Origin of the sequence: Microbacterium cremeum (assembly GCF_015277855.1) — a bacterium.
Taxonomy (GTDB): Bacteria; Actinomycetota; Actinomycetes; order Actinomycetales; family Microbacteriaceae; genus Microbacterium; species Microbacterium cremeum.
In genome coordinates this window covers 3,942,564-3,982,951 of record NZ_CP063812.1, presented here as the reverse complement: position 1 = coordinate 3,982,951, position 40,388 = coordinate 3,942,564, and the positions used below count along the sequence as shown (strand labels likewise).

Here is a 40,388-nt window from a genome sequence, read left to right as displayed (position 1 = left end):
TTCGAGGCATAATGCCGGGTCCTGTTCTCGGTTTGAGTTATCGGGCGTATCGACGTAGCCTTAATCGGTTGACTTGTGCCCTCGTGGCCGTCCCCTTGTACGAGCGTCCCCGGTCTCGAGCGTCCCGGTGACACCTGATCGGAAGTAGTCCCCTATGAGCAAGCGCACTTTCCAGCCCAACAACCGCCGCCGCGCCAAGAAGCACGGCTTCCGCGCCCGCATGCGCACGCGCGCGGGCCGCAGCATCCTTTCGGCTCGCCGCGCCAAGGGGCGCACCGAGCTCTCGGCCTGAGCTGGGTCACCCCCTGCGGTGCTCGCGAGGTCGAACCGACTCACCCGCGGAGCGGAGTACAAAGCCGCCGTCCGTCGTGGTCGGCGATGCGCCGGCAAGCACACCGTCACCTATGTCAACCGCGCCGAGACCTCTGGTCCGGCGCGGTTCGGCTTCATCGTGAACCGCCAGGTCGGAGGAGCCGTCGTGCGCAACACGATCCGTCGCCGGCTCAAGGCCGTGTGCTTCGAGTCGCTCGACTCGGTCGCCGCGGGCAGTGACGTCGTGATCCGGGTGCTGCCGAGCGCGGCGAACGCGACGTTCGCCGACCTGCGAGACGATGTCGTCCGCTGTCTCGCACGGAGGGCCGCATGAGCGTCCTTCCGGCCTACGCCCTCGGAGACGCCGAGTTCTCGGCATCCGATCTGCTCCGCAGTCTGCCCCTGCTCCCCCGCAACGCCGTCCTCGGTCTGCTGCACGGATACCGTGCCACCATCTCGCACACCTACGGCGACGTCTGCAAGTACTACCCGTCGTGCTCGGCCTACGCCGTCGGCGCCGTGCAGCAGCACGGGGCCGTCGTCGGGGCCGCGCTCACTGCGCGGCGGCTGGCCCGCTGCCACCCTTGGGCCGTCGGCGGCGTCGATGACGTTCCGCCCCACTCGCACTTCCGGCACGCGCTCACCCGCCACGGGTTCGTCGTGCCCGCCCCCTCCCGAAAGGACTGATCCACCGCATGGATCTTTTGCTGGCCTCCACGCCGTCTCCCACGCCTGCCCCCGACGGTGGTGGCTTCGATCTCATCGGGATCATCCTGTGGCCGCTGAAGTGGCTCGTCGAGGCGGTGCTCGTGTTCTGGCACTGGCTGTTCACGGCGATGGGGCTCCCGGCGGCGGAGGGCATCACGTGGGTGCTGTCGATCATCGGGCTCGTGATCGTGGTGCGGTCCGCGATGATCCCGCTCTTCGTGCGGCAGATCAAGAGCCAGCGCAAGATGATGGAAATCGCTCCTGAACTGCGAAAAGTTCAGGAGAAGTACAAGGGCAAGCGTGATCAGCTCTCGCGTGAGGCGATGAGCCGCGAGACCATGGCCCTGTACAAGAAGCACGGCACCACCCCGGTCTCGAGCTGTCTGCCGCTGCTGGTTCAGATGCCGGTGTTCTTCGCGCTGTTCAGCGTGCTGAACGGCGTGCAGACCATCAAGACCGACCCGAACCACACCGGTGTCGGATTGCTCGGCAACGAGCTGATGCTGGAGTTCTACAACGCGAAGCTCTTCGGCGTGGCGTCGCTGCACGAGACACTGATCGATGCCGTGAACACCGGCAACACCGCGGCGATCATCATCCTCGTCGTCCTCGTCGTGCTCATGATCGCATCGCAGTTCTTCACCCAGCTGCAGATCATCTCGAAGAACCTCTCCCCCGAGGCCAAGACCGGCCAGGCGTACCAGATGCAGAAGATCATGCTCTACGTCCTGCCGTTCGCCTTCGTCTTCTCGGGCGTCTTCTTCCCGCTGGGCGTCGTCATCTACTGGTTCGTGTCGAACCTGTGGACGATGGGCCAGCAGTTCCTCGTCATCCGCGAGATGCCGACTCCCGGCTCTGATGCGGCCAAGGCTCGCGAGGAGCGCCTCGCGCGCAAGGGCAAGGCCATCGACGCCTCCGGCAAGGTCGTGCCGATGGACAAGTACCTCGCGGAGCAGCAGCGCCTGTACGAAGAGGCCGAGCGCGCCAAGGCCGCGGCCCCCAAGCGTCAGCAGCCCGTGGGCAAGCAGCGTGCGAAGAAGCAGGCCCAGAGGCAGCAGGCTCCCAAGCCGCCGACTCCCAACGCGGCTGGCGACGGCGGCTCGCCCTCGGGCAACTGAAACCGTCCGGCTCGCACATACCGACATCGAGGACCCACAGCCATGACCACGTCGTCCGACTCCCTCCGCACCGACCCCGCCGCTGAGCGCGAGCCTGCCACGGTCGAGCAGCTCGAAGAAGAAGGCGACATCGCCGCGGACTTCATCGAGGGCCTGCTCGACATCGCCGACATCGACGGCGACCTCGATCTGGACGTGCGCGCCGGGCGCGCGTATGTCTCGGTCGAGGCACCAGAGGGTGGGTCCGTCGCACTGATCGCCGAACCCGACACCGTGCAGGCGCTGCAGGAACTGACGCGCATCGCGGTCCAGAACCGCACCGGTCGCTTCTCACGCCTCATCCTCGACGTCGGCGGATCACGCGATGCTCGTCATCACGAGCTCGTGGCGCTGGTCGACCGTGCGATCGCCCGCCTCGACGACGGCGCTTCGCAGGCTTCGCTGCCCGCGATGTCGAGCTACGAGCGGAAGCTCGTGCACGACATCGTCGCCGAGCGCGGCTTCGTGTCGGAGTCGTACGGCGAGGGCGCCGATCGCCACACCGTGATCAGCCGCGGCTGATCACGTCGTTTCACGTGAAACATCGGGGTCTGAGGGCAGGTCGTTCATGATCGAGATCGAGCAGGAGCCGGCCGCTGCCGCGGAGATCTTCGTCGATCGCATCGAGCTCGCCCGGCGATTCACGGAGGCCCTCGGGCTTCACGGCGAAGAACGCGGTCTGATCGGCCCGCTGGAACCTCCGCGACTGTGGTCGCGCCACATCCTGAACAGCGCGGTGATCGCGCCGCACTTCTCCGGTCACGTCGGCGATGTCGGGTCGGGTGCCGGGTTGCCGGGACTCGTGCTCGCGATCGCGCGGCCCGATGTGCAGTGGGTGCTGATCGAGCCGATGGAGCGCCGGGTCGCCTGGCTGTCGGAGCAGGTGGAGTCGCTCGGTCTCGACAACGTCGAGGTGGTGCGGGCTCGCGCGGAGGACTGGAAGCGCGGCCCCGTGCTGGACGCCGTGACGGCACGCGCCGTGAGTGCTCTGCGCACGCTGGTGCCGATCACCGCTCCCCTGGTTCGCGACGGCGGCGAGCTGATCCTGCTCAAGGGCGCGAATGCAGAGAACGAGATCGGCGCGGCCGAGAAGCAGCTCCGCAAGTTCCGAGTGACGAACGCCCGCGTCGAGATCGTCGGCGAAGGTCTTCTCGAAGAGCCCTCCCGGGTCTTCCGCGCCACAGTGCGCTGACGCACCCCCTCCCCTCCCCGGTCGATTCGCGAGCCTGCGAGCCCATCGAGACCCAGACCGGTGCGTTCTGTTGAGTTGTCGGTCGGCGGCTCCGGCCTTGCATGCCGTTTCACGTGAAACACGCGCCTAGGCTTCGTCGCCCACCGGCTCCGGCTAGCGCTACTCACGTACTCCGGCCGCTCACCGCCGGTCGAGTAGCGAGCCTGCGAGCGTATCGAGACCACTCCCTGTGGTCTCCGGCCCTCCCACTGCCCCCGATCCCGGTGCGCCCGCCCTAGTGTGAACCGACCGCCCGGCCCCTCGGCTACTTCGCCCGGAGGCGTCGCGCTCTCGGCGGCCACGTCGCCACGTGCATCACCCGCGTCGCCCGTCGAGTAGCGAGCGCGTGTGTGTGTCGCGACCGCTGGTTTAGTCCCGTGCTTGTGGACGCGACAGCACCTTGGTATCCGAGCTGTCCGACCCGAGACGTCCATGCTCGGGTTTCACACCCGGTGGACGTCCATCCCCTGCCCTGCAGCGATGCGTCCATCACCCGCCGGTCGAGTAGCGAGCTTGCGAGCGTATCGAGACCGGTCCGTTGGCCATCCCACTCGCGGAGTCTCTCGCTGCGACAGTCGACGAATGTTTCACGTGGAACATTGAATGGGCGAGACAGCCAGCGAGTTGCCGGGACCACCCCCGGTCGCCATCTCCTCCCCAGGTTCGCGAGAGTGGAACTTCCTCACACATCATCTAGACACGGGGGCCGCGAGGACGGCTGCGGCTCAGGATGGGCGGATGGCATACATGTATATCCTTCAGTGCGCGGACGGATCCCTGTACGTCGGCAGCACACGACACCTCGAGCACCGGCTAGCGCAGCACAACGACGGCGAAGGCGCTGCCTACACAAGGACGCGATTGCCGGTCAGTCTCGTGTACTTCGAGACGTTCGATCGCGTGGATGACGCATACCGGCGCGAGAAGCAAGTCCAGGGATGGGGCCGCGCTAAGCGTCTCGCGCTCATCACCGGGCATCTCGAGGCGCTGCCCCCGTTGAGCAAGAAGAGGTTCCACTGAGTTCGCGTCTGCGCGAGGCGCCGAGTTTGGGTGGCGGCCGGTGGATGAGGCGGGCGGTGGCCGGCGGGCGATGCCACTCTCGGTGGTCGCGGAGGCCGTCGCACGTATCGGGCTCGGCGTGGGGTCTCGATACGCCCGCAGGCTCGTTACTCGACCGGCGGGTGGAGCGGGGTGAGGTGGCGAGTGTTTCACGTGAAACGAGGGTGGGGGCTCGGTGCGCTCGAGGGCTCGTTGCTCGGCGGTGGGTGGGACGGTGCTCTGTTTCACGTGAAACAGTGGCGTGTCTCGATACGCATGCGGGGTCGATGGGCGATCGGCGGTGTGGGGTGGGTGGATCGATCCGGCGTCTGCGAGCGGGCGTTGGTGTGGCTGAGATCGGTGGGTCTCGATACGCCCGCCGGCTCGTTACTCGACCGGCGGGTGGAGCGGGGTGAGGTGGCGAGTGTTTCAGGTGATATAGCGGTGGGTCTCGATACGCTCGCAGGTTCGCTACTCGACCGGCGGGCGGTGGGGTCTCGATATGCTCGCGGGCTCGCTACTCGACGGGTGGATGAAGTGAGGGCGGATGTCTCACGTGGATCGGGGTGGGGTCTCGATACGCTCGCAGGCTCGCTACTCAACCCGCGGGTGGGGTGGGGTGGCGTGGCGAGTGTTTCACGTGAAACAGCGGTGGGGTCTCGATACGCTCGCAGGCTCGCTACTCGACCGGCGGGTGGGGTGGGGTGGCGTGGCGAATGTTTCACGTGAAACGAGGGTGGGTCTCGATGCGGTCGTTGGGTGGCTACGCGATCGGCGGGTGGGGCGGGTCGGAGCGATTGGGGAGCCTGTGAGCGGGCGTTGCGGAACCTGAGATCGGTGGGGTCTCGATACGCTCTCAGGCGCGCTACTCGACCGGCGGGTGCAGCGGGGGTCTCGATACGCTCGCAGGCTCGCTACTCGACCGGCGGGCTACGGCCGGTGGGGAAGGGGTGGGGGTGGGGCGGGATAGAGTGGAAGGCGTTGTTCACCGGCTCGCGAAAGGGAGAGTGTTTCACGTGAAACAGCCCGACGAGACCGAGGCTTCGGCATCCTTCTCGTTCGACGACACACCTCTCGCCCGGGAACTTGCGGACCTCTCCGCCCGCAGAAAAGCGCTGGAATCGGCGGAGGTGGAGCTGTCTGGACGGACACGTGTGGTCACCGTGTCGAACCAGAAGGGCGGGGTCGGCAAGACCACCACCACCGTCAATCTCGCGGCCGCGCTCGTGGACCGGGGCGCGCGCGTGCTGGTGATCGACCTCGACCCGCAGGGGAACGCGTCGACAGCGCTCGGCGTACCGCACACGGCCGAGACGCCGAGCGTCTACGACGTCCTCATCGACGAGTTCCCGCTCGCCGACATCGTGCAGACCAGCCCAGAGTCTCCTGACCTGCTGTGCGCGCCGAGCACGATCCACCTCGCCGGCGCCGAGATCGAACTGGTGTCCCAGGTGGCGCGCGAGCATCGACTGCGCACCGCCGTCGACGACTATCTCGCGAACCTCGACGAGCGCCTCGACTTCATCCTCATCGACTGCCCGCCCTCGCTGGGTCTGTTGACGATCAACGCCTTCACCGCGGCGAGTGAGCTGCTCATCCCGATCCAGTGCGAGTACTACGCGCTCGAGGGGCTCAGCCAACTGCTCGGCACTGTGCGTATGATCCAGAAGCACCTGAATCCCGAACTGCACCTGTCGACCATCATCCTGACGATGTACGACGCGCGCACTCGGCTCGCCCAGCAGGTCGCCGACGAAGTGCGTGAGCACTTCCCGCGCGAGGTGCTCGGGACCGTGATCCCGCGGTCCGTCCGGGTATCAGAAGCACCGAGCTTCGGGCAGACCGTCATCGCATACGACGGTCAGTCCGCCGGCGCGATCGCATATCGCGAAGCGGCCGTAGAGATCATCCGGCGCGACAGCGCATCGAACGAAGGGGGCGCATGATGGCCAAGCGCACAGGTCTGGGTCGCGGAATCGGGGCGTTGATCCCGACGAGCGAGCAGGCGGACGAGCGCCCGTCCGACGTGTTCTTCCCTCGGCCGGTCGCCGTCGAAGAACCCGAGGAAGACCTCGTCGTCGTCCCGGGTGCGCATCTCGCGCACATCGACCCGCACGAGATCGTGCCGAACCCGCGGCAGCCCCGTACGCACTTCGACGAGGAGCACTTCGCGGAGCTCGTCCACAGCGTCCGCGAGTTCGGAGTGCTGCAGCCCGTCGTCGTGCGCAAGAACGACGACGGCAAGTACGAGCTCATCATGGGCGAGCGTCGTACGCGCGCCGCACGCGAGGCGGGCCTCACCTCGATCCCGGCGGTCGTCCGAGACACCGCCGACGAGCACCTCCTCCGTGACGCCCTGCTCGAGAACCTGCACCGGTCCGAGCTGAACCCGCTCGAAGAGGCATCGGCGTACCAGCAGCTGCTCGAGGACTTCGGGATCACCCAGGAAGAACTCGCCACCCGCATCGGTCGCTCCCGCCCGCAGATCAGCAACACCATCCGCCTACTCAAGCTGCCGATGCCGGTGCAGCAGCGCGTCGCCGCCGGCGTCCTGTCGGCCGGACACGCTCGCGCGATCCTCTCGCTCGAAGACCCCAAGGCGATGCAGCGCCTCGCCGACAAGATCGTGAACGAGGACCTCTCGGTGCGCGCCGCCGAGGCTGCCGCGAAACTCCCAGATGCCGGATCCACCCGTTCCGTGAAGCCACAGGCAGGATCCCGTCGCGCCCACCTCGACGAGGTCGCCGAGCGTCTCGGCGACCGGCTCAACACCCGCGTGAAGATCTCGCTGACGGCACGAAAAGGCCAGATCAACATCGATTTCGCGACGATTCAGGATCTGAACCGGATTCTCGATGAACTCGGTGAGACCGGTTACGGCTCGGTCTGATCCCCGCACGTCCGGCGGGCCCGACGTCAGCTGTCACCAAGACGGAGAAGGCGCGCGCTGACCCGCACGCCTGAATCGGGTCGTACCCTTGATTGGTGGCGAACGACGATCAGACCCCGCGCCGCCGGGCCAGTCTCGAACTCCTGCGCGCCGAGGCCGCAGACGAGCTCTCCGTCCTCGTCACCGAGCGGCTCCGCGCGGGTGAAGACCCGTGGGACTTCATGGAGGAACTCCCGAGCGTCGACGAACTCGTCGTCTTCATGCTCCGCGCCGAGAACATCGCCGCCAACGGCGGCTCTCGCCCGAACGCCAGCCGGCACTACCGCGTGCTGCGTCAGATCGCCTTGGACTACCCGCCGTTGACCCGCGCCGTGTGGGGCCTTCTCGGTCAGGCGAACACGCACCGCCGCTGGGACGCGACCGTGCGCGCCGACGCCGGCTGACCTGCCCGCTGCCGGCTGACCCGCCGGCACCGGACGCCTCCGACGCCCACCCGTCGCCGACCGGGAAACGCCGCCCTCTGCCAGGATGCCCGGAACGGCATACGACGCCCTGACACGAAGAAAACCCCGCCGCACGACGCGACGGGGTTCTCACGGGAATCGAAGTCAGCCGAGGTAGGCGGCGAGATCCTGCTCGAGCGCGAACTTGGGCTTCGCGCCGATGATCGTGGTCTGGACCTCACCCTTGTGGAAGACCTTCATCGCCGGGATCGACGTGATCTGGTACTTCATGGCGAGGTCGGGGTTCTCGTCGACGTTCAGCTTCATGATCGTGATCTTCTCGGGGTGCTCCGACTGGATCTGGTCGAGCACCGGCGAGACCATGCGGCACGGTCCGCACCACTCGGCCCAGAAGTCCACGAGCACGGGACCCTCGGCCTGGAGCACATCCTGCTCGAACGTGGCGGACGTCGTCGCCTTGGCGGTCATCATTTCTCCTTCGATCGAAGTCAGTCTCTTCTGGCGCAACACGCGCCACTGACGATTTGTTCCGATGCTCGGTCCGGGCGGGAACAGCCGCACCGAAGGCGCAGCGTGTCCAGGGGGTCAGGCAGAGACGACCTCGGGTAATCCCTCGATCTGGTCTCCGTGCACGTCGGGCTCGCCTGCCTCGCCGAGCGCGGCGAGGTAGTGCTCGACGTCGAGGGCTGCGACGGTGCCGCTGCCGGCGGCCGTCACGGCCTGCCGGTACGTCGGGTCGATGACGTCGCCGGCCGCGAAGACGCCGGGCACCGAGGTGCGGGACGAGCGCCCGTCGACCCAGATGGTGCCTTCGGGGGTGAGCTCGAGCTTGCCGTGCACGAGGTGGGTGCGCGGGTCGTTGCCGATCGCGACGAAGACGCCGTCGAGGGGGAGCTCACGGGTCGAACCGTCGACCGTGTTCTTCAGCACGAGGCCGGTGACGGCCTCGTCGCCCAGGATGTCGACGACCTCGCTGTTCCACACGAACTCGATCTTGTCGTTCTTGAACGCGCGCTCCTGCATGATCTTCGATGCGCGCAGCTCGTCACGGCGGTGGACGATGTACACCTTGGACGCGAACTTGGTGAGGAACGTGGCCTCCTCCATCGCCGAGTCGCCGCCGCCGACGACGGCGATGACGCGCTCGCGGAAGAAGAACCCGTCGCACGTCGCGCAGTACGAGACGCCGCGACCCGACAGCCGCGCTTCTCCCTCGATGCCGATCTTGCGCGGCGCGGAACCGGTGGCGAAGACGATCGAGTCCGCCTCGTGCGTTCCGCCGCTGCCGAGGGTGATCTTCTTCACGAGCCCGTCGACGTCGAGCGAGACGACGTCGTCGTAGAGCACCTCGGCGCCGAACCGCTCGGCCTGCTCCTGCATCTTGGCCATGAGATCGGGGCCCTGGATGCCCTCGGGGAAGCCGGGGAAGTTCTCGACGTCGGTGGTGTTCATGAGCTCACCGCCTGCTTCGACCGAGCTCGCGACGACGAGCGGCGTGAGGTTCGCGCGCGCCGCGTAGATCGCGGCGGTGTATCCGGCGGGACCCGACCCGATGATGATGACCTGACGCACGTGCGCACCCTTTCCGTCTGGAGGCTCCATCAGCCGTGCGAACACTGGCGAATGGCTTCCGGATGCCTCAACACATCGTAACCGCGGGGCATTCCGTCGCCGGGTCCGATGTCGGCGCGCTCAGCGGTCTCCCGGCAGGAACCGCTGCAGCCGGCTGAGCACCGGGCGCAGCTCCGGCGCACGGAGGAGGGTGAGCGCGCCGAGGTAGACGGCGAAGGCCACACCGCAGATGATCGCCGTGCCGAGGGCACCCAGCAGCTTGTCGGCCGTGGTCCATCCCGCATCCCCGCCCATCAGCAGGTAGACGAGCCACCCGGCGCCGGCGGCGGGGAGCGCCGCGAGGACGAAGCGCCCGTACGAGACGAGCCAGGAGCGCGCGCCGAGCCACCGCATCCGTCGCCGCAGCAGCAGGGCCGCGATAACGACCTGGACCGCCGTCGAGATCGACTGCCCGAGCGCGATGCCTGCGGCGAGCTGCTCGACCGGCAGCGTGGCCTGTGCGACGAGCACCAGCACGACGAAGAGCGCGCACTGGATCACTGTGAAGAAGAAGGGCGTGCGGGTGTCGTTGTAGGCGTAGAAGGCGCGCTGGATGACGAAGAGGATCGACAGCGGGATCAGTCCGACGAGGAACGCGACGAGCACGGGCGCTGCGGCCACCGCCTGGTCGGCGGCATTGACGAACACGCGCGTCGCGGGGACGGCGGCGACCATGAGAGCCGCCGCGGCGATGGTGATGAGCAGGCCGGTCACGCGGATGCTCGCCGACAGGTCGGTGCGCACGTCGTCGTCGCGGCCCTCGTGCGCGTGCTCCGACAGACGTGTGAAATAGGGCGTCCCGATCGACATGACGATGATCGAGTACGGGAGCATGAAGACGAGCCATGCGTTGGCCATCGCGAACGCGGACGCGCCGTCGCCGGAGGCCTCGGTGACGACCCGCGTCTGCACGAGACCGGCGAGCGTCCGCACGATGACCATGGCGAACGTCCACCCGGCGAGGCGGCCGATGTCGCCCAGCCCCACGCCGCGCCAGCGGAAGTCGGGCCGCAGGTGCAGGCCGGTGCGCCGCCAGAACAGCAGCAGCACGCCGGCCTGGACGACGATGCCGCCGGTGGCGGTGGCGCCGAGCGCGGTGATCATGCCCGGGGTCCAGTCGGCGACGCTGCTGAGATCGGTGCCGAAGAAGAGCCCGATGAGCCCGAAGCCGATGATCGAGACGACGTTGTTCACGATGGGCGCCCACGTGAAGGGTCCGTAGACCTTGCGGGCGTTGAGCGCCTCGCCGACGAGCGAATACAGCCCGTAGAAGAAGATCTGCGGCAGGCACCAGTACGCCAGCACGGTCGCGAGCGCTTGCTGATCGGGGTCGAACGACGGGGCGAAGAGCTCCACGAGGAGTGGCGCGCACAGTGTCGCGACGGCCGACGTGACGAGCAGGACGACGGTGCCGAGCGTGAAGAGCTTGGAGATGAACGTGCGCCCGCCGTCGGCGTGCGCGGCCGACCGGACGATCTGCGGCACGATGACCGCCGTCAGCAGGCCGTACGAGATGATCTCGTAGATCGTGTTGGGTAGCTGATTCGCGACGGTGAAGGCATCGCCCGCGCGACTGGCGAAAGACCCGAGCACCGTGACCAGCAGGATCGTGCGCACGACTCCCGTCAGCCGCGAGACGAGCGTCCCCGCTGCGATGAGTGCGCTGGCGCGTCCGACTTCGCTCATCGTTCGTCCTCACCGCTCGTCGAGTCGTCGGGCGCTTCCGCCGCAGGCTCCGTCGCCGCGGCATGCGGCTCGACGGCAGGGCGTCGCCGTCGCCGCACGCGCAGCACGGTGCGCACGATGCCGATCACCAGGAGCGCGCCGACCACCGTCGCGAGGGCGGCGATGCCGACGCCCTCCCATTCGGCCCACACGTTGACGCGCACCGTCTGCGGGTCGCCGATCGCGACGAAGGTGGGGCTGCGCAGCTGCAGCGCCAGTGTCACCTCGCCCCTGCCGACGCGTGCCTGAACAGGGACCTCGACCCGTGTGTTGCTCTGCGGCGTGGCGACGATCGTCGTCTCGGTCTGCACGTCGAGGCGCAGGTTGCCCGGAGTCGTGTAGAGCACGAGGTTGACCGGATACGCGAGGTCGTTGCGCACCCAGAACCGCAGCGAGGCGTTGGATCCGTAGAGGTCGCCGGGGCTCGTGGGCAGCAGCGCCACCGACTCGAGCGTCCGCTCGGTGGCCTCCTGGTGCTCGGCGAGCGCGAGGGGCCACGCCGCGTCGCCGACCCATCGCACCCCGAGCAGCTGCAGCAGCTCGGCACGCTCGGGGCCGGTGAGCAGGCTCGGGTCATCGAGGATCGTGGCGAACCGGGCGACCTCGCCCTCATCGGCGAGGAGGGCGGATGCCGCGTCCGCACGTTCGGTCGCGGGCGCGATGTCGGCCAGCTCGACGGGGCGGGCCTCGCTCGCGGCGAGGCCGGCGAGTGTGCGCGGTGCGACGTTCGGCGCTCCGGTCGCGGTGGCGATGGCGGTGGCCAGGCCGACCCGGGAGCGCTGGTCGTCGCGCCCGACCGTGACCAGGAGCGGGCCGGCGGACTCGCCGGCCGCGAAGTCGAGGTACGCCGCCGCCTCCGTGAGCGCGGCTCCGCGCAGCCACGACGCCTCGCGCAGCGACGCCTCGTGCAGCGCCGCCGAGACGGCCTCGTCGTACACCAGCACGCCGGCGTCGCCGACCCGGCCGCGCGCGCTCACGGTGTCGCCCGCGGCGCCCCGGGCCGTCGTGGACGACGGCACGACGGTGAGCGACGCGGTGCCGTCGTGGCCCAGCTCGCCGAGCCTCGTGACGACCTCCGTGCTCGCCGTGCCGTCGGCCGGCCAGTAGACGGCGTCGCGCGCGGGTGCGCCGATCGCGACCAGCTGCTCGGTGTCGGGCAGCGTCGTCGAGGGTCCGGCCGTCGGCGTCGGGCTGGGGGTCGGGCTCGGGGACGCGGTCGCGTCGGGGAAGTCCGACGGGGTCATGTAGGCGGTGAACGATGTCGGCGCGAGCGGCCGCGGCAGGCCGGCCTCCAGCTGTGCGGTGACGTCGGCATCGCCGAACTGCAGGGCGAAGCGCGAGTTCGGCAGAGCCTCGAGCCTGCCCAGCCACGCGGTGGCCGCTTCGGGGGCGGCCGTGCCCAGCACGCGGATCGCCGCGGGGATCGCGGGGTCGACGGCGAGGATCACGGCGGTGCCGGTGACGGCGTCGAGCTGCGCGGTGAGGTCGCCGTCCGGGGCGGTCAGCGCCGCCAGCTCGTCGGCGGTCAGCAGCCCGCCCTCGAAGGGAGCCGCGGTGATGGGGACGACCACGCCGATGCCCACCTCGGGGCGGTCGTCGGCGGGAACGATCATGACGCTCGTGGACGTCACCGTCCCCGATTCGGACGCGTAGGACGCGATCAGCGGGTACACGCCGGGCGCTCGGCCGGCGAGGACCGGGGCATCCGCCGGCACCGTGAGCGCGGCGATCTGCTCGGACCCCGGGTCGACGGCGTCGAGAGTGCCGGTGGCGGCTTCTGCGAGGCTGACGCCGCCGAGGTCGCCGCCGAGCCAGGCGGCGAGGGCCGTGCGGTCGGCGAGCGGCGCCGCGCCGAGCGACAGGGTGACGGTGCTCGCCGGAATCTCGGCATCCGTCCCGTTCTGGAGGCTGACCGACACGGTCAGCGCGTCTCCGGGTCGCACGGAGCCGTTCGACACTGGGGACAGCGTGAAGACGCTCGTGCCGGCGGGCACCGACGACGTGGGCGTCGGGGTCGGCGACGGCGTCGGGGCGGCGGTCGCTGCGGAGGGCAGCAGCAGCGCGCCGAGGACCGTGAGCGCCGCCGTGGCCACGGCGAGGCGTGGGACGCGGCGAGGCGAACGGCGCCGGGGTGGGCTTCCCGGTGTGGTCACGGTCATCCTGTCGGGTTTCGCTCCTGTGCGATGTCCTGACCGCACGATCGACTGCGATTCTACGGTCCGCGCCTTCGAGCCTCCTCGACACCGCGCGGTGCGCGCACCGACTCGGCCGCCGCGGTGCGCCGCGGGGCGGTTGAATGGGAGCGTGCTCCCCGAACCCGAACCCGCCGTGTGCCGCGCGCTGGCCGCCGACCTCCGCGACGCCGGTTTCACCGCCGAAGCCCTCCGGGATGCGTGGGGTGCCGCAGCCGACGACGCCATCGCGCGCGGGCTGCGATCGCCGGCGTACCGCGCGCTCGGGGGGCGCGACGACGCCCTCGCTGGGCAGACTGCTGGTGCTCGGGATGCCGGAGGCCACGGCATCCGTCGACCGGACGCTCGTCCGCACCGGCGCGCACGGCCTCGTCGCGCTCGGTCTCGCGTCGCTCGCCGACGGCGAGGTGCGCCCGGCCGCGGTGGTGCGGCCGCAGTCGTATGCGGACGCGACCGGCTCGGGGCAGTGGTGGATCGCGAGCGATCTCGACGAGGCGGCGCTGGGCGGACCGCTCCCCGAGGAGCACGTGCTCGGGGTCGGCGGCGCCTCGCTCACGCTCGCGGGCCTGCAGCTGCCCGCGCCCGCGGAGCGCGGGCTCGACGTCGGCGCCGGCTGCGGCATCCAGGCCCTCCGTGCCCGCGCGCACGTCGGTCACGTGGTCGCGACCGACATCTCGCCGCGGGCGCTCGCCTTCACGCGCCTGAACGCACTGCTCAACGGCGTCGACGGCATCGAGACCAGACACGGCAGCCTGTTCGAGCCGGTCGCCGGCGAGACGTTCGACCGCATCGTCTCGAACCCTCCCTTCGTCATCACGCCGCGCGTGGCGGGCGTGCCCGCCTACGAGTACCGCGACGGCGGCATGGTCGGCGACGACCTGGTCGCCGCGTTCGTCTCTGGCGTCGGCGCGCACCTCGCCCCCGGCGGGGTCGCGCAGCTGCTCGGCAACTGGGAGACCCGCGATGGAGTGGCCGGTCTCGACCGGGCGAGGGCGTGGGTCGAGGCGTCGCCGGTGCCGCTGGACGCGTGGGTCGTCGAGCGGGAGGCGCTCGACCCGCTGTCGTACGCCGAGCTGTGGGTGCGCGACGGCGGCACGCTCGCCGGCACGCCCGGGTTCGCCCGGCTGGTCGACGCGTGGCTCGACGACTTCGGCGCGCGCGGCGTGACCGAGGTCGGCTTCGGGTACCTGCTGCTGCGCCGCCCCGCGGCGGGTCCGCCGACACTCGCGCGGTACGAGCGCTTGCACGCCGCGCTCCCCGGCGACGGTGTCGGGGCGCATCTGGCCGCGTCGCTGGATGCGCACGACCGGCTCGCCCGGCTCGACGACGGCGGGCTCGCGGCATCCGTCCTCGTCGTCGCGCCCGATGTGACCGAGGCCCGTCATCACCTGCCCGGCGAAGAGCATCCGGCCGTGATCGAGCTGCGGCAGGGAGGCGGATTCGGCAGGTCGCTCTCGATCGATCCCGGGCTGGCGGCGCTGGTCGGCGCGTGTGACGGCGACCTCCCCGTCGGCGTGCTGATCGATGCGATCGCCGACCTGATGGGCGTGGACGCGGACGCGCTTCGCGCCGACCTGCTGCCGCGCGTGCGGGAGCTGCTGTTCACGGGGTTCCTCCGCTTCGCGTGACGCAGCGCTCCTCGAGCAGCGCACCGTGCGGCGCCTCGGCCGGCGTCAGGTCACGCTCACCATCGCCGACGACGACTGATCGGCCGCCGGCCGCTCGGTAGGCTGGAGGCCATGCTCAACATGGCCGAGGGCATCGCGCGCCTCGGCGCGCTCGCCGAGTCCCCCGTCGTCGACACGCTCGCCCGCGCCTTCGCCGACGCCGGGTTCGACCTCGCGATCGTCGGCGGTCCGGTGCGCGACGCGCTGATCGGCCGCGAGACGCACGACCTCGACTTCACGACCGACGCGCGACCCGATGACATCCTGCGCATCGTCACGCCCATCAGCACCGCGCAGTGGGACATCGGTCGCGCGTTCGGCACCATCGGCGCGCGTGTCCGAGGCGAGCAGGTCGAGATCACCACGTACCGCGCCGACAGCTATGACGGCGTCACCCGCAAGCCGACCGTCGAGTTCGGCGACACCATCGACGGTGACCTCGTGCGCCGCGACTTCACCGTCAACGCGATGGCGCTGCGGGTTCCCGCCCGCACGCTGGTCGATCCGACGGGGGGTGTCGAAGACCTCGTACGCGGCGTCCTGCGTACGCCGACAGACCCGCATGTGAGCTTCGGCGACGACCCTCTGCGCATGCTGCGCGCCGCACGGTTCTCGTCGCAGCTCGCGTTCGAGGTCGACCCCGCGACGGTGGATGCGATGGCGGAGCTGCGCCACACCCTCGCGATCGTCAGCCCCGAGCGCATCCAGAGCGAGATCGTGCGGCTCCTCGCCACCGACGACCCGGTGCGCGGCATCCGTCTGCTCGTCGAGACGGGTCTCATGGCCGAGTTCCTCCCCGAGATCCCCGCGCTGCAGCTCGAGGTCGACGAGCACCACCACCACAAGGACGTCTACGAGCACTCGCTGACGGTGCTGCGCCAGGCGATCGAGCTCGAGAAGACGCGGAATCCGGATGCCGCCCCCGACGTCCCGCTGCGGCTCGCGGCGCTGCTGCACGACATCGGCAAGCCGGCGACGCGGCGGCTCGAGCCCGGCGGCGGCGTCACGTTCTACCACCACGACATCAAGGGCGCACGCCTGGCCCGCAAGCGGCTGCAGGCCCTGCGGTTCGACTCCGACACGATCGGCTCGGTGACGCGGCTGATCGAGCTGCATCTGCGGTTCTTCGGCTATTCCGAGGGCGCGTGGACCGACTCCGCGGTGCGCCGCTACGTGCGGGATGCCGGAGCAGAGCTCGAACGCCTGCACATCCTCACGCGGGCCGACGTCACCACTCGCAACGTGCGCAAGGCCCGCCGTCTGGCGAGCGCCTACGACGACATCGAGCGGCGCATCGCCGAGCTCGCCGCGCAGGAGGAGCTGCAGGCCATGCGCCCCGAGCTCGACGGCAACCGCATCCAGGAGGTGCTGGGCATCGCGCCGGGTCGCGAGGTCGGCGAGGCGTACCGCTTCCTCCTCGACCTGCGTCTCGACGAGGGCATCGTCGGCGAGGCCGAGGCCGAACGCCGCCTGCGGGAGTGGTGGGCGGCGCGGGCCTGAACCACCCGGGCGGGGGCCGTAGGGGAGGATTCCCCATGGCGTCGATTCGCGGTCGGCTCTACCCTGAACGAGGCCTACAGACTGAGGGGGACAGATGGACGTGCTGCTCGACCGGGATCGCCTGCGCGATGCTCTCGCGACCCTGCGGACGGCTGCGACCGCGTTCGAGGATGCGGCGGAGATCAACGACACGCTGGAGTCGGCCATCGGCACCCCGCACGGCAAAGACAAGCTGCGCGATCGCGTGGGCTGGTTCGAGGCGAACTGGTCGGGCAACCGCAAAGAGCTGATCGAGAAGGTCGACGGCGTCCGCGAGGGGCTTCGGTCCATCCTCGACGGCTGGGACCAGTGGGAGGCCGACGCCACCGCCCAGTGCGAGCAGATGACCTCCTGCGAGGTGCAGTGATGTCGCTGCTGTATCGCTCGCCGAACGGCCACGAGCTGCATCAGTTCGCCGGCGAACCCGACGTGATCGCCACGACGGCCGCCGACTACAAGTCCCTCGGCGCCGCCATGGCGACCACCGCCGACACGCTGCGCGACATCGGCGACTCGCAGATCAGTCTGGGCACCGACCGCCTGAAGAAGGACGCGGAGGAGCTCGAGGGCGATCTGCGCAAGGCGGCCGTGCGGTACGAGCAGACCGGCAAGGCGCTCGCCCCCTACGCCACGGCGCTCGAGGAGGCCCGGAGCGCGTACAACGCGCACGCGCCGGCGATCCGGGCGGCCATGACGACCTACCGGACGGCGCTCGACGACGCGATGGCGCCGCTCGTGCCGGTCGAAGACGAGCAGGACGGCCCGAGCGCGGCGGAAGTCCTCGACTCCGCCGAGGACGCGCTGAGAGAGGCGTGGCAGCCGTTCGACACGGCCTTCGGCGCCTGGGAGGAGGCGTTCGAGAAGGCGGCGGACGGCGTCGCCGAGGCGATGGACGCCGCCGGCAACGACGACGGCAAGTGGGACTGGATCAGCGACGCGCTCAAGTACATCGGTTACGCGATCATCGTGCTGGCCGTCGTCGCCCTGTTCGTGGTGGCGAGCCCGTGGTCGACCATCCTGCTCGCCGCGACGATCGCGCTGTCGGCGGTGCACCTGGCCGGCACGATCTACCTGTACGCCAACGGCAAGGCCAGCCTCTCGGACGTGCTCTGGAGCACCTTCGGCCTGGTCACGGCCGGTGCCGGCGGTCTGCTGGCCAAGGGCATCAAGACCGCCGGGGCGACGGGCGACGACATCCTCCGGGCCTCCGCCATCGCGCAGGACCTGCCGGTCTTCACCCGCGGCGCGCGCGGGTTCTCGATGCCGCGCCTGCCCGCCGGCATCACGGTCAACCCGTTCTCGACGCTCATGCGCGGGCAGAACTGGGCGATCCTGAACAAGTGGGGCGGCAGCCTCACGCAATGGGCGAGCACGCCGGCGCGCAGCGGCACGGTCGCGGCCGCGTGGGGCGATGCCGTGCTCGACGCGGTTCCGAGCATCGGCGCGAAGGGCTGGGCGAGCCTGGGCAGCTGGCTGGGCGGATTCGGCGGCGGCGTGTTCACGAGCACGCCGTTCTACACCCCGACGGGTCGCCCGTGAGCGGCCGGCGCGGCGTCGGCTTCACCGACATCTCCCCGCTGCGGCTCAACCGCCGGCGGATGCCCCGCACCGCGGGCATCCTGCGTCTGGTCTTCGTCATCGCCGCGATCCTCGCCGCGGCGCAATGGATCGTCCCGGCGGGCGCGCGTCTCATCCTCAACGCCGGCCAGCTGTACCCGACCGACGAGGCCTCCGCGGTGACCGACGCGCTGGTGCCGTTCCCGGCGATGAGCGTGCCGGCGTGGCTGACGATCGCGACCGGCCTCATCGGCATGGCGGCCGCAGCCGCCTATCTCCTCGTGCGCGGCAACGCCGCCGGAGACGACGCGGCGTACGTCAGCCTGGTCTCGCTGATGATGTTCGGGCTCTTCCCGTGGGCGATCGCCGCGTTCGACGCCGACCCCACGGGCATCATCTGGACCCCGGGCCCCGACGGGTACCCCATCGGCTGGCACTGGCTGGCCTCGCCGCTGGCACTCGTCGTGCTCGTGCTCGGGATCGTGACAGCCGTGCGTGCCGGCCGGGCGCGCCGGCGCGAACGCGAGGCGCGCCGGCGCGCACGGGACGGATCGACCGCGTGAGCTCATTGCGCGAAGCACTGGCCGGTCCGCCGGTTCCCGTCGGGTACACGCTGCTGACCCCGCCGGACTGGGGGCGCTTCCCGGCGACGCCCGAAGGACGCGCGGAGCTGATCCACCTCGTCTCGGAGCGGTTCCGCGAAGTGGGGCGCCCCGACCTCTACGCCGAGACACGGGCGATGGTCAGTCGCCAGTGGGCGCGCATGGAGCGGGCGAACGTCATGGAGATCTTCATGCCCGTCGAGCCGCCGAAGAAGGGCGGCACGCCGATGAGCATCGCGGCGTCGCCATGGGTGGCGAACGGGGACTTCGAGACCGACCTGCGGGCTCGCGCGGGCGCGGAACGGCACGTGGAGAGAGTGGAGCTCGCCGACCTCGGCGTGCTGTACCGGTGGGTCGCCGAGCGCAACGGGCCCGACGAGATGCCGGGGGTGAAGGCCCGGGAGCTGTCGTACGTGGCCCCCTTCCCCGGCGCATCGCCGAAGCGGGGCCTGCTCCTCATGTGCTCGATCGTGCACGTGGGAGTCGAGGAGTCCGGGCAGGCGCTCGAGGCGTTCACCGCTCTCGCCGACTCCATCGTGTCGACGCTGCGCTGGCGGTACGCATGAGCGACCTTCCCGTGGGCTGGCTGCCCATCCCCTTCGCCGTCGCGCCCGAGATCGCGCGCGACATGGCCGTGGAGCTGCTCGCCGCATCGGGTGCGCACGCGGGACCCGGGGCCGACGTCGCGACCGTCGTGGCCAGTGCGGCGGCCGCCCTCACGCGGCTGCCCGTGACGCCGAGGACGGCGGCGCGCCTGTGGCACGCCTTCGGCTCCAATCCGACCGGACTCGTCGCCGATCTGAGCGTCGAGCACCGCGCCGCCGACACGATCCGGGCCGCCGCCGGAGCGGACTTCGCGCACGTGGACGTGCAGCGCACGCAGACGCTCGAGGACGGCGGGTGGGCGTCCCTGTCGGTGGTCGCGCCCGCGACGGACGCGCCGGTGGCGTTCCTCCTGCGCGTGCAGGTGCCCGAGGACGGCGCGGTGCGCATCGTCGACGTGCTCGACCGCGATCTCGTGGCGATCGGCGCCGTCTGGGACGACGCCGTCGCGATCGCGCAGGGCTGAGCACACAGGGCTGAGCTCGCAGGGTTGAGCTCGCAGGGTTGAGCTCGCAGGGCTGATCGCCCGGGGCCGTCCCGACCCGCCTACACTGGACCCACGCTCCCCGACGTCGATCGGAGCCGCCGTGTCCTCACCGTGGTCGCAGCGACGCGAAGTGTCCGCCGAGACCTCGCGCCTGCTGATCGAGCGCGCCCACGAGGAGCTCGTCGCGGGCAACGACGCGGACGAGCGCCTGCGCGACGTGCGGCCCCTCGTCCGCGAGTCGTGGCGCCGGTCCCTCGGCAGTCTGGCCGGCGCCGAAGGGCTGCCGCCGCTGGACCTCTCGGCCGAGGAGCTCGAGGCGTATCGCAGCGCTCATCCCCTCGCCGAGGTCATCGACATGGTGCGCGGTCTGCTGCTGCCGGGCGAGGCATCCGACTCCGGCGTCGTGGTCGCCGTCGGCGACGCGGCCGGCCGCCTGCTGTGGGTCGAGGGCGATCGCCGGGTGCGCGCCCTCACCGGCGACATGGGCTTCGTGGCGGGCGCGAACTGGTCGGAGGATGCCGTCGGCACTTCCGCGCCGGGCACCGCGATCACCCTCGACCGGTCCGTGCAGATCCACGGCGCCGAGCACTTCAACCGTCTCGTGCAGCCGTGGTCGTGCACCGCGGCGCCGGTGCACGACCCCGAGACCCGCCGCATCGTCGGGCTGATCGACGTCACCGGGGGCGCCGAGGCCGTGACGCCGCAGGCGCAGCTGCTGGTGGATGCCACGGCCCGGGCGATCGAGGGCGAGCTCCTGGTCGCCCGCCTCCGGGCGCGGGCCCAGCGCGAGGAGCGGGAACCGGCGCGTCCGCCGCGCCGGGCGCCGCGGCGGCCCGAGCCCACCCGCGTGACGTTGCGCGTGCTCGGGCGCGACCGGGCGCTGCTCGAGGTCGCCGCGGACGGCGGCGAGCACACCGCCGAGCTGAGCGGCCGGCACGCCGAGATCCTCCTCATGCTCGCGACGCACCGCCACGGACTCTCGGCAGAACGGTTGGGCGAGCTGGTGTACGGCGAGGGCGAGGCGACGCCGTCCGTCACCCTGCGGGCCGAGATGGTGCGGCTGCGCAAGGTGCTCGAGCGGTCCGCCCCGTCGCTCGTCCCCGAGTCGCGTCCGTACCGGATCGGCGGCGATGTCGAGACCGACGCGCACCAGGTGCTCTCGCTCCTCGACCGGGGCGCCCACCGCGTGGCGCTCGCCGCGTACCGCGGCGACGTGCTCCCCGACTCGGTGGCGCCGGGTGTCGAGGAGTTCCGCGACACAGTGCGCACGGCGCTTCGCGAGGCGCTCATGGCCGAGGCATCCGTCGACGTGCTCCTTGCGTTCGCCGAGACGGATGCCGCAGCCGGCGACTCCGACCTGCTGCGGCTCTGCCTGTCGATGCTGCCCGCCCGCTCGCCCCGGCGCGCGGGCCTCGTCGCGCGCATCGAACGGCTCGAGTCCGACGGCTGACCGTCCGCGCGCGTTTCGTCTCGCTTCGCTCGCTCAACGACCGGGAAGAGCGGCGCGTTTCGTCTCGCTCCGCTCGCTCAACGACCGGGAGGAGGCGCGTTTCGTCTCGCTCCGCTCGCTCGACGACCGGGAAGAGCGGCGCGTTTCGTCTCGCTTCGCTCGCTCAACGACCGGCCAGCGGCGCGTTTCGTCTCGCTTCGCTCGCTCAACGACCGGGAAGAGCGGCGCGTTTCGTCTCGCTTCGCTCGCTCAACGACCGGCCGGCGGCGGGAGCGGCCCCCGGTCGTTGAGCGAGGGAGCGCAGCGACCGAGACGAAACGCTCCCGACCCCCGTTGCAACGTTCTGCAACGTGCCCCGTCCTACCTTCGAGGCACCGCGACGACGACCGTCGCGAACGCGTCGAAGGAGACCAGCATGACCATCGTCGAAGAGGGCGTCTCGAGCGTCTACGCCGCCCCCGGGCAGCGCGGCTCGATCGCCGACTACCGTCCCCGCTACGGCCACTACATCGGCGGCGAGTTCGTCGAACCGATCAAGGGTCAGTACTTCGAGAACATCTCGCCGGTCAACGGCAAGCCGTTCTGCGAGGTGGGCCGCGGCACCGCCGAAGACGTCGACCGCGCGGTGGACGTCGCGTGGAAGGCGTTCGAGTCGTGGAAGCGCACGACCCCCGCCGAGCGCGCCGTCATCCTCAACAAGATCGCCGACCGCATCGAGCAGAACCTCGAGCGGATCGCGGTCGCAGAGACGTGGGAGAACGGCAAGCCGGTGCGCGAGACGATGGCCGCCGACATCCCGCTCGCCGTCGACCACTTCCGCTACTTCGCCGGCGTGCTGCGCGCGCAGGAGGGCTCGCTCAGCCAGCTCGACGAAGACACGGTGGCGTATCACTTCCACGAGCCGCTGGGTGTGGTGGGGCAGATCATCCCGTGGAACTTCCCGATCCTCATGGCCACGTGGAAGCTCGCGCCGGCGCTCGCCGCGGGCAACTGCGTCGTGCTGAAGCCCGCCGAGCAGACGCCGGCGTCGATCCTGTTCCTCTTCGACATCATCGGCGATCTGCTGCCCGCCGGCGTCGTGAACATCGTCAACGGCTTCGGCATCGAGGCGGGCGCGCCGCTCGCGCAGCACAAGCGCATCCGCAAGGTGGCGTTCACGGGCGAGACGACGACCGGCCGGCTCATCATGCAGTACGCGTCGCAGAACCTCATCCCGGTGACGCTCGAGCTCGGCGGCAAGAGCGCGAACGTCTTCTTCGAAGACGTCGCGCGCGACACCGGCGACGCCTACTACGACAAGGCCCTCGAGGGCTTCACGTTCTTCGCGCTCAACCAGGGCGAGGTGTGCACGTGCCCGTCGCGTGCGCTCATCCAGCGCTCGATCTACGATCGCTTCCTCGGCGACGGGCTCGACCGGGTGTCGAAGATCGTGCAGGGCAACCCGCTCGACCCGGCGACGATGATCGGCGCGCAGGCCTCGAACGACCAGCTCGAGAAGATCCTCAGCTACATCGACATCGGCAAGCAGGGCGGCGCGAAGCTGCTGGCCGGCGGCGAGCGGGTCGACCTGGGCGGCGATCTCAGCGACGGCTTCTACGTCGCTCCGACGGTGTTCGAGGGCACCAACGACATGCGCATCTTCCAGGAGGAGATCTTCGGCCCCGTCGTCTCGGTGACGTCGTTCGACGACTTCGACGACGCGATCTCGATCGCCAACGACACGCTCTACGGCCTCGGGGCCGGTGTGTGGAGCCGCTCGGGCGACACCGCGTACCGCGCCGGGCGAGCCATCGAGGCCGGTCGGGTCTGGACGAACACGTACCACCAGTACCCCGCGCACGCGGCGTTCGGCGGGTACAAGCAGTCGGGCATCGGCCGCGAGAACCACCTCAAGATGCTCGACCACTACCAGCAGACCAAGAACCTGCTGGTGTCGTACGCCGAAGGGGCCATGGGCTTCTTCTAGGCCGATGACACAGGCGACGATCTACAGCAGGGTGGCCGTGACGGATGCCGCGGCCGCCCTGCTGCGGCAGCTGACGGCGCAGCATGGACCCCTGATGTTCCACCAGTCGGGCGGCTGCTGCGACGGCAGCGCGCCCATGTGCTATCCGGTCGGCATGTTCGTGACCGGACCCTCCGACGTGCGGCTCGGCGCGCTGGAGGTGGGACTCGACGACGAGATGGAGGTCTTCATCTCGGAAGCGCAGTTCGAGTACTGGAAGTACACGCATCTGACGATCGACGTGGTGCCCGGCCGCGGTGCCGGCTTCAGTGTCGAGGGCCCGACGGGCAACCGGTTCCTCATCCGTTCTCGCATGCTGACGGATGCCGAGCTCGAGCACTTCGGACTGGCACCGCACGGGTGAGTCTCACGTGCCGGCGTACGCCACCGCCGTGAGCTCCTCCGAGAGCGACCACATCCGCGCGGCGTCCTCCTCGCTGCGCAGCGTCCGGTACAGCGGCTGCTCGGCGGGGGCGCCGCCCAGGTGACCGAGGCCGCGGGGTCCGTAGAGGCGGCGGCCCCCGGCATCCGTCGACGTCGCAGCGAGAAGTGCGGGAAGGGAGGCCGTCTCGGGCGTGCCGACCAGGAGCCCGCGTGCCGACGCCCACCGGATCGCGCGGACGGCCGACGTGTCGGCGGTGCGGCCGAGCTCGGGGCGCGCCGACAGCAGGCTCGTCGGCGCGACGCCTGGATGCGAGAGATTGCTCGTGATGCCCCATCCGGCTGCGGCGCTGCGGCGGTCGAGCTCGAGCGCGAACAGCCCGAGGGCGATCTTCGACTGCCGGTACGCCCGCATGTCGTCGTACGAGCGCTCGGACTGCAGGTCGTCCCAGTCGATTCCTCCGCGTGCGGCGGCGATGCTCACCTGGGAGGTCACCCGCGCGGCCCCCGCCTGCAGCAGCGGCAGCAGATGCGCGACGAGGGCGAAGTGCCCGAGGTGGTTCGTGCCCAGCTGCAGCTCGAACCCGTCGGCGGTGGTCTGCCGAGACGGCGGCGACATGACGCCCGCGTTGTTGATGAGCAGGTGAACCGGACGACCGTCGCGGCGCATCGCCTCGCCGAACGCGGTGATCGAGGCGAGGGATGACAGGTCGAGCTCCTGGAGCGCGATGTGCGCGCCGGGCGCGGCGGCGCGGATCGAGGCGCTCGCGGACTCGCCCTTGGCCGGATTGCGGACGGGCAGCACCACCTCGGCGCCGGCCCTCGCCAGTCGCGTGGCGATGCGCAGGCCGATGCCGTCGCTCGCTCCCGTGACGACGGCCCGGCGCCCGGTGAGTGAGGGGATGGCGATGTCGATCTTCGTGCGGGTCATGTGACGGCTCCTTCGTTCGCATTCCACTCTTCGGCGTCTTCGGATGCGTATCCAGGACTCGAGAGAGCGTGGATACGGCGCCGAGGCGGTGTGATGATCGATGGCGACAGGAGGTGCCGACGTGGCGATCGACCGGACGGGGCTCGCGGAGTTCCTGCGCACGCGCCGCGGCACCCTCCAGCCCGAAGACGTCGGCCTGCGCCGCGGCGCCCGCCGCCGCACGGAGGGTCTGCGCCGCGAGGAGGTCGCCGCGCTCTGCCACATGTCGACCGACTACTACGCCCGGCTGGAACGGGCGACGGGTCCGCTCCCGTCGGAGCAGATGATCGCGTCGATCGCGCAGGGGCTCCACCTCACCGGCGCCGAGCGCGACCACCTGTTCCGCCTCGCCGGCCATTCGCCGCCGGCACCCGCCGCCGCCGGGGAGCACATCGGGCCGGGCACGCTGCGGATCTTCGATCGACTGCACGACACGCCCGCCGAGATCGTGACCGAACTCGGCGAGACGCTGCGGCAGACGCCGCTCGGGGTCGCGCTCACCGGCGACACCGCCTCGCTCACGGGGCCGGAGCGCAGCATCGGCTTCCGCTGGTTCACGGATCCGCGAACGCGCGCGCTGTACGCCGAGGAAGATCACGAGTTCCTCTCGCGGCTGTGGGCATCGGGGCTTCGCGAGGTCATGGGGCGGCGCGGACCGGGTTCGCGCGCGGCGCAGCTCGCCGACCTGCTGCTGGCACGCAGCGACGAGTTCCGCACGGTCTGGGACCGGCACGAGGTGGGGCTCCGGCCGAGAGAGGTCAAGCGGTACGTCCACCCCGAGCTCGGTGCGCTCGAGCTCACCTGCCAGACGCTCCTCGACCCCGAGCAGTCGCAGTCGCTCCTCGTCTACACGGCCGTGCCCGGCTCCGAGAGCCACGACAAGCTCGCACTGCTCTCGGCTCTCGCCCCGCGGTCCGCCGGTTGAACGGTCGCCGTGGTCAGCGGCTGTCGCGGAGGTCTCGCGCGAAGCGGTCGACGTGGGCGCGCAGCGCCTCGATGCGGCGCTGCCGTGCGGCCTCGACGTCGAACCCGAGGTAGGCCGGCGGCATCGGGCGGCGCACGTTCGCGGAGCACTCGAACCGCTCGCAGAGGAGGGTGCCGACGGTGTCGCCGTTGCGGCCGGCCCTGCCGGCGCGCTTGGCGCCGAACAGCACCACCTCGTTGGGCAGCGTGACGTCTTCGCACCACGAGCACTGCGCCCGCGTGCGGGTGCGCTGCTCGGTCTGGCGCAGCAGGATGCCGACCGGCTCGTCGTCGACCGGGGCGACGAGGAAGCCGGCGAGCGGCTGCTTCGGGTCTCGCCAGCCGAAATAGTCGAGCCGGGCCCACTCGACGGAGGCGAGCTCGGGTACGACGAGGGCGTTGCGTTCGCGCAGAGAGGCGTTGACGAAGGACGCGCGGATGTCCTTCTCGGTGAATGCGTGCATGATCCCTTGTTCCACAGAGGCGTCGCCACGGCGGCGACGGTGATCGGATGCCGCGAACCGGCGGTCCGCGGAGGTGCAGCGCGTCGCATCAGAGGCGACGCCCGCGGCTACCTCCGCTCGGCGCGGGGCGCGCCGAGGACCTCCTCACGCCCACCGGGCGTCGTGGCACACAGAAATCGCACGTCCGAAAGCCTACGCCCCTCCCTCCTGCCCACTCTCGGTCGTTGAGCGAGCGGAGCGAGACGAAACGCCCCGCCCGCTCTCGGTCGCTGAGCGAGCGAGCGAGACGAAACGCCCCGGCCGTGTCGGATCAGTCGGCGAACCACACGGCCAGCAGGCCGGAGTTCGACAGGATCCACCACAGCACCATAACGCCGCCGACCACGATCGGCACCCACGGCACGCGCCTCTGCAGGCGGCGTCCCTGCGGTGCGACGCCGGGCGGCGGGCGCAGCGCGCCGAGCGGGGGTGCGAAGGGGACGGATGCCGCGCCTGCGGCGCTCGCGCCCGCGCCGGCGCGAGCGGATTCGAGGGGTGGGGCCGAGGCATCCGGTATCGAGTCGCCGGCTCGCAGCCTCTCGTCGCGCCAGCGCGCCCACTGCGCGAACTTGTCGAGCAGGGCACCGACCACCGAGAACAGCCAGGCCCACGTCGCCGGGTCGAGCGTGGAGAAGTCGCGCTTGGCGTAGAGGAACAGCCAGTCGTCGACGATCTCGACGTCGAGCGCCGCGGCGTTGTCGATGAAGCGCGCCATGATGTCGGGCGTGAACAGGTACAGCGCATCGCGCTCGTACCCGGCTGGGCAGTACAGCGAGAAGAAGCGGTCGAAGTCGCCCTCGAGGCTGAGGCGCTGATCCTTGTGGAACGCCTGCGGCAGGTTCGACCCGAACAGGCCGTTGTTGCCGGTGGCGTCGAGCACGATGTGCGGCAGCGGCACGTCGAGCTTGACCGCGACGTATCCCCACGTGTGCGTCGTGCGGTTCTTGCCCGAGCCGGTCACGTAGCGGTAGTTCGCGAACTCGACGAAGCGCGGGCGCTCGCCGCGTACGAGGTCGGTGGCCTGGCGAGAGCTGCCGAGCGAGAAGATCATGCCCGGAAGCCCGGGGCTGTCGAACTGCGGCAGGTACGACATCGCGTTCGCGCGCGCGAAGCGGTCGAGCCGGTAGAGGCGCTCCTCGCGGGCGCGGCGGCCGCGGAAGAAGGCGACGATCGCGAGGGAGACGAGCGCGCCGACGACGATGAACGGCACGAGCATCAGGAGGGCGCCCACGAGACCGGAGCCCTCCGAGATCGACACGAACGCACCGATCACGGTGGTGGCCATCACGAGCAGCATCGATCCCGCGGCGACCGCGAAGACGACGGCGAAGGCGACGGTGAACACGCCGGGCCCGCTCAGGCCCGCGGGAAGCCGGCCGGCGCGGCGCAGCTCGTCGACGAACCCGCGCGCGGCGCCCGGCGCCAGCGGCTCCGCGAGCGGCCGCGCGTCGAACGGGTATGCCGTCGTGGGGTGGGGTGCGCTCACGCGGCCAGGCTACCCCGCAGGTTCGGCGCGTTTCGTCTCGCTCGTTCCTCGCTCGCTCAACGACCGACACCCCCGACGACGGACACCCCGGTCGTTGAGCGAGCGGAGCGAGACGAAACGCCGCGGGCCGCCCCGCAGGGCACAATCGAAGACGGGTGCCCGCGCGAGAGCACGCGCGCCAGAGCATTCCGACGCGAGGAGGCGCCATGACCGATGCTGCGAGGGACCCCGACGATCTCGACGCGCTGCGCGAAGCGGCCGACGTCGTCGGCATCGACGGCCTGCTGACGGATGCCGAACGAGCCGTCCGCGACCGCGTCCGCGCCTTCGTCGACGCCGAGATCCGCCCGCATATCGCCGAGTGGTTCGACCGGGCCCGCTTCCCCGTCGAGCTCGCCCCCGCCCTCGGACGCCTCGGCGTGCTCGGGATGACCCTCGAGGGGTACGGATGCCCCGGTCGCAGCGCCGTCGAGTACGGTCTGGCGGCCCTCGAACTGGAGGCCGGAGACTCGGGCATCCGCACGTTCGTCTCGGTGCAGGGCTCGCTCGCGATGGGCTCGATCCACCGCTGGGGCAGCGACGAGCAGAAGCAGGAGTGGCTGCCTCGCCTGGCCGCGGGCGACGCGATCGCATGCTTCGCCCTCACCGAGCCGGGCGCGGGCTCGGACCCTGCGAGCATGACCACGCATGCCCGGCGCGACGGCGACGACTGGGTGCTCACGGGCGCGAAGCGCTGGATCGGCCTGGCGTCGGTCGCACAGCTGGCGGTGGTGTGGGCGCAGACCGACGACGGAGTGCGCGGATTCCTCGTGCCGACCGACGCGCCGGGGCTCGAGATCACGGTGCTCGAGCCGAAGGGGTCGATGCGCGCGTCGGTGCAGACGCAGCTGCGCCTCGACGACGTGCGGGTGCCGGCATCCGCTCTCCTTCCCGAGGCCCGAGGACTGCGCGCACCCTTCGCCGCGCTGAACGAAGCCCGGTTCGGGATCGTCTGGGGCGCGCTCGGCGCCGCGCGCGACAGCTACGAGGCGGCACTGCGCCATGCCCTGCGGCGTGAGCAGTTCGGCCGCCCGATCGCCGGGTTCCAGCTCACGCAGCGCAAGCTGGTCGACATGGTGGTCGAGCTGCAGAAGGGCGCGCTGCTCGCCCTCCACCTCGGAAGGGCGAAGGATGCCGGAACCCTCACCCCCGCGCAGATCTCGCTCGGCAAGCTCAGCAACGTCCGCGAGGCGATCGGGATCGCGCGCGAGGCCCGCACGATCCTCGGCGGCGACGGGGTGCTGCTCGAGAACGCCCCGATCCGCCACGCCGCCAATCTCGAGTCCGTCCGCACGTATGAGGGCACCGACGAGGTGCACACGCTCGTGCTCGGTCAGCATCTCACCGGGCTCGGCGCCTTCCGCTGACCGGGGCGATTGGGCGGGGGTTGCGGCATCCGGTACCATAGGAGGGTTGTCCGCACGCAGCTCGGATCTCACCGATGGGATCAGGGCTCGCGAGAAGTCGGATGACGTGCAACACACCCTCCTGCTGCCGGGAAATGCCCGGCAGCCGTTCTAGTCCGAAGGAGGTGGGTTAGTGACGCACCAGTACGAACTCATGGTCATTCTGAGCCCTGAGATCGACGAGCGCCAGGTCGGCGCCACTCTCGACAAGTTCCTCAAGGTCATCACGACCGGCGGAGGCACCATCGAGAACATCGACATCTGGGGTCGTCGCCGCCTGGCGTACGAGATCCAGAAGAAGACCGAGGGCATCTACGCCGTCGTCAACTTCACCGCCACCGCCGAGATCACGCAGGAGCTCGACCGCCAGCTGAACCTCAGCGAGCAGGTCATGCGCACCAAGGTGCTGCGTGCCGAGGAGGCCATCGCCATGGTCGCGTCCGAGAAGCAGCGCGCCGACGAGCGTGCCGCCCGCAAGACGGCCAAGGGCGCCCGCCGGGTCGAGCCTGTCGAGACCAAGGCTTAAGGCTCATGGCCGGCGAGACGATCATCACCGTCGTGGGAAACCTCACGGCTGATCCCGAGCTGCGTTACACGCAGAACGGCCTCCCCGTCGCGAACTTCACGATCGCGTCGACGCCGCGCAACTTCGACCGTCAGGCCAACGAGTGGAAGGACGGCGAAGCGCTGTTCCTCCGCGCGAGCGTCTGGCGCGAGTTCGCCGAGCACGTCGCCGGCTCGCTGACGAAGGGCATGCGGGTCGTCGCGACCGGTCGCCTCAAGCAGCGCAGCTACCAGGACCGCGAGGGCAACAACCGCACCGCGATCGAGCTGGAGGTCGACGAGATCGGCCCGTCGCTGCGCTACGCGACCGCACAGGTCACGCGCGCGGCCGGCGGCAGCGGCGGCGGTGCCAGCAGCTTCGGCGGCGGCGGCGGTCAGTCGCGTCCGGCGCAGGTCGCCGACGAACCCTGGTCGACGCCCGGTTCGGCGAACGCCGGCGGCGCGGCCGGTGGCGATGCCTGGGCGGCTCCCGGCGCCTACGGCGACGACACCCCGTTCTGACCCTCTGGATGCCTCCGGTCGTTGAGCGAGCGAAGCGAGACGAAACGCATCGGGCTCCGGCATCCGTCGAAATCACACATTCTCAGTAAGGAAGACCCATGGCTGGAAAGGCAACCGGCGACCGCCGGAAGCCGCGGAAGGGCGCGAAGAACGCTGCCCCCGCGAAGGCGATCCGTGTCGGCGTCATCGACTACAAGGACGTCGCCACTCTTCGCAAGTTCATCTCGGAGCGCGGCAAGATCCGCGCCCGTCGTATCACCGGTGTCTCGGTGCAGGAGCAGCGTCTGATCGCCCGGGCGATCAAGAACGCGCGCGAGATGGCGCTCCTGCCCTACGCCGGCGCTGGCCGCTAAGGAGTACCGACATGGCAAAGCTCATTCTCACGAACGAGGTCGCCGGGCTCGGTGGCGCCGGTGACGTTGTCGAGGTCAAGAACGGGTACGCCCGCAACTACCTCATCCCTCAGGGCTTCGCGGTCGCGTGGACCCGCGGTGGCGAGAAGCAGGTGGCGTCGATCCGTGCCGCCCGCGAGTCGCGCGCGATCCACGACCACGAAGAGGCCGTGGCCCTCAAGGACGCCCTCGAGTCCAACAAGGTCCGCCTCGCCGTCAAGGCAGGCGCAGAGGGTCGCCTCTTCGGTTCGGTGAAGACCACCGACGTGGCCGACGCCGTCAAGGCCGCGGGCCTCGGCGAGCTCGACAAGCGCAAGATCCACATCACCTCGCCGATCAAGTCGGTGGGCGAGCACGAGGCGACGGTCCGTCTTCGCGACGACCTCACCGCCGTGATCACCCTGCAGGTGGTCGCCGCCAAGTAGTTCCGGCGCACAGAAAGGATGCCGCGGACCCGAGGGTCCGCGGCATCCTTCTTTTGTCTTGCCGAATTCCTGTTGTACCGACGGATGCCGCGAGCCCCCCGGGTCGCGGCATCCGCCGATTCGAGGCCTCCGACCACCGCGGTCCGATCCAGGCAATGCCGGACCACGGCGGTCGGAGACGGTCAGATGGCGGGAGGATCGCCCTCGGGAGGAAACGACCCCCCCGCCCGCTCGCGCAGGTCGAGGCGAGGGCCCCGTCTGGGGAACATGACAGTCCCCCGGACTCCTACCTACGCGGAGCGCCGCCGCAACCCGCGTGCGACCACACCGGCCACCAGGAGCAGGAGCCCCATCAGCAGCGCGGGCAGTGCACCCGTTCCTCCGGTCGCGGCGAGTTCGGTGCCGGCCGATCCGGCCGCCGAGCCCGTGACGGCGTTCGAGCCGCCGCCCGTGGTGCCGTCACCGGGGTTGGTGGGGTCCGTCGGGTCGGTCGGGTCGGTGGGGTCCGTCGGGTCCGTGGGATCCGTCGGGTCCGTCGGGTCCGTGGGATCCGTCGGGTCCGTGGGGTCCGTCGGGTCGGTCGGGTCGGTCGGGTCGGTCGGTCCCTCGGTCGAGCTGTCGCCGATCACCGAGATGGCGTTGCCGCCGATGGTGATCGGAAGCGAGATCGGCGCGAGGATCTGCGTTCCGCCGAGGATCGATCCGAGGCCGCCGGTCGTCGGCGACGTGCCGGGTCCCGTCGTGGTGCCCGGGCTCGCGACCGCTCCGGTCGAGCTGCTGTCGCCGATGACCGAGACGGCGTTGCCGACCGCGGTGATGGGTGCCGCGATCGGGGCGATCACCTGAGTGCCGCCGAGGATCGAGTCCTCGCCGCCCGTGGTCGCATCCGTCGAGCCGCCCGGCGTGCCGGTGCCGGGCGCCGTGCCTGCGTCCGCGCTGCTGCTGTCGCCGATGACCGAGACGGCGTTGCCGACGGCCGTGATGGGTGCCGCGATCGGGGCGATCACCTGGGTGCCGCCGAGGACCGAGTCGGTGCCGTCGGTCGAGCCGGACGTCGCCGGAGCAGAACCGCCGGTGGTGCCGCCCGTGGACGCCGTGCCTGCGCCCTCGGTGCTGCTGTCTCCGACCACCGAGATGGCGTTGCCGACCACCGAGATGGGCGCGGTGACCGGCGCGACGACCTGGGTGCCGCCGAGGATCGAGTCCCCGCCGTCCGTCGAGGCGTCAGCCGCCGTGGCGCCGCCCGAGGTTGCAGGAGCCGCGGTGGCTCCCTCGCTCGAGCTGTCGCCGACGACCGAGATCGAGTTGCCGACCACCGTCACCGGTGCGGCGACCGATACCAGCCCCTGGGTGCCCGACAGCAGCCCGTCCTGGCCGGACGTCTCGGCCGAGCTCGCGGGAGCGCTGGATGGCGCAGCCGCGGGGGTCGAGGCATCCGTCGACGAACTGTCGCCGACGACCGAGACGGAGTTGCCCGCCACCGTGATCGGCACGTTCACCGACACGAGGGCCTGGGTGCCAGACGCGGCGCCGTTCTCGCCGCTCGTGGTGGCGGCGGCCGGAGCCGGCGCCGGAGCGGCGGCGGGTGCGGCCGCCTGCTGGCTCGAGGAGTCGCCGATCACCGAGAGCGAGGTTCCGCTGATGTTGATCGGGAGGTTGACGTCGATGATGGCCTGGGTGCCTGACAGCAGCCCATCCTCACCGGTCGTCTCGGCCGCGTGGGCGACCGTCGCGCCGAGCAGCGTGATGCCGCCGGCTAGGAGCGTGCCCAACAGGGCGCGCTTGTAGAAAGTACGCATGGTTGTTCCCCTTAGCTGATTGATCGGTTTTCGCAGCGCGTGAGGGCGCACTGCTAGCGCGTGACGACGCGCTACTCGTCGTAGGCCGCGATGAAGAACGCGGCGACGAGCCGATCAGTCAGGGGAGACGTCGGTGGATCCGGCAGGCGCCGGCGGCACGCGGTCGTCCTCGGCTCCGGCACGGCGCACCCAGGCACGGTGTGCGACGAGCGGAAGGAGGGCAGCCACTGCCCAGGCGCCGGGACCCGCACCACCGGATCCCGCGGAAGAAGACGCGAGCGGGCAGAGCCCTCCCGCAGAACCAGGGACTCCGCCGTGACCCGCGGGGGCGGTGGCGGAGAAGATCGAGCCGTTGTCGGCGTGCCAGACGGCGGCGGATGCCGCGTCCCACGCGGCGCGCAAGGCAGCTGCCGGCGAGATCACGGTGGTCCAGGCGTCCGTCAGGTCGATGACGGCTGCCGCGCCAGGCGCGACTGCGTCGGGCGCCTGCGGCCCGTCCACGAGGCCGGGGAGAGCAGGGAGCCCGGGAAGCCCGGGAACGGGCGGGAGTCCACCCGGCGTGGAGCCGTCGACCGGCGGCTGGCCGATGTTCGAGCCCGTCTCGTCGACCGCTCCGACGACGCCGCCGAGCGTGTCATCGACGGTCTTGCCGAGGTCGGTCACGGCGTCGTCGAGCCCGATGCCCGAGACGATCCCGCCGACCACCGGAACCTCGGCGACGATACCGACGACCGGCTCGGTGATGCCCGAGACGACGCCGCCCGAGACGACTTCCGTCACGGGCTGGGTGACGGTGTTCACGACCGTGCCGACCGTCTGCACGACCTGGCTCACCGGCTGCTGCACGGGAGCCGGCGCCACGCTGACGACCGTGTTGACGGTGTTCTTGACGCCTGTCGTGACCGTCGAGACGGTGCTGGTGACCGTGGAGGCCGTGTCGTCGACGAGCGACGTCACGGCGCCGAGCGCACCCCCGAGCAGCCCGTTGCGGTCGGAATCGTCGGCGTTCGCGTGCGAGGCACCGAGGCCCAGCGCGAGCGAGAGGACGATCCAGGCGAACGCGGTCGCGGCCCCGATGAGGGCCAGTCGCACCGCCTTCGGCAGTTGCGAGGTTGCGATCTCCACGTTCACCTCCCACGACGAACAACGCCGCACGCTCCGGAACGGACGTGCGTGAGGGTGCCTGGACCTCAGACGTTACCCTCCTCGGCGGGGTGTGTCTAGGTACTCGACGGTCGAGATCCGCGTGTTGTCGGTGTTCGCGCGCACGGAGCATGCTCATGTGCGCGCGGAGCCGCGTCTGTCCCCGGAATTGTGCACAGGTGCCGGCCGGGAGCAAAACCTTAAAGAGGGACTTCAATCACATCCTCCTCCACAGGCTGTGGAACGCGCAGTGCCAGATCAGAAGCCCTTTTCAAGGTGCATGCACGAGAAAACCCGGCAGTTGTCCACAGTGGTTGTTCACAGGTGCGTCGGCGTTTCTCGCAGTCTTTCCACACAGTTATCCACAGGCCGTGTTGCGAGTGTCGGAGGCCGTCCTTACCTTGGGTCTCGGCCCATTCGGGGGGCGCGCTGCAGCAGTGCGGCGACTATCGGATTCACGCGCAGGAGCGTGTCGACGAGCAGAATGCCGAGGCATCCTGTCGGTCGCGCGTGCTCGCACGCCGCGGCGCGCCGAGCGGCGCACGTCGCCCCGAACTCGGACGATGGAACGAACGATCTGGAGGACGCGCAGCCTATGTCGATCGCCGACATCTCCGAGGAGCGCATGGGGGGTCCCCGTGAGTACGAGCGCACTCCCCCGCACGACCTGCTCGCCGAACAGAGCGCCCTCGGCGGCATGCTGCTGTCGAAGGACGCCGTCGCCGACGTCATCGAGACGCTGCGCGGCACCGACTTCTACATCCCCAAGCACGAGCTGATCTTCGAGGCCATCCTCACGCTCTACTCGCACGGTGAGCCCACTGACGTCGTCGCGGTCACCGACGAGCTCATCAAGACCGGCGAACTGCAGCGCGCCGGCGGCGCGGACTATCTCCACACGCTCACGTCGATCGTGCCGACCGCCGCGAACGCCGGCTACTACGCCTCGATCGTGTCGGAGCGTGCGCTGCTGCGGCGCCTCGTCGAGGCCGGCACCCGCATCGTGCAGATGGGCTACTCCGGCCAGGGCGAGGCGCTCGACCTCGTCAACAACGCGCAGGCCGAGATCTACTCGGTGACGGGTGCGGAGGCGGCCGAGGACTACGTGCCGCTCACGATCGCGGTGGATGCCGCGGTCGAAGAGATCGAGGCGGCGCGGGGTCGCGACGGCCAGATGACCGGCATCCCGACCGGCTTCGCGGGACTCGACCAGCTGACCAACGGCCTGCACCCCGGGCAGATGATCATCATCGCCGCGCGGCCTGCGATGGGTAAGAGCACCCTGGCTCTCGACTTCGCACGCGCCGCGGCGATCAAGCACGACATGCCGACGATCTTCTTCTCGCTCGAGATGGGGCGCAGCGAGATCGCCATGCGTCTGATGAGTGCCGAGGGGGCGGTGCCGCTGCAGTCGATGCGAAAGGGCACGCTCGACTCGCGTGACTGGACGACGATCGCCGCGACCCGCGGTCGCATCAACGACGCTCCTCTTTATATAGACGACAGCCCCAACATGACGCTCGTCGAGATCAGGGCGAAGTGCCGCCGGCTCAAGCAGCGCGCTGGCCTGAAGATGGTCGTCATCGACTACCTGCAGCTCATGACATCGGGCAAGCGCGTCGAGTCGCGCCAGCAGGAGGTCTCGGAGTTCTCCCGGGCGCTCAAGCTCCTCGCGAAGGAGCTGCAGTGCCCGGTCATCGCGCTGTCGCAGCTGAACCGTGGTCCCGAGCAGCGCGCCGACAAGAAACCCGCGCTCTCCGACCTCCGCGAATCGGGCTCGATCGAGCAGGACGCCGACATGGTCGTGCTGCTGCATCGCGAGGCCGCGTACGAGAAGGACTCCCCGCGCGCCGGCGAGGCCGACCTCATCGTCGCCAAGCACCGCAACGGCCCCACCGACACCATCACGGTCGCCTTCCAGGGCCACTTCTCCCGCTTCACCGACATGGCCCCCGGGGACTTCGGGTAGTTGTAGGTTCCACGTGAAAGTGTCGGATTCCAGATCGAGATGTCGGCTACTTGTCGGATCCGACACGTCGCGTGGAACGATCGCGGGGCTACGCACCCACTCCGCGCGGCAACTTCGGAGCAGACGCCGTGGGCGCGCTGCCCGCAGATGTGCGGTCAGCGCTGCGGGTTCTCCGTATTATGAGGGCGTGGAGCAAGCGGCGGTGCGCGAGCTGTCGCTTGTGCAACAGCGACTGAATACGGCCTGCCCGTACTTCACGATGTTCCCGCTGTCGTTCCCGCTCGATGTTCTTCGCGAGGCTGCTCCGACCGATCGGGTACTCGATCCATTCTGTGGGCGTGGAACGACCCTCTTCGCGGCTCGGACATTGGGGCTCTCCTCGGTGGGGATCGACGCGAGTCCTGTGGCGGCGGCTATTGCGGCTTCGAAGGTTGCCGAGGCGACGGTCGATGAGGTGCTCGCTGAGCTCGATGCGTGCTTGGGGAGTCATCCCGACTCCGTACCTGAAGGGGAGTTTTGGGAGTGGGGTTACGCTGCGTCGACTCTCGCTGACATTTGTACTCTGCGAGAGGCTCTAGCGGTCCGCGAGAGTCCAGCCGCCACCGTACTGCGAGCGATCGTATTGGGGGTGCTGCACGGCCCACTCCGAGTTCGTGACGAACCCGGCACGCTCCAGCGAGTAGACGACCTCGTTGAACGCATAAGGGCTGACATCGAGCTGCTCGGCGGCGACAGCACGCAGCGACTCCGCGTCGGGCACCACGTCCTGCCCGCGGACCAGGGCGGCCAGGCTCGCCGCCATGCCGATTTTCAGCGTTCCGGTCAGCGGGGTCAGGATCGCCGAGTTCGGGTCGATGTTCCGCAATCCGGAGTGCACGTCCTGGCACCGCAGGCCCTCATCAAAGCTCTCCAACGCGCGCTCCCCTGCTACTCACCCCACCCAGCTGATTGGGAATATCCCAATTCCTGCTAGCATAGTCGCTATGGAGGTTGGGGAGCGCGTCCGTGCGCGCGTTCGCGAGGTCCTCCCCGGGCGCACCCACGCGAGCATTGCGGAGGAGATCGGGATGACTCCCGACGCGTTCTCGCGCGCCGTGAACGGCAGCCGCGGGTTCTCCGCTGCCGAGCTCGCGGCCCTGTCCGAGGTGCTGAACACCTCCATGTACTGGCTGGCCACCGGTGAGCGTGACCCGGCGGAGGCCCTTGTGGTCGCTCGTCACGAGTTTGACCACGACACGGGGGACCGTCACGCTGACTGGAACGACCTACGGTCGACCGTCGAGAGAGTGTCCCTCGCCTACCGGCAGGCCGAGTTGTCCAGCAAGTCGATAAATGTTCCAGCGGATGCGGATGCCGTCCGGGCTGCATTAGGTGACGCGTTCGTCCGCACCTTCGCGGAGCGGCTATCCGAGGTCTACCGAATCGACGTCATCCGACTGGGCGGTCTGCGCAACGCCTGCTCCGCCACGATCACCGACCGGGTGGTCATCATCCTCAACGAAACCGGTAACTGGTTCCATCAGAACTGGTCCCTCGCCCATGAGCTCGGCCACGTCGCACTCGGCCACGCCAACACCCCGGAGCCGACCACCCGGGGCGAGAACGATACGCAAGAGACGTCAGCCAACGCGTTCGCAGCGGAACTTCTGCTGCCTCGCAGCGTCATCCAACACATCGACTGGACCTCGGCATCCGGGGATCTGATCGCCGCGAAACTGTGGGAATGGGGAGTGTCGTCCGACGCGCTTCGACGCCGGCTCGCCCTGCTGCGCTGTCCGACATCACCCGCCGTCGACCAAATGCTGGGCTGGACGACACAGAAGATCCTGCGCCGGTTCCCCAGCTGGAACCACGACGGCACCGATCAGATCACCGCACGCATGGACGCGGCCGCCTCCCGGCGTTTCCCGCTGGAGCTGCAGGCGGCCCACGTCGAACTCATCTCCCAGGGCCGCCTGCCCAAGGCGACCCTGGCGTGGATGCTGGACGTGGACGAGGACGAGATCGAGATCGACGAACCCGACACCCCCGACGCGGATATCGACGAGCTTGCGCGGGCACTCGGGTTCGTGACCACGTGACCACACATCTCCTGCTCCCCGATAACACCGTCCTCGTGCGCTTCGCGCGAATCCAACGGATGGATCTCTTGACCACCCTGGTCCGTGACAACGGCAGATGGTGCGGAACCGTCGCCGGCGAATGCGACCGCAGCGCCAACGAACCGGGCCTTGAGACGATGACCCAGGCGCACACCATCTTCGGTGAGCCGCTCCGATTGCAGACTGGTCAGGAAATCGTCGACACCACCACGATCCGCACCTCCCTGGCCGCTCCCGGCGACGCGCCCACTCGCCATCTCGGCGAAGCGGAGACGATCTCGATCATCACCAACCGCGGCCTGAGCGCCTTCTTCGTCACCGACGACCGGTCTGCCGCCCAACGCGCCCAGGAGCACGGCATCCGCACCTACACGACCTGGGATCTGCTTCGACTCGCCGCACGCATCGGCCTGCTGACGGCAGACGACGCTTACGACTACGTCCGCGAGCTCGGCGGTCATCGAGAGAAACTGGCCCACGTGCAGACCCGGGCAATCTGGTTGACATGGTGCGCGACCTGACGGGCAGCGGCGCGCAAGGATGTTGGCACAAGAGGGTTCCCAGAGGAGATTCATGGCCAAGATTCGAGTTCACGAACTCGCGAGCGAGCTCGGTGTCGACGCCGCAACGGTGCTTGCGCGTTTGAAGCTGCTCGGCGAGTACGTCAAGAGCCCATCGTCCACCATCGAAGCGCCGGTCGCCGCGAAAGTGAGAGCGACTTTCGGAGTGCGCACACCTCGGCCCGCGCCCCGCCCCTCACCCGTGCGCCGTGATCACGTCGACCCGTACGTGGACAGCCCCACCTTCGACCCCACCGCGCCGTCGTCCCGTCAGCACGGGTGGCGCGCAGGCGCAGTTCCCGTGCCGCGTCACCCCGATCTGCTCAAAAACATCCAGAAGACCAGGCAGCGGTTCCCCGCCTTCGGCGATCATCTAGACGCATTGCGCAGTCTCGGGTCACAGGTCGTGTACGCCGGACCATGCAAACAGGACGGCTTCAAAGACTGCGTGATCGTGCACGTGCGATTCAGCGGCGCAATCGAAGCTGGGTTCGGTTTCACGCGTGAGGTGATGCTGTTCTACAGTCCCCACGAAGACCTGCAAGTCCGCACGTTCGAGGCGGCCGCTCGCGAGCTGGCGAAGAAGGACCAGCCGGTCACGCCAGACATCTTCTTCATGTGGTCCCCGGATCAGCGACTGGGCATCAAGCTCAACGACTGGTCTCGACCGTCGAAGCTCGCCATCCCCTTCCTGATCGACGACGAGGATGAGCTGTCCCTGATCACTTTGCTGCGCAACCATATCTATGCGCGGGACCTGTTCTACATGACGACCCCAGTGTTTGGAGCGAGCTTTTTCGGCCGCCGCACCCTGCTGCAGTCTCTGCGGGACGACGTCTTCAACCAGCAGGTGACGGGCGTGTTCGGGCTGCGGAAGTCAGGCAAGACGAGCATCCTCATGCAACTGAAGGAAGAACTTCACGACGACCACATTGTGACCGTGCTGATGGATCTTGAAGCCTTCCCCTCGCCGCCAGAGGATCCCACCGACGACATCGTCAGCGATCTGCGCCGCCGGCTCATCGCCGAACTCAAGACGCACAAGCTGCGCACCCAGGAGCTATCTCAGCTGTCCGATCGGCCGTCCATCCTTGAGTTGAAGAACGCCCTGCAGGTGATCCTCAAACACCTGTGGAAGGACGGCTATCGGATTCTCCTGCTCCTGGACGAGATCGAGTACCTGACCCCGGCAGACCGGATCGACATCGCTGAAGGCGACATGCCACGCGTCGCACAGCTGCTGTCCGCACTTCGCAGCATCGTTCAAGAGTCCGAGAACTTCACGTTCGTACTGTCCGGCCTCACCAGCGCCATCGTCGAGGCCGGCCGGCTCTATGGACGTCCGAATCCCCTGTTCTCGTGGGCCAAAGCCGTCTATGTGAAGCCGTTGGAACGTGAGGAAGCTGATGAGCTTGCGAGCACCGTGGGCGGAAAAATGGGGATACAGATCGAGCCTGGCGCCCTGGAAGCTCTCCACGAGGCATCCGGAGGCCACGCGTATCTCTACCGGAACCTCAGCTCTGCCGTCGTGCGACACCTCCCTACCGATGTGTTCCAACGCACCATGATCCGCTCGGCTGTGCTGACCGAACTGGACGACTGGAAGAGCCGCGTCCAGGGGAACATCGAAGAGATGATCCAGCACGTCAAGCGCTACTACGCGACCGAGGCAGTGATGCTCGAGCTGCTGATGGACGACCCGGGGGACTTCAAGGAACTCGCCCCCAGCGAACACGTTGCCGTGCGCCGGCTCAAAGATCTTGGCTTGATATACGAGCGCGATGGCGAGTATCAGGCGAGCGTCATCCTGGAGCTGGTGTGAGCGCCGTCGACTACTCCGCGTGGGTGGAGCTCATCCACCAGAAGGCTGAGCAACTGCGGGTGGTGTTCCTGCAACTCGGCTCCAGCAACGAACCCGCCCGCCGCGCCCTGACCTCGTCCCACCTG

At 69.6% G+C, this 40,388-nt stretch carries 41 protein-coding genes and 1 pseudogene (1 of these 42 only partly in view); 32 read left to right on the top strand and 10 right to left on the bottom strand.

Going from position 1 to position 40,388, the window contains the following annotated elements; translation table 11 throughout:
* Positions 1–154 precede the first annotated feature (154 nt).
* From rpmH to IM778_RS17605, 10 genes are all read left to right on the top strand, one after another.
* Positions 155–292, top strand: coding sequence for a 50S ribosomal protein L34 (rpmH, locus tag IM778_RS17650; protein ID WP_005054680.1), 138 nt, complete (start codon positions 155–157; stop codon positions 290–292).
* Between the two features lie 18 nt (positions 293–310).
* Positions 311–646 (top strand): ribonuclease P protein component, encoded by a 336-nt coding sequence (rnpA, locus tag IM778_RS17645; protein WP_194410076.1) that lies wholly within the window; start codon positions 311–313, stop codon positions 644–646.
* Positions 643–999 carry a membrane protein insertion efficiency factor YidD gene (gene yidD, locus IM778_RS17640; protein WP_194410075.1) on the top strand — a complete coding sequence of 119 codons (357 nt, stop codon included), beginning with the start codon at positions 643–645 and terminating at the stop codon, positions 997–999. The genes rnpA and yidD overlap by 4 nt, the downstream gene beginning before the upstream one ends.
* Positions 1,000–1,007: 8 nt before the next feature.
* Positions 1,008–2,138, top strand: a complete 1,131-nt coding sequence (gene yidC / locus IM778_RS17635) for a membrane protein insertase YidC (protein WP_194410074.1) — start codon at positions 1,008–1,010, stop codon at positions 2,136–2,138.
* Positions 2,139–2,180: 42 nt separating this feature from the next.
* Positions 2,181–2,699 carry a Jag family protein gene (locus IM778_RS17630; protein WP_194410073.1) on the top strand — a complete coding sequence of 173 codons (519 nt, stop codon included), beginning with the start codon at positions 2,181–2,183 and terminating at the stop codon, positions 2,697–2,699.
* 46 nt (positions 2,700–2,745) lie between these two features.
* Positions 2,746–3,369, top strand: a complete 624-nt coding sequence (gene rsmG, locus IM778_RS17625) for a 16S rRNA (guanine(527)-N(7))-methyltransferase RsmG (RefSeq protein WP_194410072.1) — start codon at positions 2,746–2,748, stop codon at positions 3,367–3,369.
* A gap of 777 nt (positions 3,370–4,146) precedes the next feature.
* A complete protein-coding gene (locus IM778_RS17620; RefSeq protein WP_194410071.1) occupies positions 4,147–4,428 on the top strand; it encodes a GIY-YIG nuclease family protein in 282 nt (93 codons plus the stop codon).
* Between the two features lie 1,034 nt (positions 4,429–5,462).
* On the top strand, positions 5,463–6,392 hold the full coding sequence (locus IM778_RS17615) for a ParA family protein (RefSeq protein WP_420488839.1): 930 nt from the start codon (positions 5,463–5,465) through the stop codon (positions 6,390–6,392).
* On the top strand, positions 6,392–7,336 hold the full coding sequence (locus IM778_RS17610; RefSeq protein ID WP_194410070.1) for a ParB/RepB/Spo0J family partition protein: 945 nt from the start codon (positions 6,392–6,394) through the stop codon (positions 7,334–7,336). The genes IM778_RS17615 and IM778_RS17610 overlap by 1 nt, the downstream gene beginning before the upstream one ends.
* A gap of 95 nt (positions 7,337–7,431) precedes the next feature.
* Positions 7,432–7,779, top strand: coding sequence for a tryptophan synthase subunit alpha (locus tag IM778_RS17605; protein ID WP_420488838.1), 348 nt, complete (start codon positions 7,432–7,434; stop codon positions 7,777–7,779).
* A gap of 165 nt (positions 7,780–7,944) precedes the next feature.
* Here IM778_RS17605 and trxA read toward each other — a convergent pair whose 3' ends face one another.
* From trxA to IM778_RS17585, 4 genes are all read right to left on the bottom strand, one after another.
* On the bottom strand, positions 7,945–8,268 hold the full coding sequence (gene trxA / locus IM778_RS17600) for a thioredoxin (protein ID WP_194410068.1): 324 nt from the start codon (positions 8,266–8,268) through the stop codon (positions 7,945–7,947).
* A gap of 117 nt (positions 8,269–8,385) precedes the next feature.
* A complete protein-coding gene (gene trxB / locus IM778_RS17595) occupies positions 8,386–9,372 on the bottom strand; it encodes a thioredoxin-disulfide reductase (RefSeq protein WP_194410067.1) in 987 nt (328 codons plus the stop codon).
* Positions 9,373–9,492: 120 nt separating this feature from the next.
* Positions 9,493–11,097, bottom strand: coding sequence for a murein biosynthesis integral membrane protein MurJ (murJ, locus tag IM778_RS17590; protein ID WP_194410066.1), 1,605 nt, complete (start codon positions 11,095–11,097; stop codon positions 9,493–9,495).
* Entirely contained in the window at positions 11,094–13,289 is a 2,196-nt protein-coding gene (locus IM778_RS17585; protein ID WP_228484652.1) for a DUF6049 family protein, read from the bottom strand. Before IM778_RS17585 ends, murJ begins: the two co-directional genes overlap by 4 nt.
* Before the next feature lie 350 nt (positions 13,290–13,639).
* Here IM778_RS17585 and IM778_RS17580 point away from each other — a divergent pair, with 350 nt between their 5' ends.
* The 10 genes from IM778_RS17580 to IM778_RS17535 all read left to right on the top strand — a co-directional run bounded on the left by IM778_RS17580 (position 13,640) and on the right by IM778_RS17535 (position 23,602).
* A complete protein-coding gene (locus IM778_RS17580) occupies positions 13,640–14,956 on the top strand; it encodes a methyltransferase (protein ID WP_228484866.1) in 1,317 nt (438 codons plus the stop codon).
* 111 nt (positions 14,957–15,067) lie between these two features.
* A complete protein-coding gene (locus IM778_RS17575) occupies positions 15,068–16,495 on the top strand; it encodes a CCA tRNA nucleotidyltransferase (RefSeq protein ID WP_194410065.1) in 1,428 nt (475 codons plus the stop codon).
* 94 nt (positions 16,496–16,589) lie between these two features.
* The gene (locus IM778_RS17570; RefSeq protein ID WP_194410064.1) at positions 16,590–16,901 is read left to right on the top strand and encodes a hypothetical protein; all 312 of its coding nucleotides are present in this window, start codon (positions 16,590–16,592) and stop codon (positions 16,899–16,901) included.
* A complete protein-coding gene (locus IM778_RS17565; protein WP_194410063.1) occupies positions 16,901–18,073 on the top strand; it encodes a hypothetical protein in 1,173 nt (390 codons plus the stop codon). Before IM778_RS17570 ends, IM778_RS17565 begins: the two co-directional genes overlap by 1 nt.
* A complete protein-coding gene (locus IM778_RS17560) occupies positions 18,070–18,654 on the top strand; it encodes a hypothetical protein (protein WP_194410062.1) in 585 nt (194 codons plus the stop codon). Before IM778_RS17565 ends, IM778_RS17560 begins: the two co-directional genes overlap by 4 nt.
* On the top strand, positions 18,651–19,259 hold the full coding sequence (locus IM778_RS17555; protein ID WP_194410061.1) for a hypothetical protein: 609 nt from the start codon (positions 18,651–18,653) through the stop codon (positions 19,257–19,259). Before IM778_RS17560 ends, IM778_RS17555 begins: the two co-directional genes overlap by 4 nt.
* Positions 19,256–19,762: a hypothetical protein gene (locus tag IM778_RS17550; protein WP_194410060.1), complete on the top strand. Its 507-nt coding sequence runs from the start codon at positions 19,256–19,258 to the stop codon at positions 19,760–19,762. The genes IM778_RS17555 and IM778_RS17550 overlap by 4 nt, the downstream gene beginning before the upstream one ends.
* A 121-nt stretch (positions 19,763–19,883) precedes the next feature.
* Positions 19,884–21,233 (top strand): helix-turn-helix domain-containing protein, encoded by a 1,350-nt coding sequence (locus IM778_RS17545; protein WP_194410059.1) that lies wholly within the window; start codon positions 19,884–19,886, stop codon positions 21,231–21,233.
* 415 nt (positions 21,234–21,648) lie between these two features.
* Positions 21,649–23,199, top strand: a complete 1,551-nt coding sequence (gene exaC, locus IM778_RS17540) for an acetaldehyde dehydrogenase ExaC (protein WP_194410058.1) — start codon at positions 21,649–21,651, stop codon at positions 23,197–23,199.
* 4 nt (positions 23,200–23,203) lie between these two features.
* Positions 23,204–23,602 carry a DUF779 domain-containing protein gene (locus tag IM778_RS17535; protein ID WP_194410057.1) on the top strand — a complete coding sequence of 133 codons (399 nt, stop codon included), beginning with the start codon at positions 23,204–23,206 and terminating at the stop codon, positions 23,600–23,602.
* Between the two features lie 3 nt (positions 23,603–23,605).
* Here the strand turns inward: IM778_RS17535 and IM778_RS17530 are convergent, their stop codons facing one another.
* Complete coding sequence (locus tag IM778_RS17530; protein ID WP_194410056.1) at positions 23,606–24,550, bottom strand: SDR family oxidoreductase; 945 nt, start codon at positions 24,548–24,550, stop codon at positions 23,606–23,608.
* A gap of 121 nt (positions 24,551–24,671) precedes the next feature.
* Here IM778_RS17530 and IM778_RS17525 point away from each other — a divergent pair, with 121 nt between their 5' ends.
* Entirely contained in the window at positions 24,672–25,514 is an 843-nt protein-coding gene (locus tag IM778_RS17525) for a helix-turn-helix transcriptional regulator (protein ID WP_194410055.1), read from the top strand.
* Between the two features lie 13 nt (positions 25,515–25,527).
* On the opposite strand, the gene IM778_RS17520 is transcribed toward IM778_RS17525, so the two are convergent.
* Both IM778_RS17520 and IM778_RS17515 read right to left on the bottom strand, forming a co-directional pair.
* The gene (locus tag IM778_RS17520; protein ID WP_194410054.1) at positions 25,528–26,016 is read right to left on the bottom strand and encodes an FBP domain-containing protein; all 489 of its coding nucleotides are present in this window, start codon (positions 26,014–26,016) and stop codon (positions 25,528–25,530) included.
* A 310-nt stretch (positions 26,017–26,326) separates the two neighbouring features.
* Positions 26,327–27,541, bottom strand: a complete 1,215-nt coding sequence (locus IM778_RS17515; protein WP_194410053.1) for a hypothetical protein — start codon at positions 27,539–27,541, stop codon at positions 26,327–26,329.
* A gap of 206 nt (positions 27,542–27,747) precedes the next feature.
* On the opposite strand from IM778_RS17515, the gene IM778_RS17510 reads away from it, so the two are divergent.
* The 5 genes from IM778_RS17510 (at position 27,748) to rplI (ending at position 30,868) form a co-directional block, all read left to right on the top strand.
* Entirely contained in the window at positions 27,748–28,947 is a 1,200-nt protein-coding gene (locus IM778_RS17510) for an acyl-CoA dehydrogenase family protein (RefSeq protein ID WP_194410052.1), read from the top strand.
* A gap of 172 nt (positions 28,948–29,119) precedes the next feature.
* A complete protein-coding gene (gene rpsF, locus IM778_RS17505; RefSeq protein ID WP_194410051.1) occupies positions 29,120–29,512 on the top strand; it encodes a 30S ribosomal protein S6 in 393 nt (130 codons plus the stop codon).
* Positions 29,513–29,517: 5 nt separating this feature from the next.
* Positions 29,518–30,051 (top strand): single-stranded DNA-binding protein, encoded by a 534-nt coding sequence (locus IM778_RS17500; RefSeq protein WP_194410050.1) that lies wholly within the window; start codon positions 29,518–29,520, stop codon positions 30,049–30,051.
* Between the two features lie 98 nt (positions 30,052–30,149).
* Positions 30,150–30,404 carry a 30S ribosomal protein S18 gene (rpsR, locus tag IM778_RS17495; protein WP_013584646.1) on the top strand — a complete coding sequence of 85 codons (255 nt, stop codon included), beginning with the start codon at positions 30,150–30,152 and terminating at the stop codon, positions 30,402–30,404.
* A gap of 11 nt (positions 30,405–30,415) precedes the next feature.
* Positions 30,416–30,868 carry a 50S ribosomal protein L9 gene (gene rplI, locus IM778_RS17490; RefSeq protein ID WP_194410049.1) on the top strand — a complete coding sequence of 151 codons (453 nt, stop codon included), beginning with the start codon at positions 30,416–30,418 and terminating at the stop codon, positions 30,866–30,868.
* Positions 30,869–31,158: 290 nt separating this feature from the next.
* Here rplI and IM778_RS17910 read toward each other — a convergent pair whose 3' ends face one another.
* Complete coding sequence (locus tag IM778_RS17910) at positions 31,159–32,667, bottom strand: chaplin family protein (RefSeq protein ID WP_194410048.1); 1,509 nt, start codon at positions 32,665–32,667, stop codon at positions 31,159–31,161.
* Between the two features lie 114 nt (positions 32,668–32,781).
* Positions 32,782–33,792 carry a hypothetical protein gene (locus IM778_RS17480; RefSeq protein ID WP_228484650.1) on the bottom strand — a complete coding sequence of 337 codons (1,011 nt, stop codon included), beginning with the start codon at positions 33,790–33,792 and terminating at the stop codon, positions 32,782–32,784.
* Positions 33,793–34,405: 613 nt separating this feature from the next.
* On the opposite strand from IM778_RS17480, the gene dnaB reads away from it, so the two are divergent.
* Both dnaB and IM778_RS17905 read left to right on the top strand, forming a co-directional pair.
* Positions 34,406–35,779 carry a replicative DNA helicase gene (dnaB, locus tag IM778_RS17475; RefSeq protein WP_127817972.1) on the top strand — a complete coding sequence of 458 codons (1,374 nt, stop codon included), beginning with the start codon at positions 34,406–34,408 and terminating at the stop codon, positions 35,777–35,779.
* A 259-nt stretch (positions 35,780–36,038) separates the two neighbouring features.
* Positions 36,039–36,188: pseudogene (locus IM778_RS17905) on the top strand (DNA methyltransferase); the annotation flags it as partial.
* Between the two features lie 165 nt (positions 36,189–36,353).
* Here IM778_RS17905 and IM778_RS17840 read toward each other — a convergent pair.
* Positions 36,354–36,692 (bottom strand): hypothetical protein, encoded by a 339-nt coding sequence (locus tag IM778_RS17840; RefSeq protein WP_228484873.1) that lies wholly within the window; start codon positions 36,690–36,692, stop codon positions 36,354–36,356.
* A gap of 154 nt (positions 36,693–36,846) precedes the next feature.
* Here IM778_RS17840 and IM778_RS17465 point away from each other — a divergent pair, with 154 nt between their 5' ends.
* The 4 genes in view from IM778_RS17465 to IM778_RS17450 are tightly spaced (at most 52 nt apart) and all read left to right on the top strand, a layout consistent with a single transcriptional unit that may run on beyond the window.
* Positions 36,847–37,860 carry an ImmA/IrrE family metallo-endopeptidase gene (locus IM778_RS17465; RefSeq protein WP_194410046.1) on the top strand — a complete coding sequence of 338 codons (1,014 nt, stop codon included), beginning with the start codon at positions 36,847–36,849 and terminating at the stop codon, positions 37,858–37,860.
* Positions 37,857–38,402, top strand: coding sequence for a hypothetical protein (locus tag IM778_RS17460; RefSeq protein ID WP_194410045.1), 546 nt, complete (start codon positions 37,857–37,859; stop codon positions 38,400–38,402). The genes IM778_RS17465 and IM778_RS17460 overlap by 4 nt, the downstream gene beginning before the upstream one ends.
* A gap of 52 nt (positions 38,403–38,454) precedes the next feature.
* A complete protein-coding gene (locus tag IM778_RS17945; RefSeq protein ID WP_194410044.1) occupies positions 38,455–40,263 on the top strand; it encodes a translation initiation factor IF-2 N-terminal domain-containing protein in 1,809 nt (602 codons plus the stop codon).
* Positions 40,260–40,388 carry the 5' portion of a hypothetical protein gene (locus tag IM778_RS17450; protein ID WP_194410043.1) on the top strand. It continues 993 nt past the right edge of the window, so the window shows 129 of its 1,122 coding nt (coding positions 1–129); it begins with the start codon at positions 40,260–40,262; the stop codon falls past the right edge of the window. Before IM778_RS17945 ends, IM778_RS17450 begins: the two co-directional genes overlap by 4 nt.

Bases quoted from the DNA above. Each gene is read 5' to 3' on its own strand.
- IM778_RS17510 (WP_194410052.1), top strand. From the start codon at position 27,748: ATGACCGATGCTGCGAGGGACCCCGACGATCTCGACGCGCTGCGCGAA.
- IM778_RS17910 (WP_194410048.1), bottom strand. From the start codon at position 32,667: ATGCGTACTTTCTACAAGCGCGCCCTGTTGGGCACGCTCCTAGCCGGC.
- IM778_RS17945 (WP_194410044.1), top strand. From the start codon at position 38,455: ATGGCCAAGATTCGAGTTCACGAACTCGCGAGCGAGCTCGGTGTCGAC.
- trxA (WP_194410068.1), bottom strand. From the start codon at position 8,268: ATGACCGCCAAGGCGACGACGTCCGCCACGTTCGAGCAGGATGTGCTC.
- IM778_RS17530 (WP_194410056.1), bottom strand. From the start codon at position 24,550: ATGACCCGCACGAAGATCGACATCGCCATCCCCTCACTCACCGGGCGC.
- rpsR (WP_013584646.1), top strand. From the start codon at position 30,150: ATGGCTGGAAAGGCAACCGGCGACCGCCGGAAGCCGCGGAAGGGCGCG.
- IM778_RS17550 (WP_194410060.1), top strand. From the start codon at position 19,256: ATGAGCGACCTTCCCGTGGGCTGGCTGCCCATCCCCTTCGCCGTCGCG.
- yidD (WP_194410075.1), top strand. From the start codon at position 643: ATGAGCGTCCTTCCGGCCTACGCCCTCGGAGACGCCGAGTTCTCGGCA.
- IM778_RS17500 (WP_194410050.1), top strand. From the start codon at position 29,518: ATGGCCGGCGAGACGATCATCACCGTCGTGGGAAACCTCACGGCTGAT.
- IM778_RS17575 (WP_194410065.1), top strand. From the start codon at position 15,068: ATGCTCAACATGGCCGAGGGCATCGCGCGCCTCGGCGCGCTCGCCGAG.
- murJ (WP_194410066.1), bottom strand. From the start codon at position 11,097: ATGAGCGAAGTCGGACGCGCCAGCGCACTCATCGCAGCGGGGACGCTC.
- IM778_RS17565 (WP_194410063.1), top strand. From the start codon at position 16,901: ATGTCGCTGCTGTATCGCTCGCCGAACGGCCACGAGCTGCATCAGTTC.
- IM778_RS17580 (WP_228484866.1), top strand. From the start codon at position 13,640: ATGCCGGAGGCCACGGCATCCGTCGACCGGACGCTCGTCCGCACCGGC.
- rplI (WP_194410049.1), top strand. From the start codon at position 30,416: ATGGCAAAGCTCATTCTCACGAACGAGGTCGCCGGGCTCGGTGGCGCC.
- rpmH (WP_005054680.1), top strand. From the start codon at position 155: ATGAGCAAGCGCACTTTCCAGCCCAACAACCGCCGCCGCGCCAAGAAG.
- IM778_RS17610 (WP_194410070.1), top strand. From the start codon at position 6,392: ATGGCCAAGCGCACAGGTCTGGGTCGCGGAATCGGGGCGTTGATCCCG.
- IM778_RS17630 (WP_194410073.1), top strand. From the start codon at position 2,181: ATGACCACGTCGTCCGACTCCCTCCGCACCGACCCCGCCGCTGAGCGC.
- IM778_RS17535 (WP_194410057.1), top strand. From the start codon at position 23,204: ATGACACAGGCGACGATCTACAGCAGGGTGGCCGTGACGGATGCCGCG.
- IM778_RS17520 (WP_194410054.1), bottom strand. From the start codon at position 26,016: ATGCACGCATTCACCGAGAAGGACATCCGCGCGTCCTTCGTCAACGCC.
- IM778_RS17570 (WP_194410064.1), top strand. From the start codon at position 16,590: ATGGACGTGCTGCTCGACCGGGATCGCCTGCGCGATGCTCTCGCGACC.
- IM778_RS17620 (WP_194410071.1), top strand. From the start codon at position 4,147: ATGGCATACATGTATATCCTTCAGTGCGCGGACGGATCCCTGTACGTC.
- yidC (WP_194410074.1), top strand. From the start codon at position 1,008: ATGGATCTTTTGCTGGCCTCCACGCCGTCTCCCACGCCTGCCCCCGAC.
- IM778_RS17465 (WP_194410046.1), top strand. From the start codon at position 36,847: ATGACTCCCGACGCGTTCTCGCGCGCCGTGAACGGCAGCCGCGGGTTC.
- dnaB (WP_127817972.1), top strand. From the start codon at position 34,406: ATGTCGATCGCCGACATCTCCGAGGAGCGCATGGGGGGTCCCCGTGAG.
- rsmG (WP_194410072.1), top strand. From the start codon at position 2,746: ATGATCGAGATCGAGCAGGAGCCGGCCGCTGCCGCGGAGATCTTCGTC.
- exaC (WP_194410058.1), top strand. From the start codon at position 21,649: ATGACCATCGTCGAAGAGGGCGTCTCGAGCGTCTACGCCGCCCCCGGG.